The sequence below is a fragment of the Streptomyces sp. NPDC088147 genome, assembly GCF_044741565.1.
Lineage (GTDB): Bacteria > Actinomycetota > Actinomycetes > Streptomycetales > Streptomycetaceae > Streptomyces.
Window position 1 is genome coordinate 342,723 of sequence record NZ_JBIUSY010000003.1, and the last position, 57,671, is coordinate 400,393.

Here is a 57,671-nt window from a genome sequence, read left to right on the forward strand (position 1 = left end):
GTTCCATGACGTCGGCGCCAGGCACGATGCCCGGCACGTACAGCACGAACTCGCAGCCGACACTGAGATGAACGCGGGCGCCCTGGCGCCGCCGCAGGCGCCGCGCCGCCCCGCCCTCCACCCAGGCCGCCCCGGCGGCCGGCAGCACCCCCGCGGCCACCACGCCCCCGACCCCCGCGACCCCGGCCAGAAACCTCCCCCGGCTGATCCCCTCGCCGCGCATCGTGCCTCCCCAGGTATCCCTACGCCCGTACAGCGCCCACGAACGCGGCGCTCCGCGTCCCCACCCCACCCTGCCGAGCCACGACACCCCAGGGAGTCGGCCGATGGTCTACGCCACGGAGCCCCGGGTATGACGCCCGCGCGGCCGGGTGCGACTTTGGTCGGTGGCCCGGTCCGGCCAGGCACGCATCTTGAATGTTTGGCTTACCGGCGCCTGTGGCGTGGGCGATAGGTTGGTGACCTGCCGCGTGCCACCGTCAATGTCTGGGAGCGTACGAGCCCGTGAACGAGCCGATCGATCCTGTGAACCCCGTCGTCGACCACTTCGGGGTGGACGGACTGCGCCAGTTCACGGCCGTCTCGCTCGCCGGTGTCGTGCTACCCGACGAGGCGGCGCGCGCGGAACTCGTGGAGATCGGTGTGCCGGTCGCCGTCGGACCGTACTTCCGGGTGGCTTCCCCCGGTGACGCCGTGGAGCTCGGCGGATACGCGCTGCACCATGACAAGCCTGCGCCCCCCGTCCAGTTGCAGCGCTGGCTGCGGCTGGGTGACGACAAGGGGGCGGAGTTGTGCGTACGTCCCGACGGTGCCGTTCAGGCGGTCGTACTGTCGGAGGTGATCCCGGACATGTACGTCAGTTCCTCCGTGGCTCTCCTGAACCGTTCGCTTCTCGCCCTCGACCGCGCCCTTCCTCGCATCGCCACCTCCGACGGCATGGAACACGCGGCGGCCGTCTTCGCCGAGCTGAACAGGGAATTGAGGACACTGGACCCGGCGGCCTTCGTCGAACGCGAGAACTGGTGGCCGCGTGTACTGGACGATGTCCGGCACACGCTCAACTTCCCCTTCCACGCGGCCTTCGAGTTCCGTACGGACAGCGGCCGGGAGGAGATCGTCACCGACGCGACGGGCCCCGGGCGCGCACATCCGGAGGAGCGGATCTGGCAACGGCTCTCGTCCTCCGGCGTGCCTCCCGAGCAGGTGACGCGGGTCTACTGCGAGTTGGAGCCGTGTCTGATGCCGGGACATTACTGCGCGGTGTGGCTGCGTGCGGTCCTGCCCCACGCGGAGTTCACCCACAGCTTCGATTACGGGGAGACTGCGGAGTCGCGCGAGGCGGGTTTCAAGGAGCTGATCGTCGAAGCCGCCCGGCAGGCGCGGGAGGGGCAGTGAGCACAGGAGGGGCGTCGAGCGGAGGCGGCCCGCCGCCGGGCGGTCCGAACGAAGACGGCATACGGCTGCGCAAGCCGGGCGCGGGGCGCGAGCCCGCGGCAAGCGCGCTCATCAGCTGGCTGACGGACCCCGACGCCCCACGACTCTGCGCGCTCACGGGTCCGGCGGGCGCGGGCAAGTCGCATCTCCTGGCATGGCTGGTGGAGCATGGGGGCAGCCGTACCGAGCGGAGCGGCCAGGGACGCCAGGTCCATGCCGTGGCGCCGTTGGCGGAACGCGGCCTGCGGGGAACGGCGTGGATGCTCGCCGACGACCTGGGTATCACGGCGAGGTCACCGGAGGAACTGATCGCCGCGGTGGCCGCCGACACCCGTCGCACGGTGCTCGTCCTTCCGGAACTGCACGGCGCGTATGCCCCCCTGGACATCGTCGAGCGCCTGCTGCTGCCACTGCTGACCGTGCCCCATGTATGGATGATGGTCGAGTCGCGTAGCGGCGCGCCGTGTACGGATGTACTGCTCGGCTCGGTCGCGTTCCGCGCGGTACTCGATCTGGCGGACACGCGTTGGACGGATCGTGACGGGTTCGGGCGATGGGCGGCCTCGGCCACCCCCGTCACCGACGACACGGGCGTGGCGGCTGAGGCGCGCGACACCGCGGACCTCTGCGAATCCGCTGACACGGTCGACCGTTTCCCCTCGCCGGGGAGCGTTCTGGGGTGGCTGCCGAGTCCACCCGCCGGCCCCTCACTGCCGTCCTTCGACATCGACACTCTCATCACGGCCGATCCGCACCATGTGACAGCGTGGCTTGAAGAGGCGGAGCGGGCCGGAGAGTTCATGGGCGAACTGGGGCGCGCGTGGCTGCGTGCCGGACAATCCTTGTGCCGCCCGCAGGACCCAGCCTCGCGTGCACTCGTCCTGCTCGCGTCATTGGGCGACGTCGCTCCGGTTCAACGCGTCGCCAACACCGATCCGCGAAGCGCGGCTGTACGGAGGCGCCTCGCCGAGGCGGCGGCACCATGTCCGTGGCGTGTTGTGTGGTCAGGCACGCGAGACGACAACGGTCCGGGCTGGCCCGGACCGGTCGCGGCGCTGTCCCTGGGCACGGCTCAGCACGCCGGCCGGGTCCTGCTGACCGGCCACATGGGAGATGTCCGTATCTACGACGCCGACGACTGGAGCCCACGAACCCGGCTCTCCACTGTCGAGCCGCGTCATCTGACCGCGGTGTTCGGCCTGCCGGACGGGACCGTGGCCGTCCTTGACGAGTGGGGACGGACCCATGTCGCGGGCGAGATCCCGTCTCCTGGCGGCACTGGCAGCGGTCTGCGCGGGCTGATCGACGCGTCGACGGACGAATGGGGTCCGCTACGGGAAGCCGTATTGGCGTTCCCCGGTGAGGTACCGGGAGGGGCACGGCTGACCGCCGCGTGTGCGGTACCCGGCGGCGTGGTATTCGGAGACGAGCACGGTCGCGCACACGCGATAGTGCGTGAGGCCACGGACTCCGGTCCCGGCCCGCACCCGAGCTCGGCGAAACCGCTCCAGCGTCTGACCCAGCCGCTGCACGAAGGTCCGGTCACGGCGTTGGCAGGCATACGCATCGCCACGAGCTCTCCGTCGGACGCGGAATCGGGCTGGTCCGCAGAAGGCCCGATTCTTGTCTACTCGGGCGGCATCGACGGCCACGTCAGACTGTGGGGCGTAGGAGCCGCCCCCCTGAGCACGCCCGTTCACGTCCGACCCCATTCCGTCACAGCTCTCGCCGCATCGACCGGCGAGGACGGCCGGTCAAGCGCCGTCGTCGCGGTGGCCTGGGCGGACGGTCTCATCGTGCATGAGTCGCTCGGCACGGACGCGGGCGACCACGCCGGACTGCGGCGGCTCCGTCCGGGGCCACCTGTTCGTGCCCTGTGCTGTGTCGGCGACTGTCTGGTGATCGGCACGGACGAGATGATCGTGGCACTGTCGACGGCCTGATTCCCGACTTTCACAACGCCCTCTCAGCAACCCTACCCAGCAAGGCAGTTGAGTCTCAGTCATATCCAGGTACGCTCGATCGAGTGATCCATTTATCACGCGTTCGAGACGGGGGTCTGAATGAGCGTGACGCTGCCGGACGATCTGCGCGATGTCCTTGAGCTGGTGGGCATCGACTGGCCGGATCTGGACGAGGATGAACTGCGCGACACGGCGCGCGAGTACCGCGAGTTCTCGCAGGAGTTGCTCGATACCGTCCGCGACGCCAACAAAGCGTGCAGCAATATCACCGCCGGCAAGAGCAAAGGCGTCGCGGTGGATGCCTTCACGACGCGCTGGGGCAAGGTCTCCGGCCAGGACATGAAAAACCTCGCGTCAGCGGTCGACATACTCGCCGACGCGATGGATACGGGCGCCGGCTATGTCAGCACCTGCAAGTACGTCATCATCGCCGACCTCACAGCCGCTGCCGCGACCATCACCGGCAGTGTGATTGCCGCCTTCTTCACAGGGGGTCTCACCGCGCTGATCGGCGCGGCTGCCGCCGCCGCGCTCAAGCTGGCTGTCAGAGAGGCTATCGATCTCCTCGTCCAGCAGCTCGTCGATCTCGCGGTCGAGAAGATCGAAGCACAAGTGCTGTCCAAGCTGGAGGGGCTGTTCGACGACGAAGTCGGCTCTGGGGGGCGCGACACCGAGGGCAAGTTGCTCCCCAAGGGCTCCGACGCCATGGGACAGGACCTGTGGATCGAGTTCGCCGAGTTCGCCGATGCGATCGATCAACTCGGCAAAGAACACGGCCGGTTCAAGGACAAGAAGTCGAAGTTCGACGGAAAGCGAGAGAAGCGGAGTCTCGTCTCGAAGAAGGACGACCGTTTCGCGAAATTCGGCACGGCCATCGACAAGGCAGAGGAAAAGGTCGAGTCGACAACGGTCAAAATGTCGAAGGAGCTGGAGAAGAATGTCACCGGCCTCGACAAGACGAAGCGGAGCAACGACAGTACCGACAAGGACATCAAAGACCGTATCGGCCCGTGCGACTACAAAAAGCTGCGACGTGAAGACGATGTTCCCATGTATCTGCTCGCCAAGGATGGCAGCGTGCAGGAACTCACCTCCAGCGGAAAATTGAAGCCGGTCGACGCCGCGGACGATTCCGGCATTCAAGGATTGCTTCAGCCGAACGGAAAGGCGTGGCGCCCGAGCGCGAAAGTCGAGAGAGACCAGACGAAGATCACGCAGAAGCATCCGGGAAAGGTGACCTCAACCAAAGTCAACGCCTACAACGACCGTCTGGGACACGCCACCCAGCTCGCCCGGAAGGCGCGGGACGACTACAGAACAAGCAACAACTACGCCTCCGGCTACTATGTCGACCCCAGCACGGGAAAGCGTTTGATCCTCGTGGGCTATAGCCAGCAGGGTCTCCATTCGGAACGGTCGATCGGGTACCCTCTGATGAACAAAGGAAAGGAAGCCGGATTACAAACAGTATTCACGGAACGGGCTCCCTGCCAAAAGGGGACCAATTGCGAACGCTGGTTGGACAAATATTTCGCGTCGAAGAATCCCTCGCTGAACGTGCTCCATTCCGCCGATTACGACTCGTCCGTCACTGACGGCAAGGTGCGGAACGGATCACACTCCGACTACATAGCGGGGTTGAAGAAAAATCATGGCAAGTAGCGGCCCGAGCAGGGGACAGGAATAATGAGCAGCGAATCCATCGGCGCGGGCGACGTGATTGCGGCATTCGGTCTGGAGGGCGTCGTGCTCTTCCCGTATGCGGAGACGGAGCCCTCACCGTTGTCTGTTCGGGCGTCGTCGTTTCTGAGTCGCGTCGGGGTCCCGAACGACTACTTCTTCATCTCCAGAGGCGGTCCCGAGGAGGACGGGGAGGCGGCCGAGGAGTCCGTGTACGTCGGCTCGTGGGCTGCCGACGAGGATCTCGGTTTCGACGTTCCGGAGGAATGCAGGTCATGGTTGATCGTGGGGCACTTCCCCTGCGCGGCCGCGGCATTGAATCCCGCGGATGATCACATCTACTCCTTCTCCTACGACGGTGACGGCAAGCCCATCCTGATCCATCGTGACCTTGAGTCGCTCGTTCGATCCCTCATCACACTCAAGCGATTCTGCGAGGAGCGGGAGGAGAACGAGGACCTGTCACCAGAGGAATTGCGTACAAGGGTCGATTCCTTCGACCGGCTCCCCTTCTCCGAAGAGGCATCGGAGTGGAACCGCATGTACGAGGAGATCGTGGACGGAATCTTTTGACGAGAGCAGGGGCCGAGGGCATGACGGCGACGCTCGATCTCTGGCGGCAGGCGCTCGGGAAGGTGCCGGAGGAGTGGGGCGATCTGATGTCGCTCAGCGATGCCTCTGCCTTCACGGCAATCGGCTGACAGAGCTTCCCGTGTCGCTGGGGCGGCTCACCGCGTCGCGTTATCCCAACATCGGCGAGAACCGCCTCACCCGTCTCCCGGACACCATCGGCGACCTGTCTGCTCCGGCGGAAACGCGCGCCCTGGATCCACGCTGGAACGACATCGGGCCCCGGCCCCGGCTGCTCGACGTGTTGGCGCGGCGTGGGTGTGTCGTCTTGAGGTGAGCGGCTGCGGCCCGCGGACGGACGCCGATCCCACCTGTCACTGGCGGTGTCCCGTGGCGTCGTGCTCCGCGGCGATGGCGGCGAATTCGTGGATCAGCGGGCTGCGTCGGCTGCTCTCCCAGGCCAGGCAGACCTGGCTGGGGGCGATGTCGGAGATCTCGACGTGGGTGACGTCGGGGCGCGTGTAGTACGTCGCGGTCGACAGGGGCAGGATGACCACACCGCGTCCGGCCGCGACGTTCTCCAGCTTCTCCTCGACCGTCATGGTCGGCGGTGGTGTGGTCCGCCGGTCCGCGGGGGCCTCGGTCGAGAGTTCCGTGGCGATGTCGCGCCACTCGGGTACGGCGTCCGGATCCTGCAACAGGTGCTCGTCCGCGAGGTCGTTGACGCTCAGGACGCCCTTGTGCGCGTAGGGATGGTCCGCGGGAAGCACCGCCACCCGGGGTTCCGTCAGCAGGTTCCGCGTGCGCAGGCGGTGCCGGTCCAGGGGCATTCGTACGTAGCCGACGTCGACCCGCCCGTCGTGGATCACCTCGGCCTGATCGCCCCAGCCGGTCCTGACCACCTCGACCGCGAGGTCGGGATAGCGGCGGGAGAGTTCCCGTACGGCACCGGTGACGATCAGTCCGGGCATGAACCCGATGGCGAACGTCTCCGTCCCGCCTGCCGCGCGGGCCAGGCGTCGGCGGGTGGCCTCCGCCGCCGCCAGCAGCGGCACCGCGTCGGAGAGGAGTTGCCGGCCGGCGGAGGTCAGCTCGGTGGCCCGCTTGTCGCGGGCGAAGAGCTGGACCTTCAGTTCGCTCTCCAGCGCCTTGATCTGCCGGGAGAGCACCGGCTGTGCGATGTGCAGCCTCTCGGCGGCCCGTCCGAAGTGCAGCTCTTCGGCCACCGCGACGAAGTACCGCAGCTTGCGGAGATCGAGATCGAGGGCCACGGGCTGCTCCTTCCACGTCGCGTCGGCCGCTCCGTCATCCGAGCGTAGCCAGCGGTGCGCGACGGTGCTCGGGGCGGCCGGCGGCTCGCGGCTTTCGGCTTTCGGCTGGCGGCTTTGGCGGGCGGCGGGCGTAGGCGGTGGTCCGGGCGGCGGCGCGTGCTCAGGCCGGCGGGCGCACGCCCGGTTCCGTCAGGAGCCGGACAGCTCCGTCAGCGCATCCAGCCGTACGGGCTTCCAGCCCAGCTCCCGGCGCGCGCGGGCGCCCGTGAGCCGCTGGTCCAGCGCGAAAGCCTCGGCGACCGGCCCCATCTCCTCCGTCGCCTCGTCGATGGTCAGATGCCGGATCGCGCCCGGCCGCCCGATGGACCGGCTGACCGCCTCGGAGACCTGGAGCGTGGTGGGGGTCTGGTCGCTGACGCCCGCGTAGACGGATCCGGCGGGGGCCGCCAGCGCCAGCACGTACAGCTCGGCGAGGTCCTCGACATGCACCAGCGACCAGTGGTTGGACCCGTCCCCCACGCACGGGACAGCGCCCTTCTCCCGCCCGGGAGCCGCGTAGAACATCTCGATCAGCCCGCCCGACCGGCCGTACACCAGCCCCGGCATCACCACCACGGGCCGCTCGCCCGTGGCCGCTCGCGCGAGAACGCGCTTCTCGTTGTCCAAGCGCCACGCCGTCAGCCTCGGCGGCTTCAGCGGTGCGTCCTCGTCGACGATCCCGTCGGTGTCGCCGTACACCCACACCCCACCGGTGTGCACGTACGGGCGGGGCCCGGCGCCGTCCTGCATCGCCTCGGCGGCTACGCGGTCGACCTCGGCGGAATCCGGACCGGCGTGCTGGCCCAGGTGCAGAACACCGTCCGCCGCCCGCGCCGCCTCACGGAGTACGGACACGTCGGTCAGCCCGCCACGGACCGCGCTCGCGCCCAGACCGGTCACGACCCGCTCGGAGGCATCGCTGCGGACGAGCGCCGCGACCTCGTTTCCCCGCCGGACCAACGCCTCGATCGTCGCCCGGCCGATGTAGCCGGACCCTCCCGTCACGAAGACCTTCATGATCGCTCCCTTCCCGGCTGGTGAACCACGGTGGTGAACCTTCTCCGTGGTGAATTCGGCACTACCGACTCTGCTCGCGAAGGGGGCCGACAGTCCAAGACCTGGCGCGCCGTCTGTCATACCCGACGGGTATCAGGCCAGGTCAGGCCGCACCGACGCCTTCGGCCGACCGGCCGACCGGCCGGGTGATCGGTGATCGGTGATCGGTGATCGGGCGACCGCTCGGGGGTCCGGCCACCGACAGGGATCGGGCGACGGATCAGGTGCTCGGCTGATCGTCCAGCTCCGTGATCGGCCGGTCGCTGACGACGGCCGTCATGATCATCGGGGCGTCGCCGTCGCTCTGGTTGACGGAGACCGCGATCCACCGGGGGTCCGCGGAGAGCGGTCCCCATACGGTCAGATCGCCGAAGCAGTCCGCGTCGCACAGCGCCTGGAACAGCGCGGGCATGGGTGCGCCCGCCTGCTTCCGGAACAGCGGCACCCGCATGGACACCCGCCGGTGAGCACCCCACCGCCGGTCCAATTCCGCGACGAGCCGGGCCAGCTGCTCTTCGGCCGCCTCCTCCGCCTCGTTCCACTCGGGCCCGTACACCCCGACGAGGTCCTCGCTCTCCCAGAGCGGAACGATCCGAAACCCCGCCCCGCTGGTCGCGGTCCACTCCCCCGTGGCCGGATCCCCCTCGACGTCCGTCCCGCCGGCCGTCGGCCCGGCCGTCGGCCCGGCCGTCGGCCCGGCCGTCGGCCCGGCGGTCGGTACGGGCGCGACGAGCAGCGCCTCGACGTCGGACACGGCGCGGCCCGTCTCGAACACCTCTCCGGCCCGTGCGGTCACAGGGCGGCCCGGTCCATGGGGCGGGGCAGCGGTCGCAGCGCCCCGGCTTCCCGCAGCCACAGGTTGGCACGGAGTACGTCCTCGATGTCGCCGCGTGCCGCGAGGACGAGCAGCGCGCCTCCGCCGCGTACGTCCTTGCGGGCCGCCGCCGCCAGGTCCTCGGGCAGCAGGGCGGCGCGCCCCGGGGAGAGATAGCCGATCCAGCCGACCGAAGGCTCGTCGGGGGCGAAACCGGCGTCGTCCTCCAGGGCGTCGAGCACGTCGTCATCGGTGACACCGCCGAAGTCGGGATCCCACAACTCCGCGACGATGGAGAGGAGTTCGGCGTCGGGAAACTCGGCGCCGGGAGTCCTGGCCTCGTCCGGGGAGCTGACGCCGATCACCATCGACTGGAGCAGGAACTCGGGCGTACCGCCCGCCAGGCCGCTGACCTCGATCTTCCAGCCCGGCGCGCCCTCGGCGACGAGGCGCAGGGCGCAGCCGGTACGGTCCGACCAGCCGTCGGCCGCCTGTGCCGCGCGCAGGGCGGCGAGCAGGGACGCCTCGTCCGGCCGCAGCTCGGCGGCGGGCCCGGAGGCGGTGACGTTACGCCACGTCCACGGGGACGTCAGTGGTACGTCCCCGCCGGAGCGGGAGCCGAGGTCGCGGGAGCCAGCAGGACGGGAGCCAGCGGGACGGGAGTCGGAGTCGGAGCCGGAGCCGGAGTCGGAGCCCGCGACCGGGAGCAGTCCGGCAAGCCGGTCCAGGGTCGGCTTCCACCGTCCGGCCAGTTCCTCCGCCGACTCCTCCCGGGGCCCCCAGAAGCCCCGCACCACACGTCGCATGTCCTGCCCTCCGTAGCTTCCCGAGCTTCCCGTCGGCCGGTCCGGCCGTCGGCCCGGCCACCGGCCCGGCCTCGCCCGGCCAAGCTAGCCGAACGCCTCGGGTTTCCTGGGGCCGCCGGCCGGCTTCTGTCCCGTGTGGACGACCTTGATCGGCAGCCCTTCCTCCCGGAACGCCTTGCGGGCGGCCTTGGCGACGTCCGGATCGGAGAAGTGCCACTCGACGGGCCGGCCGCCGGACGCCTCGACCTGCCCCCGCGCCTCGGCCAGGAACTTCTGCTTGCCGGACTCGGTGAGCGTGCCCTTGTCGGTCTTGGAGAGGTAGCTGTCGTAGCCGTTCTTGGCCTCCAGGAAGGTCTGCCTGCCGGAGTCCCAACCGTCGTACTCCACCGCCGGCTTGCCCTCCTTGGGGTGCGGGACGACGTACTCCTTGCCGCGTGCGGTACCGGTGATCTGCTCCTGGTAGCGCAGCCAGGACTCGTTCTTCCAGTTGGGCTTGGGGTTACGGTCGCGGCTCGCCCAGAAGCCGTCTCCCTTGTCGGCGGAGCCGAGGTCCGGGGACTTCAGATCCCCGGCCCAGTCCGGCGGGTTGTAGTTGCGCGGGTCGGACGTATCGCCGTGCGCGGGCTCGGGCCACTTCTTCTTCTCCAGCTCGGCCTTGGCCGCGCGCTCGGGCTCCTCGGCCCGCTTCTGGGCCAGGTGGGCGGCCCGTTCCTGGTCGCGGGCCTCCTTCGCCTTGGCCTTGGCCTCCTCGTCGCAGCCGGCTTCGGCGAGGATCACGCGGTGCGTGCCGCTCCCGGCGAGCACACCGGTGCCGGACCCGGCCACACCGTTGAACCCGTACAGCGACCGGGGGGACCAGAGCCCCGAGGCGATGACGCAGCCGGTCTTCCGTGCCTGGTCCTCGGCCGCGTCCGCCGCCTCGTCGGCCTCCTTCGCCGCCTTGCGGGCGCCCTCGACGTCCCCCGCCTCGGCGGCCTTACGGGCGCGGCGCGCCGCGTCACCCGCGTCCGAGGCGGCCTTGGCCACGTCCTCGGCGACCTTGCCGAGCTTGCCCAGTTTGCCGACCTTGCCGACGACCTTCGCGACGTCGTAGCCGGGGATGAAGAGGGAACCGACATTCCAGACGACGTCCGTGACGGCGCGTGTCTTCTCCCCGTTGTTCCAGCGCTCGCGCACCTCGTCACCGACGAAGACGTCGTCGCCGACCGTCAGTACGGTGTCGAGCGAGGCGCCGCCCCAGTCACCGAGCGCGCCGAGGTAGTCGCCGTCCTTCCACTTGTCGGTGGCGTCCTCGGAGCCCTGGAGCCACTGATCGCCGAGCTGACGGCCGTAGTCGGCCATGCCGGACCAGGTTTCGGCTGTGAAGAGGTCGCCGATGCCGGTGAGGTCGCCCCAGACACCGTCGACGAAGACGCCCTTGACGACCTGGGTGCCGCGGTCCCAGGCGCAGCCGAAGAAGCCCCAGCCGCCGCAGTCCTCTTCCTCGCCGTCGCCTTCTCCGTTCGCGTCGGGGTCCGTGGCGACGGCGGGGACGTCGTACTCGGCCTCGGGCTCGGCGCCGGACTCGGGGTAGGTGTCGCCCGCGCGGCCGGGCCCGTCGGTCGCGGGGTACCAGGACCCGCCGGTCGAACCGCTCGTCGACCCACTCGTCGACCCGCCGTTCGACTCGCCGCCGTTGGAGCCGCCGGTCGTACCGCCCGTGGAGCCGCCCGTACCGCCCGTGGCGGCGTCGGCACTTTCACCGGCGTCACCGGGAGACGGACACGCCGTACCCGTGATGGAGCAGACGGCGGACTGGAGGCCACCCGCGATGCGCCCGCTGATGCCGCCCAGTACCAGCGCCACGATGATCGCCGCGACGAGCGTGATGAGCCCGGCGTACTCCAGGGCCGACTGCCCCCGGTCCCGCCGCCGGGTGGTCAGGCGGGAAAGGGAGAGGGAGAGGGAGAACGTGGGCCTGCCCCGGCGCCGTTGATCCCGTTCCCGATCCGGCAGCCGGAACCACTCGCGGCTCTCCGGCCGCGTGAGGAACCACAGGATCAGCACCGGCAGGAACAACTGGGTGAAGCCGTGCCCCGACCCGTCACCGACGTTCGTCAGCCCACCGAGGATCAGCCACAGCTGTACGGCGACGAGGCCGCCCCACACCCCGACGCCACCGCTCCGGACACGCCGCGCGAGCAGCTGGCCCACGATCCCGGGCGCGGCGGCGTACAGGGCGAGGCCGAGGAGTTCCCCGCCCAGCGCGTCGGCCGCGATGGCGGACCCGAAGAGCCCGAGCCCGCCCAGCACCGTGGCCCCGAAGAGGACATACACCAGCGACCGCGCCGCACCGAGCGCCCGCGGCAACTCCCGCCGTCCCCCGCCGGGCGCCGAAGCCGATCCCCCGTACGCGGGCACGCCACCGAACCCAGACACGCGTCCCCCAACCAGCGTTGCCCATAAGCGCGATGAAAGGCACTCACTCTAGGGCCTGGCGGGCTCACCGTCATGGGCCCGTGTCTCCAATACCCGTGGGTGGCCGGTCACCGGTGGCTGGTCACGGGCGGCCGGTCACCGGCGGCCGGTCACGCGGGGGTGCCCCATGGTTTCCCCGCGTATCCGCTCAGTCCGCTCGGTCGGCTCGGTCCGCTCAGTCCGCGCGGCGCGGTGCACTCAGTCCGCGCAGTACGTGTCCCGCGCCGGGCGCCGCCCCGTGGTGAGGTATTCGGTGACCGTACGGTCGCCGCAGGCGTTGCCGTTGCCCAGGTAGACGCTGTGCCCGCCGTGGTCGAGCGTCACGAGCCTGGCGCGGTCGCCGAGGGCCTCGCGCATCTTCAGGGCGCCGGAGTACGGGGTCGACGGGTCACGGAGGTTCTGGATCATCAGGATGTTGGACGGGCCCTCGGCGGTGATCCGGGTGGGCTTCTCCACCGGCGCGTCCTTCCAGAAGGAGCAGGCGAAGGCGTTCGCCGGCATCCCGGCCGTGAGCGGGTGCCGGACGCGGTCGGCGGCCACGGCGCGCTCGTACGCGGGGACGGAATCCGGCCAGCGCACGTCGTTGCAGATGACCGCGGCCGTCACCGCCGCGTCCTCGTCCCGCAGCGGCTGCGCCAGGTCGGCGGGCAGGACCGGCTTTCCGGCCGGGTCCGTCGCCGCGCGGATGATCCGCGCCAGCTGGGGAAAGGAAGCGTCGCTGTAGAGGGCGTTCTGGAGCGCCTGCCGCAGCCGGTTGCCGGTCAGCGGGGTGCCCGGCGTGGTCGACTCCTTCGGTTCGCGGTCCAGCTTCGCCGCGAGCGCGAGGAACAACGGCCGTACGTCCTGGGCCCGTTCGGCCAGCCGAAGCCCCGGCTCTTCTTCCTCCCGGGCCGGATCCGCCGCCCAGGCCGCGAAGTCGGGGAACCGGTCGTCCGCGCCCACCGCCATGTTCGCCGCCCAACCCCGCGCGACCCGGGCCGGGTCCGGGTCGCCGCTGCTGTCCAGCACCCAGCGGTCCGTGTGCCGCGGGTACTTCTGCGCGTACACGGCCCCGACGTACGTCCCGTACGAGACACCCCAGGCCGACAGCTTCTCCTCGCCCAGCGCCTGCCGGAAGCGGTCGATGTCGCGCGCCTCGTTCGCCGTGGTGAGGCTGCGCAGCACGGGTCCGCCGTTACGGGCACAGGCATCGGCGATACGGCGGGACCGGGCGACGCTCTCGGTGATATCGCCGTCCGGCCCCGGCCAGGGGCGGAGGTTCACCAGGTCCCGGTCCTCCGCGTCGAGGTCGCAGCTCGCGGTCGTACTGCCGCCCACGCCCCGCGGGTCGAAGCTGACGAGGTCGTACGCGCCGGCCATCGCCTTCCGCAGCGCGTCCCCCTTCTGCCCCAGCTGCCGCACCCCGGACCCGCCGGGCCCGCCGGGGATGTACAGCAGCGTCCCGCGCCGCGCCTCGGGCCGCTCGCTGCGGAGGCGGGACACGGCGAGGGTGAGCTGAGGGCCGTACGGATCGCGGTAGTCGAGCGGTACGGGCAGCTCGGCGCACTCCTGAACGGGCGCGGACGCGGGCGCCGACGCGGCCACACCGGAAGCGGCAGCGGAAGCAGCAGCGGAAGCGGCGGTGGAAGCGGCGGTGGGGTCGGTCGTCCGGGCCTGCTCGGCACAAGGTCGCCAGTCGAGAGCGGGTACGGCCGGGGCTCCGGCGTGGGCGGCCTCCGGCGTGACCACGGCAGTCAGGGTCGCGGCGACGCCTGCGGCCGAGAGGGCGAGAACAAGGGCTCTGCGGGAGTAAGTCGTCATGGCACAAGGGTTGTTGAGCCGGGGCGCGCTGCCCATGCGGCAGGCAGGACAACACTGCTGGGGGTAGCCCCCGGACGGACCGTATGGCCACCACAGGCCCCGGAACGGGTCAGCTGTCCGGCACGCCCCTGCCGCCAGGTGCCGACTGGTGCGGCGCCGGCTCCGCCTGTGTGGCGGTCCAGCTGCTGAGGAGCTGGAGGGACTGGTGCGTGGGTGAACCAGGTTCGACGTTGTAGACGCACAGGGTCTGGTCCCCGTCACCGGGAGGCTGTAGCGATTCGTAGGAGAAGTAGAGGTCCCCGACCAGGGGATGGCGGTAATGCTTGGCGCCGTGCGTACGGCGCAGCACCCGGTGGTCGTTCCACCAGGCGGTGAACTCCGGTGAATGGAGGGTGAGTTCACCGACGAGGTCGGCGAGCTGACGGTCGTGCGGATAACGTCCGGCTTCGAGGCGGAGGGTGGCGACGGTTTCCGCGGCGATGCGCTCCCAGTCGCCGGTGCGCTCACGGGCCACCGGGTCCAGGAGGTAGTAGCGGGCGAGGTTGCGCTGCCGGACCGGCAGGGCGTCGAAGTCGGTGAGGACCGCGCGGGCCAGCCGGTTGGCGGCCAGGACGTCGGTACGCCGGCCGAGGACGAAGGCGGGCACGTGCTCCAGGGTCCGGAGCATCAGGTGCAGGCCGGGCCGGACGCGCTGCGGGCGGGCGGGGGTACGCCGGGCGGCCGTGGGGCGCGCGAGGAGGTCCGTGAGGTGCTCACGTTCCGACGCGTCGAGCCGGAGGGCCTCACAGAGCGCCTCGACGACCTCGGGCGAGGGATTGGTGGCGCGGCCCTGCTCCAGGCGGGTGTAGTACTCGGTGCTCACCCCGGCCAGGCGGGCGGCCTCCTCGCGGCGCAGACCGGGCACGCGCCGCCCACGGGGGTCGCTGGGCAGTCCGGCCTGGCCGGGGGTGACCCGGGCGCGCCGGCTGCGCAGGAAGTCGGCGATCTCGCGGCTTCGGTCCATGAACCCAGTGTGACCAGTCGGTGAGGCCGGCAGGCGGCTGTGGGTGGTCCTGCCGGTACCTGCCTTCGCAGGGCCCGCTACCGGGCTGCCGGATGGCCGGTGCGGTGGTGTCCTGGAAGAGGAGAGGGCAGCCCGTGGCCTTCGGTCTCCGGCCTCCCGGTCCCGGCCTCCCGGTCCCGGCCTCCCGGTTCCGGTCTACCGGTTCTCGACCCTTTGGTCCCCGGTTTCCGGGCCGGTCTCCGGGCCGCCGGCCTCCCTGGCCTCCGGGCTCCCTGGCCTCCGGGCCCCCTCCGCCCCGTTTGATCCTGTTCATTTCCGTTTACTCCTGGAAGGTGCGCCTCATGTCCACCGCAACCTCCGCCAAGCCCCTGACCGGCCGTACCGCGGTCATCACCGGTGCCTCCAGCGGCATCGGCGAGGCCTCCGCCGAACACCTCGCCGCGCTGGGCGCCACCGTCGTGGTTCTGGCGCGCCGCGCCGAGCGCCTGGACGAGCTGGTCGCCCGGATCGACAAGGACGGCGGCACGGCGGTGGCGATCGCCGCCGACGTGACCGACCCCGCCGCGGTCCAGGCGGCCGCCGACCGGGTCGACGCCGAGCTGGGCGGCGCCGACCTGCTGTTCAACAACGCGGGCGTCATGCTCCCCGCCCCGATCGAGGAGCGGCGCACCGACCAGTGGCAGCAGCAGATCGACCTCAACATCAGCGGCCTGATGAACGTCATCGGCGCGTTCGTCCCCCAGCTGGTGAAGTCGGCCGGCGAACGCGGTGTGGCCGACCTGATCAACACCGCCTCCATCGCGGCGCAGAACATCTTCCCCAACTTCGCCGTCTACTCCGGCACCAAGGCGTACGTCACCCACCTGTCCCGGCACCTGCGCGTCGAACTCGGCCCGAAGAACGTCCGCGTCTCCGCCATCGAGCCCGGCATCGTGGGCACCGAGTTGCAGGATCACGTCACCGACGACGGCGCCCTGGACTGGCTGGAGGGCTCCAAGGAGAGCATGGAGTGGCTCACCCCGGAGGACATCGCGCGGACCATCGGTTTCATCGCGACGCTCCCGCCCCGGGCCAACCTCCAGCAGGTCACCATCATGCCCACCGGCCAGACCAGCTGACCCGCCCGGACCTCCCACCTGCCCGGACGCCACGCCCGAACGCCCCGCACGGACGCCCCGCACGGACCGGACCTCCGCCCCCGCCGAGGTCCGGTCCCGCCGAGGTCCGTCCCGCCGAGGTCCGGTCCGGCGGACCCTCAGGCGGTCACCGGGCGATCACCAGCGCACAGGAAGCGTCCGCAGCCCGCGCAGCAGGCTCGGCCGCCACTCGGGGGCGGCGGACGCGTCGGCGAGGGCGAGGTCCGGGAAGCGCTCCAGCAGCGCCGGCAGCGCCACGGACGCTTCGAGCCGGGCGAGCGGCGCGCCGAGGCAGTGGTGGATGCCGTGGCTGAAGGCGAGCTGAGCGCGGTTCGCGACGGGATCACGGCGGATGTCGAAGCGCTCGGGGTCCGCGAAGCGCGCCGGGTCGCGGTTGGCGGCGGCGAGGGAGAGCACGACGCGCTCGCCCTGCGGTATCCGCGTACCGGCCAGCGTCACGGGCTCGGCGGTGTAGCGGTACGCGGCGATCTGCCCCGACGGCTCGTAGCGCAGCGTCTCCTCGATGGTGCCCTCCAGCAGCCCGGGGTCGGCCCGCAGGGCGGCCAGCTGGTCCGGGTGACGGAGCAGCAGATGGACGGCGCTGGAGATGAGGTTGACGGTCGTCTCGTGCCCGGCGACGAGCAGCAGGAAGGCCATGCCGAGAAGTTCGTCGGGCGCGAGACGGTCACCGCCGTCACCGCTGCCACCGCCCTCACCGCCCTCAGCGCCGTCCCCACCATCCCCCCCGTCCGAGTCGTGCGTACGGACGAGGGCGTGCAGGAGGTCGGCGTCCTCCCCCGGGGCGAGGTGACGCTTCTCCTCGATGAGCCCGGTGAGGTACTCGGTCATCGCTGCCGCGCCGGCCATCGCCGCCTCGGCGTCGGTGACGGCGACGATCGCGCTCGACCAGCGGTGGAACGCGTCGCGGTCGGCGGCCGGGACGCCGAGGAGTTCGCAGATGACGGTGATCGGCAGCGGAAAGGCGTACGCGTCGACGAGGTCGCCGCCGCCGGCCGGGGCCATGGCGTCGAGGAGTTCGGCGGAGATGTGCCGGACGCGCGGTTCCAGTCCGGCGATGCGGCGGGCGGTGAACTGCCGTGAGACGAGGGCGCGGAGCCGCGTGTGGTCGGGCGGGTCGACCTGGAGCATGTTGCGGCCGATCGCGTAACCGCCGTCGCTGTCGAACTCCGAGGAATGCCGGATGTCGTTGCGCAGCCGCACGTCCCCGAGCGCGGCGCGGACGGCGTCGTACCCGAGGACCAGCCAGACCGCCTCGCCGCCGGGCATCCGTATGCGGCGGACGTGGCCTTCGGCGCGGAGCGCCTGATAGGCGGGATAGGGGTCGGCGAAGAAGTCCGGGGCGGCGGAGGTGAGTTCGGTGAGGTGGTCTGCGCGCATGGTGACTCCCTGGATAATCGGGGACAGCTCCCCGTTTCCTCTCCCGCCGAGCCTACCAAGAACCGGGGACAGGTCCACGCTTCGATCCCGCGCAGGGTTTAGCCGATGAGGACGTTGGACACCGCGACCACCTGAGCGGTGTGTTGTACGGCGGGTTCGTTGCAGGTGGTGGCGGGGTCGCCGGTGCGGGCGGCGGCCTTGCCGCCGATGAGGACGGACGTGCTGCCGCGGGAGACGGTCCCCTTGTTGCCGGGTGGCGACTTGAAGACGCCGACCGGCGGTACCGGCAGGTGGGGCGGGGTGTTGACGGCGGTGCTGTCGACGGTGGCCGCGGGCTTGCCGCCGATGAGGACCGTGCGGCAGCAGCCGTCGGTGATGACGCCGTTGAAGGGCAGCGCCGTGGGCGTCTCCACGGGGCCGGTGGGGGAGGGGACCATCACGACGTGGGTGTCCACACCCACGACCTTGTCGCCCAGCGCCGCGGCGGGTGCTCCGGCCATGACCGTCCTCTCGGTGTTCCGGTGGTCCTGTGTCACAGGGCTTCGATGTCGCAGGGCCTCGGTATCGCAGGGCTTCGATGTCGCAGGGCCTCGGTATCGCAGGGCTTCGATGCTGCGGTACTTCGGAGTTGCGGTACTTCGGTGCTGCGGTACTTCGAAGTCGCGGTACTTCGGTGCTGCGGTACTTCGAAGTCGCGGTGCTTCGGTGCTGCGGTACTTCGAAGTCGCGGAGTCGCCGCGCAGCCGCGGTCGATGCCAGGTGTCAGCTCCGGGTGGTCACGGCGCGGGCGGAGAAGAAGGCCGCGGGAGTGCAGGAGGCCGCGGTGCCCGTCGTCAGGCCGCCGGGCATGTCGCAGCGGACGGCGAGCACCACGTCCGTGCCCGGACCGAACTCGATGGGCTCGGCGTAGTGGTCGTCGCGGTCCCGGAAGGTGTCCAGGCTCATCGCCCGCAGGACGGAATCGCCGCGCTGGAGGCGCAGGACCCCCATGTCACCCGAGGTGTTCTCGAACATGATGTCGGTGACGTAGTACGTCTGGTCCTCGGGGACGGTGAACCTCGCGGTGACGAAAGCGTCCGACTTCTCGGCGTCCACCGGGATACGGAAGTCCACCGCCCGCACTTGACCGGCGATGCCGCCCCGGCCGGTGCCGTCCTGGCCGCGCTTCGCGTCCTCGCCGCCCTTGCCGCCCTTGCCGCCGCTGTCGTCCTCACCGTCGGCGCCGTCTTCGCCGCCCGTGCCGTCTTCACCGCCGGTGCCGCCGGCCGGGCCACCGAGGGCGGGGAAGCGGCTCTGGTCCGAGCCCCCCGTGCCGGCGGACGTCCCGGCTCCGGCGGTGGCGCCCGGTTCGCCGGCCCCGGCCGTCGCGCCGCCGCCCTTTCCGGCGCCCGCCCCGCCCCCGGCACCGGGCGCGTCGGGGTCCTGACCGGTCGCCGCGGCGACCTGCTTGCGGGCCTCCGACTCGACACTGGGCTGGAGCACGAAGAACCACAGGGCCAGCAGGGCGGCCACGGCCGCGGCGACCGCCAGCGCGAACTTCGCCACCCCGTCGGAGACGATCGCCGCCTGGACCAGCGCCCCGTCCGCCGTCCGCTCCGTCTCGTCCGCTTCATCCGCCTCGTCCACGCAGAGCACCTGGAACGGCAGCGGGGCGTCGGCGCCGCGCCACATCCGCGCCTTGGGCTTGACCTTGAGGGGGACGACGGCGCTCTTGCCGTGCGCCACCTCCACCTCGTCGTAGCGGAAGGCGAAGTCCAGCTTGGCGTCGGGGTCGGAGGCGAAGAGCTGTGCCCGCAGGGGCGCGTTGCCGCGGTTGTCGACGATCGCGTTGAAGCGACCGGAGAGCCTGGCCCGCCGGGTGGTGGGCAGCAGGGTGACGCCGTGGTCGGTGAAGGCGCCGACCGTGACCGTGGACTCCTCCACGACGGAGCCCTCGATGTCCTCGTGGGACATCACGCGCAGCCCGTAGACCACCTCGCCGGCCGGCAGGTCGGGGGAGCGCGGCGGCGTGAACACCAGCCGCACTTCGACCGACTGGTCGGGGAAGACGTTGACCTGGGCGGGCTCCACCGCGATCCAGTCCTTGGCCTCGCCGAGGACGTCCAGCTCGAAACGGTCGACGACCGTCCCGGTGTTCCGGACCTGCACGGTCCGCCGCACCTCCTCACCGGGAACGGCAAGGGTGTCGGTGTCCGGTATCACTACGGTTGCTCCCACCCGGCCAGCATCGGCGCGCGGGACCCGCCTCCCGCAGGGTCACCGGGCCGGCGATCGGTGCCGGGCGCACTGCGCGAACGGCCCGCAGGTCGGGCAACCGGCCGTCCGACCGCTTATCGCCCCTGAGCGATTGGCCCCGACGGCGTCCGGGTGCGGAGCCGCCCGCTTAGGGTCGGTGTCAAGGCGCGTCACCACCGCGATGCCCAGGGCCGCCCTCCGGGCGGGATGTGCCGGACAGGGCCCGGGTCCTGTCCGGGGCCGGTGGGCTCCGCGGCCGGCGCGGCCCGGCCGCGGGCCGGAAGTATTCGATCCAGTGCAGGCGGGTTGTGGGGCGGCGCATCGATGGAGTTCCCCGAGGAACGGGCGGGTGACCCGCCGGACCGGCGGTCCGGACGCCCGCGTCCCCTGTGCCCCGGCCGTCCGGTCACGTACCCCGGCCCTCCGGCCATGTGCCCCGGCCCTCCGGTCACGTACCCCGGCCGTCCGGCCATGTACCCCGGCCGTCCGGCGGATGGCGCCGCGATGCGGCGGGCCGGGCGGCGGTCGTACGCCGGTGCCCGCCGCCCGCGACCGTGACGAGGACGGGCGTGCCCGGCTTACCCGACCCGCCCCTGCCGGGGCGGAGCGCGGAACTGGCCACCCTCCGCAGCGCGGTGCACGCCGCGGGCCGCGGGGTGTCCCGGGTCGTGCTGGTCTCCGGTCCGGCGGGGGCGGGCAAGACGGTGCTGGTCGACCACCTGGCGAGGACGGTCCGGGACGCGTTCACCGTGCTGCGCGTCGCCGCGTCGCCTCCCCCGCGTCCGTTCGCCCTGACCGGGCAGGTGCTGGCCGCCGGTGCGAGCGGGCCGACCGGCCGGCCCTTCGGCGACCGTACGAGGTCCACGCTGGCCGCCGGGGCGGAGCTGGCCTCGCTGCTCGGCCGCCTCCAGGACGAGCGCCCGGTGCTGCTGTGGATCGACGACGCCCACGCGGCGGACCTGGAGTCGCTGCGCGCCCTCGGTTTCACGCTGCTGCGCCAGTACACCGAGCGCGTCCTGACGGTGATCTGCACCAGGGACGCGGAGCGGACGGTGTGGGACACCGGGCTGGCGTTCCTGGCACCGGAGGTCGAACGCGTCGAGCTGGCGGAACGGCCAACGTCCGCCCTCCGCGCGGCAGGCGCCTACGGGTGCCCGGCGCCGCACGCGCGGCAGGGTGAGCGGCCCCCCGCGGGTGCGCAGGAACGCCCGGCGCCGGGCCGCGGGCGTCTTGCCGGACCCAGGACCGAACCCAGGGCCGAATCCAGCGCCGAACCCGGCGCCGGACCCAGGGCCGAGCCCAGGACCGAACCCGGCGCCGAGCCCCGGGAGCCGTGCAGCGTGGCCGGGGAGATCCGGCGGCTGGTCGCGGACGGCCGGGGGCGCGAGGCCCTGCGGCTGTTCGGGCAGGCGCTGCTGCTGCCCTACGGGCCGGACCGGGACGAGGCGCTGGGGCTGCTCAGTCTCGCCGAGGCGCGCGACGAGCGCGCACGGGTGTATCTGCGGCGCGCCCGCGAGGGCTTCGAGGCCGCCGGGGAACTGCACCGCGCCGGCGACGTGGCCTGCGATGTGGGTGTCGTGGAGTCGGCGCTCGGGCTGGCGCGGGAGGCGGTCGACTCCTCCCTGTTCGCCATGCGGCACGCGGGCGACGAGGCCAAGAGGGCCCGAGCACTGGCCAACCTGGCCCACGGGCACGCGCTCGACGGCGGCCCGGCGAAGGGACTGCGGCACCTCGACGAGCTGCCCCGCACCCCCGCGTCGGCGCCCGCGGCGTACACCGACCTGCTGATCCAGCGCGGCATGCTGCGCAGCCTGGCGGGCGACCTGACCGGAGCGCTCACCGATCTCGACGCCGCCGCCAGGCGGCGCATGTCGGGGGCGCCGCGCATGGGCACCGTCTCCGCCCTGGCGCACAGCGTGTGGTGCCACTTCTTCCTCGGTGACCGGCAGCGCGCCTTCCGCACGCTCGCCGTCGCACACGACACCGCCCGCACGATGGGCCGGCCGGCCGACGCCTTCGCGCTGCACTGTGCCGGGGCGGCGCTGCACGCCTTCGGCGGCCGGTTCGGCGACGCGCGGGCCGAGTTCGCGGCGGCGCACGGGCTGGGCTCGTGGGCGGACTCCAGCAGTCCGCAGCTGTTCCTCGCCGTCGCGGAGGCGCTGGTGGAGTTCCCGGCGGGGGACCACGCGCGCGTGGTGGAGCTGCTGGACGGCGCCAACGCGCCGGCCCGCGACGTCCGGAGCCGGCTCTACGCCTCCCGTTACGTGCCCCTGCTCGGCGTCTCCCACGTGCGGCTCGGCGACCTCGCCGGGGCCCGCTCGGCGCTGCGCGTGCTGGAGTCCTTCGAGGAGCTGGGCGCGCTGTTACCGGTCTCGGTGCTGTGGCTCAGGGGAGCGATGGCGGCGCGCTCCGGGGACACCCAGGGCGCGGTGGGCGCCTACCGGGCCGCCCTGGCCGTGCCGCCCGACGGCGGCGATCCCGTCCTGCACAAGGCGCTGGTCGAGCAGGACCTGGGAGCTCTTCACCTCGCCACCGGCGACAGCGTCCGGGCGCGCCGGCATCTGCGGGCGGCGGAGCGCCGGTTCGCGGGGATGGGCGCCGAGCCGTTCCGGGAGCGGTGCCGCTCGCTGCTGAGCGAGGCACCCCAGCCGGCGTGCCCGAGGGAGACCGTGCGGGAGATCTGGGGCACCCTCTCCGAACGGGAACGGAACATCGCCGGGCTGGTGGCGCGGGGCTGGACCAACCGTGAGATCGCCGCCGAGCAGTACCTGAGCGTGAAGACGGTGGAGTACCACTTGGCCAACGTCTACGCCAAGCTGGGCGTCGCGGACCGGCGCAGACTGCGCGACCTGGTCCAGTCGCACATCCACAGGTGGTCCTGACACACGGTTCTGACACATACGGTCCTGACGCATACGGTCCTGGCACACGGCCCTGACACGTGATTTTGAAGCGCGCGGCCCCGAGACGGGCGGACTCCCGCCGGACTCCCGCCGGGCGCCCGGCGGGCCGGACGCGCCCCAACGGGCAGGCGGCAGGCCCCGAAAGGGCTCCCCCGCGGCGGGTCGCACGGGAGCCCCGGACTGTTTCGATCGGGTCATGACGTACGGGAGGAAGCACAAGAGGCGTGCGGGACCGCTGTCCTTGCTCATCGTCCTGGCCCTGGTGGTGCCGGTGGTCGCCGGCGGCCTGGCGTCCACCTGGTGGGCCGCCGACGCCGCGCCGGACACCGGCGCCGAGCTGGTCTCGATCGGCCGGGGCGAGGACGAGGCGGCCGGCGGCAGCGACGCCCAGGTCTCCGCCGACGGCCGGCACGTGGTCTTCCAGAGCCGACGGGACCTGTCGGCGGCGACACCGCTGTTCCCACGGTCGGGCGGCTCCTCCTGGCGGGTCTACGGCCGCGACCTGGAGACCGGGGCGCTCACCCTGCTGAGCGACCCGGACGTGGACGCGACCGAGCCGCAGGTCTCCCGGGACGGGCGGACGGTGGTGTACCGCAGCGGCGGCCGGCTGCTGGACCAGTCCCGCCGCACCTCCATCGTGGCCGTGGACCGGGACACCACCGGCGTCGGTGCGCTGGACCGGCCCGGCACCATGAAGGCGTCCGACCTCGGCGCCGCGCCCGGCCCCGTCCCGTCGTCCTTCCCGGGCCGGTGCGGAGAGGACTGCGGTCCTCGGATCTCGGGGGACGGTTCGGTGGTCGCCTACCCCAGTGTGCTGTCGCCGGTGTCCCCCGGCCTCGTGCTCACGGCGGGCACCAACGCGACCTTCGACATCCTGGTCGGCGCCACGATCGACTTCGGCGTCTTCGGGAACCGGCCGGAGGGGTTCTCGGCGACGGACGCACCGGTCACCGTCACCCTCGGGACCAAATCCCTGGTCCCGGAGCTCCGGGACGCCGACATCACGGGTCAGCCCGTCCTCCAGAGCACCGGGACCCGGGAGGGCGGGGACTTCTCCATCGCGCCCAAGCAGTGCACGGCCGAGGGCTTCTGCCGGGTCGCCGTCACCTTCCGGCCGGCCGGGTGCGCCGGACAACCGGCCGTCACCGACCGGTTGTCCACCAATGGCCCCACCAGTTACGGGCAGGCGAGCGTCGTGCTGCTGGCGTCCTGCGCCCGTCCCGCGCCCGAGGCCACCTGCGAACGGGCTTCCGGTCCGACCGAGCGGGAGATGGCGGAACTCCCGCTGCGCCGCGGGGTGCCCGCGGCCGGCGGCGTCGTCGGAACGCGCCTGGATCTGCCGCCGGTCCAGCCGGGCCGGCCCCTCCTGGTCTGGGTGCCCGCCGACGGAATGCGCGGCCGGCTGGGCCTGTTCACCCAGGACTGCGCGGCGATCAGCCTGGTGGACCCGGGGCCGGAGGTCCGCGAAGCGGCCCGTCGGCAGGGCGCGTCGCGCCCCGGGGCGGTCCTTCCGGGACGTCCCGGGGACGTGCTCGACGGGGCGTCCGGCGCGGACACCCTGTACTTCCTGGTCAACCCGGCACCGGGACCGGACCGGCAGCCGACGGGTCCTGACCGGCCGTTCCCCCCGGGCGGCGCCCAGACCTATGCCGCCCAGGTCACGCTCGACCGCGCCGCCGGCACGGGCGATCCACAGGGCGGCTTCTCCGTCACCGTCCGCGCCGAGCGCCAGGTGGTCGAGGTACGGCGCGACCTGCGGCCGGGGGGCGGGTTCGAACCCGGGCCCGCCGGGATCGCCGGCCGGCGGGGCGGCGCGGGCGGCGCGGCGCCGGTCGTCGTCGACGGAGGGCAGCCCGCCCTCTCCGAGGACGGCCGGACCCTGGTCTTCACCTCCCGCGGACTGCCGGGAACCCCGCCGCACTCCAGCACGGTCCTGGCCGCCTCCGCCGATACCGATACCGATACCGATACCGATACCGGCACAGGCACGGGCGCGGGCGCGGGCGGACGGTACGGCTCCGCGACCGCGGTCCCCGGCGCGTCCGGTGGAGAGACGGCCGCGTCCGCTCCGGCGGTGTCGGCGGACGGCAGCACGGTGGCGTACGTCAGCGCCCCCGGCCCGTCGGCGCCCCGCCGGCCCGCCCAGGTCGTGGTCGCCGACAGACGGGGCGGCGAGCCGAGGACGGTATCCGCCGGCGCGTCGGGGCGCCCGGGGAACGGGGACAGCGGCCGGCCCGCGCTGTCCCCTGACGGCCGAGTGGTCGGCTTCGCCTCGACCGCCACCGATCTGACGGCCGATCCGCCGCCGGCCGGACCGCAGCTGTACGCGCGGACGGTGGCCTCCGGCGCGTACCCGACCCGGCTCGCCGTCCTGGACCCCGCGGAGCGCGCGTCCGGGCCCGCCGTGTCGTTCGACGACCGCGGGGTCCGCGTCGCCCTCAGCACGCCGGAGTCGCTGCACCGGGACGACCGCAACCAGCAGCCCGACGTCTACACCTGGGCGCTGCCGGGGCGGCTGACCGTCACCCCCACGCGGATCGACTTCGGCACCTTCGACCGGCCGTCGGGCACCGGCCGGGGCATGCCGCTGACCGTCGGCAACTCCGGACCGGGCCCGCTCACCGTCACCGGTGCGACGCCCTCCGCCTCGTTCGGCTTCCGGAGCGCCTGCGTGGGCAGGACGCTGGACGCCGGTGAGAGCTGCACCGGTGTGGTCTCCTTCACTCCGTCCGCCACGGGCCGGTACGAGGGCACCGTGGACGTGGTGGCGGCCACCGGGTCCGACCGGCGGCAGCAGCGCGGGGCCGCCGGACTGCGGGCCGTCGTGGACCGTCCCGCCGCGCCGGAACCCGGCCCGTCCGCGCCGTCCGACCCGCCGTCCGACCCGCCGTCCGGCGGCCCCGCGCCCGGCCCCTCACGGCCGCCCACCGACGCGGACGGGCCGGGGCCGTCGCCCTCCGGCGGCGGGCACGGCGGCGGGCACCGGGAGCCCCCGCCGCGCCCCTCCGTCGCACCGGAGCCCCCGCCGGGTCCCTCCCCAGCGCCGGAGCTGCCACCGCCGGGCGCGGGCGGGGTGCTGCGGCTGTCGCCCACCGTCGCCCACCCCGGCAGGGTCTCCCAGGTGTACGGCAGCGGCTTCGCCGCCGGGGCGCGGATCCAGCTCACCTGGGGCACCACGGGACCGGTCCGGCAGGTCACCGCCTCCGCGCGAGGGACGTTCACGGCGTACCTGCCGGTCGCCGACGGCGCCGGGCAGGGGCGCGGTGAGATCACCGCCACCGCGGGCGGCCGGCTCCTGGCCGCCGCCCGGTTCCTGGTCGGACTGCCGTCCGTGCAACCGCCGTTCCTCGAACGGCGCTCCTGAGCCGCCGGGCTCCGGGCGGCCGGCCGCCGATCGGGCACGCCGAGGGACCGCCGCCGCGACCCGGGAAGGAGCCGGACGCGGCTGGCCCCGGGGACGGGTGGGTACGGCGACCACCGGCCCGGGGGCAAGGCGGACCCGGGCCGGGGGCAGGACGGACCCGGGCCGGGGGGCAGGGCGGACCCGGTCCGGCTCAGTCCGCCCAGCGGGAGGCCGGGACGAGGGCGACGCCGGTCCGGTGGCGCCGGAACGCGTCGCGGAGCGGTTCCTCCTCGTCCTCCGGCACCCCCATGACCTCCACCTGGCCGGGGCGTCCGAACCTGCCGAACGGCCCCGGCCGCCGCAGCAGTTGCAGGAAGCCGACCGAGATCCGCGCCTCCGGCATCCCGTGCAGGGCGGCGACATCCGCGAAGGCGGGACCGCGCCCGCCGAGCAGCAGCAGCTCCCGGGAGCCGACCCAGACCAGCCGGACCCGTTCGCCCGCGCCCAGCGATCTCATCAGGCGGGCGTTGGCCGCGTCGATCGCCGTGCGGTCGAGGCCGTCGAGGATGCGCCGGGCGTCCCGCAGGGCGCGTTCGGAGCGCCGGGCCCGCCGGTGGGCGGCCGCCCGGGGGTCGCCGTCGCGCACAGGACCGCCGGGGAGCCGGTCCGCCGCGTCCCGGTGGACGACCAGGCCGGAACCGGTGTGCGCAGGACCGCCCAGCGCGGGGGACACGTATCCGTACCCCGCCGCCGGGCCGGCCGCCGCCGACCCGGCCGCCGACCCGGCGAGGAAGTCGGCCGCCCGGCGCACCCACTCCTCGGCCGTACCCCGGTCGACGCCGCCGACGCCGACGCGCAGCAGTACGGTCACCGCCTCGCGGATCAGCGGTCCGTGCTCCTCGATCACCCGCCGGCCGCTCCCGCTCCCCCATACGGGCTCGGCCGCCAGTGCCTCGGCCAGCAGCCTGGCCATGGTCTCCTCGCTCTCGTCGCCGGCGCTCCGGCACGAGACGGCGGTCCGTTCGACCGCCCGGAGCAGGCCGGCGCGGAACTCCTCGGCCGCGGGGAACGCTTCTTCTTCGACTGCCACGTGCACCACACTCCGGAACGGTTTCAGCGGGAACGGTAGAGCTGGGGCGAGACGCCCATGACGGCCTTGAACTGCCTGCTGAACAGGAAGCCGTCCGCGTAGCCGTAGCGGGCCGCGACCTGCCCGATCGACGTGGTGCGGTCCAGGTGGGTCGCCGCGTGCTGGATCCTGCGGTGGATGATCCACTCCCGCGGCGGCATGCCGTAGGTCCGGCGGAACATCCGGGTGAAGTAGTCGGGCGACAGGCCGGCGACCCGGGCGAGGTCCGCCGCGCGCGGACGTCCGGAGATGTGCTCGTCGACGAACCGCTCGACGGCCCGGCGCGCGGACGCGCCGAGGACACCGGGTTCGTCGCCCATCTCCGCCCTGCGCAGCAGTGAGGAGAAGAGCACGAGCAGCATGCCCCGTAACCGCTCCTTCCGGTGAGGCAGGGCCGAGGCGAGCTCCGCGGGCAGCGCCTCGACGAGCCAGCGCAGCTCCCACGCGTCCCGGACCAGCACGACGGGGGCGAGGTCGCGGTCGGTCTCCGGGTCGCCGGCCAGTCGTAACGGGTGGAGGACGGTCGGCCGTCCGCTCGGCGCGGTCAGGGAGAAGGGGGTGCCCGGCCTGACCCACAGCAGGGTCCCCGGGTCCAGCCTCAGGCGCCTGGGCCCGGTGTCGACCGCGCAACCGCCGCTGACCACCAGATAGAGCAGGTGCTCGGCCGAACCGGCCGGGACGTCGATGCTCCGGCCCGCCCCCAGGGTGTACGGCCCCGGCCGCTCCGGCGCGAGTATCCGGCGCGCCGTCAGCCGGCCGAGCCACCGCGCGGCGTCCGCCTCCTCGCCGCATCCGGGCGGCCCGTGGTCCGGGTCCGTGACGACGGGCGACGGCGGCTTCGGGATCTTCGTCAACATCTCAGCGGACATGGTGCGAGGCCGGGCGCGGCGGCGCATAAGGGAAAATCCCTAGAAGCACCGGCGGAAGGCCGACGGCCCCGCCGAAGGGTGATGACCGATCACCGAATGTGACGGTGGCGATGGTGCCGGGGAGTGCCACCCGGCGTCAAGGGCCCGGCGAACCGAAGGGGCACGGGCAGTCGGCTACCGCTCGGTAAGCTCAAATCTCACCAAAGACGGACATTGATTACGGCCAGTAACACCGGTTCGGTACAGCAAGTAGCCGCTCCGGACCATGGCCCGGCCACTGCGGGATACGGAAACTTACCTATGGCACAGATGTTCGCACCGCCCTTCGACGACAACGTGGTCGGAGGGGAGCGGGGCCATGAAGGCGAGAAGAGAAGAGCATGTCAGCTGACCGCACGTTCGTGCACGTGAGCGCGTCCGACCCCATCTCCGAAGCGGGGATCGTGGCGGCCCTCAAGTCCCGGGCAGGGGTGTGGATCGCGGACGAGAACCAGGTAACGCCCACCACGGTGGCCCTCGTCGTCGCCGACGAGATGGACGAGGAGGCTCTGCGGCTGCTGCGGGCGGCGCGGAGCAAGGGGGCGCGGCAGGCCGTCGCCGTGGTGTCGGAGCTGGACGACGCCGGCCTGATGACCGCCGTGGAGTCCGGCGTCGCGGGGCTGGTGCGCCGACGGGAGGCCACGGCCGACCGCCTGGTCCAGGTCATCGGGTCGGTGCGGCGGGGAGCCGGCGTGGTGCCGCCGGACCTGCTGGGACGGCTGCTCAAGCAGGTCTCGCAGGTGCAGCGGGACGTCCTCGCCCCCCGGGGCCTGCACTTCAGCGGGCTGACCGACCGCGAGGGCGAGGTGCTGAAGCTGGTGGCCGCCGGCCTGGGAACCAGGGAGATCGCCGGCCGGCTCGCGTACTCGGAGCGGACCGTGAAGAACGTGCTGCACGATGTCACCCACCGCTTCCACCTGCGCAACCGCTCGCACGCGGTGGCCTACGCGATCCGCGAGGGCCTCATCTGAACCCCGCCTCCCCGCCCGTCGCTCCCCCGCTCCCCCCGCCCGTCGCTCCCCCGCTCTCCGCGCGCGTTGTTCCCCCGCTCTCCGCGCGCGTCCGCTCCTCGATGCGGTTCCGCGGCGGCGCCGCGGACCGCCGCGACGTCCCCCGGGACCCGTCGGTGCGCGAGGCGCCGAGATCGATACGGCCGGGGGCCTTCTCCAGCTCCGTGTCGGCGGACGGGTGCAGCGGGGCCAGCAGCACCAGGTGCAGGGCCGGCAGAGGCTGCGGCCCGAGACCGGCCCAGGGGAACTGCACCGGGTCGGGCGGGGCGACGACGAGCGGGACCGGGACATCACCGCCCACGCCCGACAGGGAGGCGTGGACGAAGCGGGCGGGCAGCGCCGGGTGTTCGGCACCGGCTCGCAGCACCTCCCCCAGCAGGCGCTGCCCCTCCCGCCAGCCGGCGCCGTGCGCGGTCAGACGGTAGGAGAACTGGAACACCCGCACCGGCTGCATCCGGGCGACGACGGCGCGGTCGGGGCCACGCGCCACCATCTGCCCGCTGCGGCTCCGCTCCTCCTCACGGACGTCGTACAGACGGATGCGCAGCAGCCCGCCCCCGCCCGCCCCGGAGCCCTCCGGGGCGGGTGACGCGGGCGGGGCACCGGGGGCGGCGGGGGGTTCGTCGGGAGGGTCGTCGGGGGCCTCGGCACACAGCCTCGTTCCCGGGAGGCAGTGCCGCAGCCAGGACTCCAGGGAGAGCGTGACGGCGTCCAGCATGCGCCCATCGTCGCAACGGCGGCGGGCGCCGCGAACGGCCGTGCAGCGGGGCGAAGATCCCCCGTCCGGTGCCCCAAGAGGCAGCGCCGGAGGGCTGAACCGCTGTCTCGACGCGACTCCGGCGGGCGGTGGAGTCCGACAACGATGAGGCGTCACACAGGAAAGTGAGGAACGCGTGCCCAGTTATCTGACTCCGGGCGTCTACGTCGAGGAGACCTCCTCGGGAATCAAGCCGATCCAGGGCGTGGGGACGGCGACCGCGGCCTTCGTCGGGTTCACCGCGAAGGGGCCCTTCAACACGGCCTTCCTGGTGACCAGTTGGACGCAGTACACCAACGTCTTCGGGGAGTTCGTCAGCGGCGCCTACCTGCCCCAGGCGGTCTACGGCTACTTCCTCAACGGGGGCGGCAACGCCTACATCGTGAGCCTCGGCACCGGGGCGACCGAGGCGGAGCCGGCGGCCGGGAACACCCCCGCCGCGCCCGCCGCGCCCGCCGCGGACCGCGTCGAGCTGGCGGGCCACAAAGGCGCCCGCCCGGCCCTGGCCGTCGGCCTCGTCCCGGACGCCGCCGGGGAGGGCGGCACACCGGTCACCGTCGAGGTGGAGGACGCCACCGACGGCGGCGAGGAGACCTTCAAACTGGTCGTGCGCCGCGACGGCAAGGTGGCCGAGGTCCACGACAACCTCTCCATGCGGAAGGGCCCGGCACACGCCGCCACCCTCGTCCGGCAGTCATCCCTGATCACCCTGGAGGAGATCAAGGGCGCCGGCCCGACCCGCCCCGCCAAGGGCGCGAAGGCGTCCCTGGCCCCCGCCCGGTCCGCGAACGCGCCGGCCGCGGTGGAGGACAGCCTGTCGCCCGGCTTGTCGCCCGGTCTGTACATCGGCGACACGGCGGCCCGTACGGGGCTCGCGGGCCTGGAGGCGCTGGACGACGTGACCATGGTCGCTGTGCCCGACCTGATGGCGGCCTACCAGCGCGGCGCCATCGACGCCGAGGGCGTCAAGGCCGTGCAGACCTCCCTCATCGCGCACTGCGAGCTGATGGGCGACCGGGTCGCGGTGCTCGACCCGCTGCCCGACCTCAACGCCCAGCGGGTTCACGAGTGGCGGCAGGAGTTCTCGGCCTTCGACTCGAAGTACGCCGCGCTGTACTGGCCCTGGATCAAGGTCATGAACACGGTGGAGAAGAGGGCGGAACTGCTGCCCCCGAGCGGTCACGTCGCCGGCGTGTGGGCCCGCAACGACGACACCCGGGGCGTGCACAAGGCCCCGGCCAACGAGGTCATCCGGGGCGTGCTCTCCCCCGCCCTCGCGGTGACCAAGGGCGAGCAGGCCCTCCTCAACCCGGTCGGCGTCAACTGCCTGCGGACCTTCCCCGGCCAGGGCGTCCGGGTCTGGGGCGCGCGCACCCTCTCCAGCGATCCCGAGTGGCGCTACCTCAACGTCCGGCGGCTCTTCAACTTCGTGGAGAAGTCGATCCTCGACGGGACGAACTGGGTGGTCTTCGAGCCCAACGACCCGTACCTCTGGGAGGGCGTGCGCCGCACCATCACCATGTTCCTCACCCGGGTCTGGCGCAGCGGAGCGCTGTTCGGCCGCAGCCCCGCCGAGGCCTTCTTCGTGCACTGCGACGAGGAGAACAACCCGCCCGAGAACCGGGACGCCGGGATCCTCACGATCGACATCGGCATCGCCCCCGTCAAGCCGGCGGAGTTCGTCGTCTTCCGGCTGTCGCAGTTCTCCCAGGGCTCCGCGCTCGACGAATAGTCACCACACCCCCTAAGGAAGCACCCTCATGTCCAACACCGGAGCGCCCTCGGCCATCTCCGCGGCGCGGTTCGTCGTCTCGTTCGACCACACCGCCCCCGCGTACTTCTCGGAACTGAGCGGCATCACCACCGAGGTGGAGCCGGCCGAGTACATCGCCGCCGACGCCAGGACGGGCGCCATCGTCCACACCAAGCAGTTCGGCAAGACCAAGCCGCCCACCGTCACCCTCAAGCGGGGCGTGGACGGTTCGGGGGCCATCTTCGCCTGGCACGTGATGTGCCGCGAGGGGCTGGGGGCGGCCCGCATGAGCGGCACCCTCCAGCTCCAGAACGCCGAGGGCGCCGTGCAGGCCACCTACACGATGTTCGGCGCCTGGCCCAGCAAGATCGAGGTGGGCAACCTCAAGGCGGGCGCGTCCGAGATCGTCCTGGAGACCGTCACCTTCACCTGCGAGCGGGTCGAGATGATCCCGCTGGTCTCCTGATGGGCGGCGAGACGACGGGGCAGACCATGCGGACGGAGTACCCGTTCGTCCTGCCGCGCGGCTACGTCGACGCGTCGGGCCGGGTGCACCGCGAGGGGACGATGCGGCTCGCCACGGCGCGGGACGAGATCGCCCCGCAGGCCGACCCCAGGGTCCAGCAGAACCCGGCCTACCTCACGATCCAGCTCCTCAGCCGGACCGTCACGCGCCTGGGCGCTGTCACGGACGTCGGGACCGACACGGTCGAGAACCTCTTCGCGTCGGACCTGGCGTTCCTCCAGGACCTGTACCGGCGGATCAACCAGGAGGGCCGCACCGAGACCGAGGTCTCCTGCCCGTCCTGCGCCCACGCCTTCCTGGTCGATGTGGCCGGGGAGGCCGGGGAGGCCGGGGAGGCCGCGGGGGAATCCTGACGTACGCGTCCGACCGTCTCTGGGAGGAGGTCGTGTACGTCGCCTACTACCTGCACTGGTCCGCCGACTCGGTCCTCGACCTGGAGCACCCCGCGCGTCAGCGGGTGATCGAGGAGATCGGCCGGATCAACAAGAGGATCTCCGATCCCGACGCGGCGGACGGCTGAGCGCCGTCCGCGTCCGACGCCCACACGAGAAGGAGGCGACCGATCATGCGGTGGCCGTGGCAGTTCGCGCGTTCCTGGTTCCGCACCCCGGTCCGGGGCGCGTCGCCGCGGGACGCTCCGCCGACGCTCCGGGCCGCCGGGGCGTGGCGGCGGCTGCCCGCGCTCGGCACCACGGCGCGGGTCACGCCGTGGACGGTCGCGGCCACCGCCCCCGGCGCCGTCGCCCGAGCGGGGACGCGGCCCCTGGTGCACCGGGCGCCGCGCGCCGTGCGACCGGAGGCCGCGCCCCGCGGGCGGGTCGTCGGACTGGCCGGCCCGGCCCTGGCGCCGACGGCTCACCCGGCCCCGCCCCACCCGGCCCCGCCCCTGCCTGGGGACGCCGTGCCGGACCGGCCGGTGCCGGTCGGCCGGTCCGGGGCGGCCGGGGCGCACTCCCCGGTGTCGGAGCCACCGGCGCCCCGGCCCCGGCGGCTCCCTGTCGTCGGCGTCCCGGAGGCCGCCCCGGACGGCACGACCACACCGCCGTCCCTCACCCGGGCGACGGACGCGTACGTGGGCGAGCCGCGCCCGGTCACGCCCCCGCCGCCCCGTTCGGAGTTCGACCGGCAACTGGACGCCTACCGCCCGGCCTGGCTGGTGGACCGGCTCCAAGGGGTCGGGGAGCTGCCCTCGTACGTCCTGGCCCGCTCGGTGCGGCAGGAGGAGCCCGCGCGGCCCGGCCCGGAGGAGCCGTACGGCGCCGGCCCGGCGGTGCTCCCGCCGGTGTCCGCGCCGGTGGCGGGACCGCCCCGGCCCGCCGCGCCTCCGCCGGGAGGTCCCCGGGCGAGTCTCGCCGAGTCCCGTCGGCAGAACCTGACGCGCCGCCTCTCCCACCACGACCCCGGCGACGGGCCGGGACGGGCGGGCGAGACCCCGGCGAACGCACCGACGCCGCCGGTCCCCTCGCCGCTGTCACCTGCGTCACCGGCGGAAGCGCGGGACCCGTCGACACGCGAGCGGGAGGCGGCGCCGTACCCCGACGCCGCGCCCTCGCCCGCGCCTTCGTCCGTGTCCGAGCCCGCCCCCGGGCCCGCCCCCGAGCCCGCCCCGGGCAGTGCCCCGGCATCGCGGAGCTGGGAAGCGGCATGGAGCCTCAACCAGTCCCGCCGCCTCGCCCGTCCCGCCGCCCAGGATCCCGGCGGAGAACTCCGGCGCGCCTCGACGGAGCTTCCCGGCCCGGCCGCACCGCCGCGGACGGGCGCGCCCCGCGCCCCGCGCGCCGGCCGCCCGGCCGGACGGAACGTGGAACCGTCCCGGGAGGCCGACCCAGTGGGCGTGCCCGCCACCGCAGCCCCCGCGTACACCGGCGGCTCCGGCACCACCGGTGCGCAGACCCCCGCCGTCGACGACGACGGAGGACGACCGGACGACGCGTCGGCCGACCGGACGGCGGCCCCGGCCCCGGCGCCCACCGGACCCGCGCCCGCGCCCGCGGCCATGTCCGCGTCCGCCACCGCGGTCGGGTTTGTGCCCGCGTCCGCCGCCGGGCCGTCGACTACGTCGACGTCCACGTTCGGCCCCGCTGCCACGGCGGGGTCCCCTTCCGGGACGGGGTCCGACCCCACGCCCGAGCCCGAGCCCGAGCCCGAGCCCGGAGCGGGAGCCCCCTACGGAGCGGGCTCCGACTCCGGGACGGACTCGGACTCCGGGGCGGACTCCGGCACCGGGGCCGAACCCGCCAGGGGGATACGCGCCCCTGCCGGGGCGCGGTCCACGGCGAGGGGGGAAACCGTGCCCGCGACGGAGCCCGCCCGGCGGATGGAGACCGAGACCTCGCCCGCGACGGAGTCCCTGACCGAGGCGATGTCCCTGCCCGAGACGGTGTCCCCGCCCGGATACGCGTCCGCCCCCGGGGCGGAGCACGTTCCGGCGATGGGGGACGCACCCGGGGCGGAGTCCGCCTTGGGCATGGAGCCCCTGCCCGGGGCGGAGTCCGCCCCAAAGGCGCACACCGTGCCCGAACCGGGGCCGTCCCCCGACGCGGGACCGGTCCCACCGGCCGGGAGCCGGCCCGGCGCCGTCCGGCAGCCGGGCGCCGGAACCGGCTCCGCCCTGCCGTGGAGCACGGAGAGCGGCACCATGCCGTCGTCGACCGGCGCCCTGTCGCCCACCGTCCGGCCGGAACCACCGGTCCGGGCCGCCGGACACCGGGCCACCGGGCATCAGGCCACCGGGCATCAGGCCACCGGGCACCGGACGGCCGGAGCCGCCGCCCCGCCGTCCCCCCGTCCGGAAGGACCGGCCCTGGTGCACCGGGGACCCGGTGCACACGCCGGTGCGCTGCCGCCACCGCACCCTGCCGGATGGGGCACCGCCGCACACCGGGCGTCCGCTCCTCGGCCCGGTGCCGCTCCGGCGGCCGGGCCCGGGGACTTCCACGAGGTCGCCGTGCCCGGCGCGATGGCGCCCGCGCTCGTGTCCGAGGCCGCCGCCCCACCACCGGCACCGCACTCCGGGGCGGGCGCGCCCGGCTTCCGCCCACCCGGGCCCACCGCCTTCGGCGCACCCGCCGCCGGGGAGAGCGTGCCTCCGGTGGCGGCACCCGTGACGGTCTCCTCCAAAGGGAGCGCCGACGGACCCGCGCTGCCCTCAACAGCCGTAGCCGCGGCGACCGTTCACCGGCCCGCCGCATCCGGGGCAGGCGCTCCCGGCCGCCCGGTGGCGGCCCCCGCCACGACCGGGGCCGAGGCCGTCCCGACCGGGGCGGCGGCCACGTCCCCGGCCGACATCCTCCCGCCCACCGGACGGGAGGCGCCCACTCCGGCCCTCCCGCCGTCCTCGCCGGGAGCGGCACCGGAGGCGGCCCCGTTTCCGGCCGGGGCGCCGGTGTCCGCGGCGGAGGCGACCGGCGCCCCGCCCCGGCCGGCGCTGCGCCTGGTGCACTCGGCCGCGACGGCGGCGTCCGGCGAACCGGCGGGCGCGCTGTACGTGGTCCCGCAGCACCGTCCGACGGGCGGCCCCCCGGCGCATCCGGCCACCACCGCCGACGAACGGGAGGCGGCGGCCGAGGCGCCCTGGCTGGCCGCCGGGGCCGAGACGCTGGTGTCCCTCGGGTCGCTCGTGGACATCCGTGCGGCGGCCGGCCGGCCCGGCGGCCCCGCCCCGGGACTCCACCACGTGCGCCGCCCGGCGCACGGCGACGGCACTCCGGGCGGCCCCGACCGGGCCCCGGTGGCGACGGCGGTGGAGGGCGGAGGGGCGGACGTCCCACCGGTGCCCCCGCCGCCGTCCCCGGAGCCGTTCCCGTCCGCGTACCCGGGGGCGTCGGCACCGTCCTTCCCGCCGTTCTCCGGCGGGCCGGGGGGCAGCGGGCCCGGCGACGGCGGGTCCTGGGGCCTACCGCCCGGGGGGACCGGCGGGCAGTCGCCCGGGGACGCGTCGGCGCTGCACTGGAACGTGCTGTCCGCCCTCGACCACCCGGCGGTCCTGGACGCGCTGGCCCATCGGCTGCACGACCGCATCCTCACGCACGTGCGCCGGGAGCTCGTGGTGGAGCGCGAGCGCCAGGGAGTGCTGTCGCCCCGCTGGTGACCGCCCTCCCCGTGCGCCGGACGAGACACATCCTCGGAAAGGTTGGGAAAATGAACGCAGGCCAGTTCGCCAAGGGCCTGAACAAGAGCGCCGACGCGTTCTTCGGATCCGTGAGCATGGCGCACAGCTTCACCGTGGCCATCGACCGGAGCCGGTACGAACTCGGTGACTGGGCAGGCGCGTCGGGGCTCAACGTCACCTGGCAGATGAGCGAGTACCGGGCGGGCGACCGCTGGAACCACCCGCTCATCTATCCGGGCGTCCCGAAGTACCAGAACATCAAGCTCTCCCGGGCCGCGTGCGCGGACTCCCAGGTGGTCCAGGAGTGGCTCACCGAGACCTCCCTGCGGAACGAGCCGCTGACCGGCGCGATCGCCCTCGTGAACTGGCTGGGGGCGCGCACGGTCACCTGGGAACTCCGGGAGTTCTTCCCGGTCTCCTGGGGGATCGGCGAGTTCAACGCCGGCCAGGGAAAAGTGGCCATGGAGACCCTGGAACTCGTGCACACCGGGTTCCTGAGCGACGACTTCGCGCCCGGCAGGCCCGGCCCGATGCCGGGACCGGGGATGCCCCGGATGTACTGAGCGGACGCCTTTCCGCGCCCCCTTGTTCCGCCCCCGCCCCCCGACCCCCCGGGACCCCGGGACCAACCGACCGCCCGCCCGACACCGGCCGTGCGCGCCCGTCCGCGCCGCCCGCCCGGACCGATCCGCCCGCAGTGCCCCAAGGAGCCGACATGACACAGAAGTTGCCGGGCATGGCCTGGTCCCACCCCGGCCAGGCCATGGGGCAGCTGCCGCATATGGCGGGCGCCGTGCTCGACCAGCGAGCGCCCCGGCAGCCGGCCCGCTACCCGAGCGCCGGCATGGCCATGCGGTTCCACGTCACGCTGGACGAATGGGGGACGGACCTCGGGCTGTGGGCGTCCTGCCGGGGTCTTCAGGTGCGGTTCGCGTCCAAGGAGATCAGCGAGGGCGGCCAGTACTTCGACACCGCGCTGCTGCCCGACCGGCTGGACTACAGCACCGTCACCCTGGAACGGGTGATGACCCAGGAGGACTCGCCCCAACTCCAGTCGTGGCTGGCCCGGGTGGCGGCGGGCTGGGTCGGCAACGAGTACGACGGCGGCCTGGAGGAGTACGAGGGACAGACCCTGACCATCAGGCTGTTCGACGCCCAGGGGCGCGTGGTCACCAGCTGGGTGCTCCAGAACGCCTACCCCAAGGAGTGGGTGGGGCCCGACCTCAGCGCCCAGAGCACCTCCGTGGCGATCGAGCGGATCTCCTTCGAGCACGGCGGGTTCCTCCAGTCCGCCCCCGGCCAGGGCGCGGCGGGGGTGGCCCGGTGACCGGTGCGACGGGCGGCGGCTCGCTCCAGCGCGTCGTCACCAGGGCGCAACTGCGGAGCAGGCACGAGACGGTCGTCTTCCAGTTCAACCCGACCGAGATCAGCATCTCGCACAACGCCGAGGGGCTCGCGGACCCCATCGGGCCGCAGGACAAGGAGGATGCCCGAGCCTTCGTACACTCCATCGCCACCCGCGGGTCGACGCGGCTGGTGGTCTCCTCACTGGTGTTCACCGGCGAGCGCTGCCAGACGATCGTGGCCACCCTCATGGACTGGGTCGCCGAGCGCCCGCCGCCCGGCGGCAAGGGCAAGGGGCGCAGGGAGCCGCTGAGGTTCGAGTGGGGCGCCGCCGACCGGGGCTTCGACTACTCCGTGGAGCTCATGCGGTTCGACTGCACCTACACCCGCTTCAGCCGGGGCGGCCGTCCCATCCGCGCGGAACTGCGCAACCTGACCCTCCATGTGCTCGGTCACGGGGCCGGTGACGCGGCGGAGCGGGGCGGGCACGTCAATCCGGCCATCGGAGCGCAGCGCGGGAACAGGCGCCCCGCCGGCCTGCCCGACGACGCCGCGCTCGGCCCCCACACCGATCCCGGCCGCGCCTGGGTGAAGGGACGGTTCTGATGACCGACGCGACGACCGGCGCTCCGCCGCCGCCCACGGCGGCCACCGTCCGGGTCGGCGGAGCCGCCGCGCGGGCGCTGCCGGACGACCTCCAGGCCCGCGTCCTGCGGGCGGTGGTGGACAGCCGCACCCATCTGCCGACCATGGTCGAGATCACCTTCCGCGACGACGACGCCGACATCCTCGACCGGACCGGCATCACCTTCGGCAGCCGGATCGAGGTGTGGACGGACGCCGGTGAGAGCGGTGAGCCGGCCCTCGTCGGGGCCGGCGAGGTCACCGCCGTCGAAGGGGAGTACGTCGACCTGTCGATGATCACCGTCGTACGCGCCTACGACGCCGGGCACCGGCTCCAGCGCCGCTCCCGGGTGCGGACCTTCGAGAACGCGACGGACTCCGACATCGCCCGCCGGGTCGCCCGGGAGGCCGGGCTGCGCGTGGGCCGGGTGGAGCCGACCCGCACCTCGCACCGGCACATCGGCCAACTGAACCAGACCGACTGGGACTTCCTGACCTGGCGCTGCCAGGAGATCGGCTACGAGTTCGGCGTCGCCGAGGACGGCTTCTTCTTCCGGCCCGTCGCCGGGGCGCGGGACACCCCCATCCCGCTCGAACTCCAGCGCGACCTGTGGACCTTCCGGCCCCGGGTCACCGCGGGCAACATGGCGCCCGAGGTGGAACTGAGGGCGTGGGACCCGCTGGAAGCGCGCGTCGTCTCCACCACGGTGGACACCGCCGCGCACACCGCCGACCTGGACGGGACGACCGTCTCCGAGGCCGTCCGCGGCGCCGCCGGCTCCTGTCCACCGGCGCCGCCGCCGGCCGGCGATCCCTCGCGGGGGCCCGCCGCCACGGCGAACGGGCACATCGTGACGGGCACCCTGCCGGCGGTCGGCGCGGCCCTCGGCGCGGCCACCCGGGAGGCGGTCCAGGGACCGGCGGGCCGGCTGGGCGGCAGCTTCGCCGAGGCCCAGGGCATTGCCCTCGGCGACCCCCGGCTGCGGGCCGGGGCCGCCGTCCGGGTGGCCGGGGCGCCGCCGCTGTTCTCCGGAACGTGGACGGTCGCGGCCGCCCAGCATGTCTTCGACGCCCTGGAAGGCGGGTACCGCACCCGGCTCCAGCTCGGCAGCGCCGAGGACCGCACCCTGCTCGGGCTGACGGCGGGCGCGGCCGGCGCGAGTGCGCCGGGGCCGCGCGCCGAGGGCCTGATGTGCGGGGTGGTGACCGACGTCAACGACCCGGAGGACACCGGCCGGGTGCGGGTGTCGCTGCCCTGGCTCGACCCGTCGTTCGTGACGGACTGGGCCCCCGTGGTGCAGGCGGGCGGCGGGCGCCGGGCCGGGGCGATGCTGCTGCCCGACGTGGACGACCAGGTGCTGCTGGGGTTCGAACTCGGCGACTCGCGGCGTCCGTACGTCGTCGGCGGGGTGCTGAGCAAGGCCAGCGACTACCGGCCGGCGGGCCCCGCCGTCGAGGCGACCGGCCACACCGCGGAGGTCGTCCGGCGGGGCATCGTCTCGCCGTCCGGCAACATGCTGGCCTTCCACGACAAGATGCCCCCCTCCCCCCAACAGCCGCCGACCGCCTCGGCGATCGTGCTGGGCACCCGGGACGCCTCCCTCGGCCTGGCCATCGACCAGGTCGCCGGCACCCTGACACTCACCTGCCGGCCACGGCCGCCGGACAGCAAGGCCGCCGCCGGCCGGCTGCACATCGACTGCGGCGACGGCGGGACGGTGGAGATCAGCGCCGGCCAGGGAGGCAACGTCAGCATCGACGGGGGCGCCAGCCTCAGCCTGCGTGCCCAGTCGTCCATCAGCATCGAGAGCACCGGCACCGTTGCCATCAAGGGCTCCACGATCGAACTCAACTGAGCCACGGAGGTGGCCACCATGGCCGACGACTTCATCGGGACGGGCTGGGCCTTCCCTCTCGGGGTGGGCGACCACCGGTCCGTCCGTACGGTCACCGGGACCGCGCTGCTGGAGCAGTCCATGCGGCTGATCCTGACGACGTACCCCGGTGAGCGCCCGATGCGCCCCCACTTCGGCTCCCGGCTGCGCGACTACGTCTTCGCCGGCACCGACCCCGTCACCCTCGACGAGGTCGGCCGAGAGGTCACCGCGGCCCTCACCGCCTGCGAACCCCGTATCACCGTCCGGTCGGTGCTGGCGGCACCCGACCCCGATGAGCCCTCTCTGATGAACATCGCGATCACCTATGAAGTGAAGGGGTCCAACGACCACCGCAACATGGTCTTCCCCTTCTACACCCTTCCGGACGACGAACCCGCTCCGGCCGAGCAGGACGCAGGAGCCTGACCGTCATGCTGCCCACCCCCGATCTGGACGACCGGCGTTTCCAGGACCTCTACGAGGAGGCGCTGCGGCTCATCGCGCGCCGCTGCCCGGAGTGGACGGACCACAACCCCTCCGATCCCGGGCTGACGCTCGTCGAGGCGTTCGCCATGATGACCGACCACACCCTCTATCGGCTCAACCAGGTGCCGGACCGGCTGTACGCGAAGTTCCTCGACCTCGTCGGGCTGCGCATGCTGCCACCGGTCGCCGCCCGCACGCCGGTCACCTTCTGGTCGACCGCCCCGGTCACCGACGCGCCGCTGGTGATCCGCCGCGGCACCCGGGTCGCCACCGTGCGCACGGAGACCGAGGAGGCCGTCGTCTTCCGCACCGACGAGGACGTCGCCCTGGTGCCGGGCGCGCTGGTTCACGTGATGACGCGGCCCTCCGGGGACGGGCCGCCGGAGCCCGCCGGATTCGGCGGCCAGGGCGTCCGCACGCCCTTCCCCGCCTTCGGCGCCGAGCCGGAGCCGGGCGACGTCCTGCTGTTCGGCCTGGAGCGGGCGGTGCCCGGCTGCGCCGTGCGCGTCGCGTTCGACGGACGGATCGACGGCGTCGGTGTGGACCCGGAGGCGCCGCCGCTGGCCTGGGAGGCATGGGACGGCGCGATGTGGCGGCCGTGCGAGGTGTCCGAGGACGGGACGGGCGGCCTCAACCGCTCCGGGCACGTGGTCGTCCACGTGCCCGCCGAACACGCCGGGGCGGTGATCGGCGGCGAGACCGCCGGCTGGCTGCGGGCCCGGGTACGGGAACCGGAACCGGGCCGGCCCGGCTACACGGCAAGCCCCGTCGTGCACGGGGTGAGCACGGCGGTGGTGGGGGCGACGGTCACCGCGACCAACGTCGAGATCGTCGACGGCGAGGTCCTCGACGACGCCGAGGGGGTGCCCGGCCAGCGCTTCGAGGTCCCCGTCCGCCCGCTGCTCACCCCGTACGGCGAACCGGTGCTGGAGACGCTCGCCCCCGGCGGCGAGACCGACTGGGAGAGCTGGAGCCCGGTGGACGACTTCACCGGCAGCGGGCCCGGCGACCGGCACTTCGTGCTGGACGCCGCGGCAGGCGAGGTCCGGCTGGGGCCGGCCGTACGGGAGGCGGACGGCTCGCTGCGCCGGTACGGCGCGGTCCCGGAGAAAGGTGCCGCGGTGCGCCTGCGGGGCTTCGCGGTCGGCGGCGGCACCCAAGGCAACGTCGCCGCCGGCGCGGTGCGCGCGCTGATGTCCTCGCTGCCGTTCGTCGCGGCGGTGGAGAACCGCCGGCCGGCCCGCGGCGGCGCCGACGGGGAGACCCTCCCGGAGGCGGTGGCCAGGGGCCCGCTCCTGCTGCGCCGCAGCAACCGGGCGGTGACCGCCGAGGACTTCGAGTCCCTGGCCCACGAGGCCGCGCCCGAACTGGCCCGTATCCGCTGCCTGCCCGCCGAGGAGCCGGGCAGTGTGCGGCTGTTGGTGGTGCCGGCCGCCCCGGTCGGCGAACGGGTCCGGCTGGAGCACCTGGTACCCGGGCAGGACACCCTCGACCGGGTGGCGCGCCGGCTGGAGGAGGTCCGCCTGGTCGGCACCCGCGTCATGGTCGAGCCGCCGCTCTACCGGGGCGTGACGGTGGTGGCCGCCATCACCGCCGACCGCCGGGCCCGCGCCGAGCGGGTACGGCGGGATGTCGAGGAGGCGCTGTACCGCTTCCTGGACCCGCTGCCCGGCGGCGGACCGCAGGGCGAGGGGTGGCCGTTCGGCCGTCCCGTCCAGGTCGGTGAGGTCTTCGCGCTGCTGCAACGCGTCGACGGGGTCGACCTGGTCGACGACGTACGCCTGTTCGCCGCGAACCCGGTCACCGGGGAGCGCGGGCAGGAGACCCGCCGTGTCGAGCTGACCGCCCACAGCCTGGTCGTCTCCTACGACCACCACATCAGGGTGGAGGAGGGCCGGTGAGAGCCGCGGTCGAGGGCCTGGGCAGCCCGTACTCGCTCGCCGAGCTGCTGCCGACGGTCTTCCGGGAGGACCCGTTCACGGTGCGGTTCACGGCCGGGTGGGACGAGGTGGTGGCACCCGTGGCCACCACGCTGGACTGCCTCGATGCCTATCTGGACCCGTGGCTCGCCCCGGAGGACTTCCTGGTCTGGCTGGCCGACCGGCTGGGCACCGGGCTCGACGAGAACTGGCCCCTGGCGCGCAAGCGGGCGGTCACCGCGCACGCCCTGCGCGGCCACCGCGCACGCGGCACCGGCGAAGGACTACGGGCCCGGCTCGCCCTGGCCACCGGGGGCGAGGTCGAGCTGCACGACTCCGGCGGGGTCCACACCTCGGTCCGGCCGGAGACCCCTTTCCCCGACCGGGCGGCATCCGGCGTGGTGGTCCGGGTCACCGTCGAGCACGAGCAGGACGCCGACCCCGTCGAACTGGAAGCGCTGGTACGGGAGTGCCTGCCCGCGCATGTGCCCTGTCACCTGGAGGTGGTCCGCCGATGATCACATGTCGCCGCTGCGACAAGCGCAACCGGGACGCCGACGCGTTCTGCGGGAAGTGCGGGGCCTTCCTGGAGTGGTCCGGGGAGCGTGCCGTCCCGACGGTCTCGGAGGAAGTGCGGGCCGAGGCCGAGGCCGCCGCCGAGCCCCGCGATGTGCCGCTGTTCCGCAGGGTCACCCTCGGGGTGAGCCGGCTCATGGCGCCACCCGCCACCGGCGCCCCGGTGCACGTGCCCAACGGCCCCTTCGGCGTGCGCCCACCGGGCGTGGGCGGGCCCCCGGGCCTCGGCGGCCCACCCCGCCCGGCCGGCCTCGGCGGCCCACCACGCCCGCCGGGTCCGGGCGGTCCACCACGCCCGCCGGGTCTGGGCGGCCCAACCACACCACCACCAGGTCTGGGCGGCCCGCCACGGCCCCCCGGTCTGAGTGGTCCTCCCACACCACCTCCAGGTCTTGGTGGCTCATCCCGTCCCCCGGGACTCGGTGGCCCACCCGCACCACCCCCAGGACTCGGCGGCCCGTCACGGCCCCCGGGACTCGGCGGTCCACCCACACCACCCCCCGGTCTGGGTGGTCCACCCACACCACCTCCCGGTCTTGGTGGCTCATCCCGTCCCCCGGGACTCGGCGGCCCACCCACACCACCCCCAGGACTCGGCGGCCCGTCACGGCCACCGGGACTCGGAGGTCCACCCGCACCACCCCCCGGTCTTGGTGGCTCTTCCCGTCCCCCGGAACTCGGCGGCCCGCGCACAGCACCTCCCGGTCTGGGCGGTCCGCGCACGCCACCCCCCGGTCTGGGCAGTCCGCCCACGCCGCCGCCCGGTCTCGCTGCGCCGTCCTCGTCGCCGCAGGCGCCCGGCCGGGTCGCCCAGGCCGGCCAGGCCGCTCAGGCCGACCGGGCGACCGTCGGCGATGCGTCCGGAGGGGAGCGATGCGAGGAGGCGGCCCGTGCGCGGGACGCCGCCCTGATCGCGCCCCTGCCCCCCGTGCCGGACGACGACACGGACGAGGGCCTCGGGGACGACCGCGAGCCGGACGCCGTCCTCCCGCAGGCCCCGCCGTCCCCGCGCCCCCGGCGGGAGCACCGCACGGCGCGGGCCAACACCATCCAGCCGGGGCACCTCGTCTGCGGTGACTGCGGCCAGGGCAACGCGCCCGCACGGCGGTTCTGCTCCCGCTGCGGGTCGGAGCTGAACGAGGCCGTGGTGGCCCGCGCGCCCTGGTGGCACCGGCTGCGTCCGCGGCGGGGGCCCCGGATCGTCTCCCTGGGGGCGGCCGGCGGGACCGACCGCGGGGCCGGACCGTCCGTGGCCCCCGGCGAGCGCGGACGGAAGTTCTGGGTCGGGATCAAGGTGGTGGCGGGCTTCATGTTCTTCGTGTCCTCCTTCCTCTACGCCTCGTACGCGCCGTTCCGCAACGAGGTCAACCGCCAGGTCACCGCCGTGCGCACGGGTGTGAAGGACGTGGTGGAGTCCCGCTACTCACCGGTCCGGCCCGACGGGGCGGTGGCCGCGAAGTCGGCCAAGGGGCACGCCCCGGGGAAGGCGATCGACATGAACACCGCCACGTACTGGTCGGCGTCCTACGACCCGGACGACCCCTCCGCCGACAACAAGGTCTCCCTGACCATGAAGTTCGACCGCGTCGTCAGCCTGAACCAGCTGATCATCCACGCCGGAGCGGTCGACGAGTTCACGGACCACGGCCGCCCGCGCCGCGTCTTCCTGAAGTTCACCAACGAGAAGCAGGTGATGCTCACTCTCCAGGACACCGCCAAGCCGCAGAAGTTCGCCCTGAAGAACGCGGTCGGCATCAAGACGGTGCGGATCACCGTCGCCGACGTGTTCCCCTCGCCGAAGGGGGACGACGTGGCGGTCTCCGAGCTGGAGTTCTTCTCGCTGCTGTCCTGAGCGCGGTCCTGAGCGCTGTCCTGAGCGCTGTCCTGAGCCACGGCGGGGCCGGCCGCGTCTCCGGTGCACGCCCCGCCGGGCCGTCGTCCACTGCCCGGATGGCTACCTCTTCGTACCTCGTCGTCCGCTCGCGGGAGGACGAAGCTCGGGACGGAGCGACAAGGAGACACAGAATGATGCTGCCCCAGGAGAACATCTCCACGGCCAAACAGTTCCTCGCGCCGGAGGACGGACCCGACCTCCCCGAGACGTGGGCGATCCATGACCACCTCGGGCAGTTGCTCCAGACGGACGCCGCCACCTGGGCGTACCCCGAGCCAGGCCCCCTGGACGGCGTGCTGAACGAATGGCTGACCGAGGCCGAGCAGAGCGAGTTCCTCATGCTCACCGGCCAGGCCGACGCGGAGTCGGCCGAGCGGTTCTCGCAGTGGTTCCTGGCCGTGCTGGAGCGCTGGAAGTGGCAGCAGGACCAGTACGCGCAGGAGCTGGCGGAGCAGTCGTACGCGGAGCAGTCGTACGGGCACGAGCAGCCCGTGGCGGAGCCGTACGCGCCGGAGCAGCACCCGGAGGAATCGCCGTTGCAGGGCGCGGATCTGGAGCGGTTCAACCAGACCGTCTACGCCGTGATCAGCGAGGCGGTGGCGGAGTGCAGCGCGGAGCACGTGGTGGCGCCCGACCAGATCGAGAGCCTCACACAGGTCGCCTACGAGGCGATCTTCGCGAGTCCCTGATCCGGGACCCGCCCTCCGACCAGCGCCCACACACCAGTCAAGGACACAGCACGATGACCGAGAGCACTCTTCCCCTGCCGGGCGCCGGCAACGGCGCCACGCCTCCGCCGGTGCCGATGAAGCCGCCGCCGGCCGTCAAGCCGAAGGTCCCCGAGGCGACCTTCGCCAACGCCGTGCGCGGAGCGCTGCCCCGGTACGCCGGCGTCCCGATCTTCCAGGCCGCACGCCAAGGCGACCTGCGCCAGAACCTGCCGCAGGCGCAGGTGCGGCAGGTCATCCGCTACAGCCTGGAGGAGACCACCCGGGGCCCCGCCGAAGCCGTCCGGGAGTTCACCCTCGACCGGGTCGCCGAGACCCCGGACACGGTCCGCGACGACCTTCAGCTCCTCGCCCGGCACGGGGTGGCCTCCTGGGAGGCACTGGCGCAGGCTGACATCGGCGTGCGCGAGGAGGTGATGGACGAGGTCTTCAGGCGCGACACCACCGAGGCGAACACGCGTTTCGACGTCAACGCCAAGGCCGCCAAGGCGCGCCTGGAGGCGCGCAATACGGAACTCGGCCTGCGGGACGAGGCCGGCGTCGAGCAGGCCGCGCGGGAGTACTCCGCCGCGGTCCGCGGCGCCACTCCGCCGCGCGCGACGCCCGCCACCGACCTCTCCCGGCAGGACACCCGGCCCCCGTGGGACATCCTTGCCTCCAACGGCTTCCACCCCCGCCGGCCCAACCCGGTGGAGACGGTGCGCGACCTCCTCGGCGCCCTGCACGCCTTCAGCAACATCCCGGAGGCGACCCGCGAGTACAAGAAGACCAACGGCAATCTCGGCGCGCTCATCGGCGCCGTGGCATGCAGCCGGGGCGCCCAGTACCTGGGCGCGGGGCAGGCCAGCTCCGGTTTGTCCGCCACGGGGTTCGACTACGTCTACGCCTTCAAGTCGGTCGCGGAGCTGGGGATGCGGGAGGTCTCGGAGGACGAGCTGCACAACCTCTGGGGGCGGCCGGGCAAGCGGGTCCCCGACCTCAACCGAGAGGTGCGGCTCTTCGTCAAGGGCCACACGCTGGAGACCGCGGAGCGGATAGCCGTCTTCCACGGCGCGACGACGGGCGGCGACGAGCTGACCTTCCTCACCCCGCTCAGGACGGAGGACATCCTCGCGTGGAAGATCACCACCACCAGGGACCGGCTCTCCAGCCTGGAGAAGGACGTCTGGTACGACTTCAACGCCGACGTCGTCCAACGGCGGGCCGAGCTGGACAAGCAGCGGGACACCTTCTTCACCCTGACCGGGTGACCCGCTGACCCACCCCCGCACCGCTGACCCACCCCCGCGCCCGGCCCGCCCCTCCCTGAGACGTCCCCCCGACGTCCCGGCGGGGGGACGGGCCGGCCCGGCTACGCGGCGGCGGTGCGGGCCGGCGGTCTGCGCCCCACGTGGGACCCGGGCCCCCTGCTCGCTACTCCCATTCCACCGTGAGCGTCGCCCCCGCGCCCGGCCTCAGGAACACATACGCCGTGGAGGCAGGCGCCGAGGCGAGGCGGAGGCGGGCCTGTGTGATGCCGGCCGGGTTGACCGCGGTGAAGGCGGTGGAGGCCTTCGTGCCCGAGGTGAAGGCGCCGATCTCCGCCGCCTCGGCCGTCGAGGCCGGGGCCGACCAGTCGTCGGCGGCCGTCGCGCAGGTCGCCCCGAAGCAGCCGGTCCTGAGGTCGACGACCAGCCGGTTGCCCGCCGCCCAGGGGTCGCCGGCGCCGCTCGCGCGCGTCACCGTCACGAACGCCCGCTTCACGCGCGCGCCGTCCGGGAGGGACGAGGTGTCGAACGAGAACAGGGCCCGGTTGTGCAGCCCGTCCGTGCCCCGGCCGACCGCGACCCCGAGGCTTCCCTCCAGCGTGCCGACCGCCGGGCCCGCGCCGGTCGCGGACGCCTTCACATAGCCGTCGTCCGCGGCCAGGCTCGGCAGTACGGCGGTTCCCGGGCCGGGCTCGGGATCCGGTCCGGGGCCGGGGGATCCGGCGCCGTCCAGGTCCCAGAACAGGCCGATCCGGTACGAGGCGCACAGCCCGACGTCGAGGATGTACGCGCCCGCGGTGCCGCACTGCTCCGGTCCGGTGCCCGGGTCGACCGGCTGGCCGTGTCCCATGCCGGTCAGCGAGTAGGTCTCCACCACATCCCGTCCGGCGCCGTCGCGGTACACAGCGTGTGGATAACCGGCCACGGTGCCGGTGGCGTCGGCCGTCGCGTCCGTACCGTGGACGGCCGTCCACTGCTCCACCGTCTCCGTCAGATTGGCCGGGACGACCGTCGTGTCCGTCGTCCCCTGCCAGACGGAGACCGTGGGCCAGGGGCCGCCGTAACCGGGGTACGCGGCACGCACCTTGTCGCCCCAGGCGGACGGCGACAGGTTCGTCCCCGGGTTCATGCAGCTGTACGCGGCGATCACGCTCGTCGCGCACGCGTACGGCAGCCCGGCCACCGGCGCCCCGGCGGCGAAGACGTCCGGGTAGGAGGCCAGCATGACGTTGGTCATCGCGGCCCCGGCCGACAGCCCCGTCGCGTAGACGCGGGCGGCGTCGCTGCCCAGATCGCTCTTCATCCGGTCCGTCATCTGCTTGACCGACAGCGCCTCGCCCGCGCCTCGCCCGATGTCACCGGATTCGAACCAGTTGAAGCAGGAGTTGAGATTGTTGGCCGACTGCTGCTGGGGCAGCAGCAGCGCGAAGCCCCACTGGTCCGCCCACTTCGTCCAGCCGGTCTCCGCGTCGTACGCCGCGGCGGACTGGGTGCAGCCGTGCATCGCCACGACGAGGGGCCGTCCCGCGGGCAGGCCGTCCGGGACGTAGCGGAACATCCGCAGATTGCCGGGGTTCGTGCCGAAGCCGGTCACCTCGGTGAGCGTCGCGGCCCGCGCCTCGGGGACGAACCCGGGGCCGCCCGCGCCGAGCAGGGCGACCAGCAGGGCGAGCAGCATCCCCGCCGTGGTCAGCCGTCGCGCCGGACTCCTCGGTGACGTCCTCCTCGGTGACGTGCTCCGTTGCGCCGTGTCTCGTTCCGCCGTGTCTCGTCGCGCCGTGTATCGCTGTGCCGTGTCTCGTCGCGCCGTGTCTCGTTCCGCCGTGTCTCGTCGCGCCTTGTATCGCTGCGCCGTGTCTCGTCGCGCCGTACCCCGTAGGGCAGTTCGCTTCGTCCAGGTGCTGTCCCACATTGCGGCTCCCCTCGCGTCCGTCCTCCTTGACGGTGTACGGACACTAGGGGCGCGCACGGGCCGTGCAGGACGGCCCGGACCGCCATCAATCCCGCGGAGACGTGGGCTCCGGCCACATGGACAGCGCCTGGGCGGAACCCGCCCCCAGCTCCGGCCGCTCCTTGATGCCGAATTCGCGGCGCAGGGCCGAAAGAGCGGCGAGATAGCCGGACATGCCGTGGACGCTGGGCCCCGGCGGGGTCGACGCCGAGCAGAGATAGACCCCGGGCAGCGGGGTCCGGTAGGGGTCGAGCCGCGGGGTGGGGCGCAGCAGCGACTGCTTGAGGGTCATGGCCCCGCCGCCGATGTCCCCGCCCACGTAGTTCGGGTTGTACGCCTCGTACGCGGCGGCCGACATCCCGCGCTGGGCGACGATCGTGTCCGTGAACCCGGGCGCGTACCGCTCGATGCGCGCGCGCACCATCTCCAGCGGATCGGTGTCGTCGCCGTTCGGTACGTGCGCGTACGCCCACACCGGCCGCTTGCCGGGCCTGGCGCGCCCCGGGTCGGTGGCCGCCGGGTCGACCAGCAGGACGAAGGGTTCGGACGTGGCGACGCCCTGGGCGGTCAGGGTCTCCTGGCGGAACATCTCCGCCTGGGTGCCCGCGAGATGGACCGTTCCGGCCTTGCCGACCTCCGGGTTGGCCCAGGGGATCGGCTCCGACACCAGGAAGTCGGCCTTCGCCGCCCCCGGGCCGTAGCGGAACGCGTCGAGCCCGCGCCGGTAGCGCGCGGGCAGCCGGTCACCGGCGATCGCGGTGAAACCCTTGGGGCTGGTGTCCAGGAACACCGCCTTCGCCTCGCCGAGTTCCCGCAGGTCCCCGATGGGGCGGCCGGTGTGGAACGTACCGCCGTGCGCGGTGATGTCGGCGGCCAGCGCCTCCGCGATCCGGGCGCTCCCGCCGCGCGGCAGCGGCCAGCCGGTGCCGTGCGCGAGATGGCCGAGCAGCAGGGCGACCCCGGCCGAGGCGAGCGTCGGCAGTCTGCCGATGGAGTGCGCGGCGACGCCGGCGAGCAGGGACTTCGCCCGCTCGCCGGCGAACCGCCCGGTGGCGAGCGGGGTCCCGTGCGCCAGCGCCCTGGTGGGAAGGAGCAGCGGGGCCAGCGGATCGCGCGGCAGCCCGCGCCCGCCGGAGAGGATCAGATCGACGACGCCCTCGCTGTGGTGCAGCAGCGGCGCCATGAGCCGCCGCCAGCGCCGCCCGTCGGGGCCGAGGTGCTCACAGGTGGCGTCGAGATCGCGGTAGGCGAGCCCGGCATCACCGGCGTCGAGGGGGTGCGCGTAACTGATCTCGGGGTGGAGCAGTTCGACCCCGCGCGCGCCGAGGTCGAACTCGCGGAAGAAGCGCGAGGCCGCGGCCATCGGATGCACGGCGGAGCAGATGTCGTGGACGACGTCGTCGTCGAAGAGGGGCTCGGTGCGCAGCCCTCCGCCGATGGTGTCCCTGGCCTCGTACAGCTCGACGGTGAGGCCGGCCCTGGCGAGTGTGACGGCGGCGGCCAGACCGTTGGGCCCGGTCCCGACGACGACGGCGTCCGCGGTCATGCGACATCCTCCCGACGTATCCCCGCGCCCGAGTCTCCGGCCACGCCGCGGCCTTCCGTCACGCCGCGACCTCCTGGTGCCGGGAGAGGCGCTGGTACAGATCATCCGTCATGGTCAGTTCCGTATGGGTGCCGGTCGCCCGGACACCGCCCCGGTCGAGCACGATGATCTGGTCCGCCTGCGTGATCGTCGAGATCCGGTGGGCGATCGCGATCACCGCGCAGGTCCCGGAGATGGCGGTGATGGTGTCCCGCAGCGCGTCCTCCGCCTCGCTGTCCAGATTGGCGGTGGCCTCGTCGAGCAGCACGATCTCCGGCCGTTGCAACAGCGTCCGCGCGATGGCCAGGCGCTGCTTCTGTCCGCCGGACAACCCGGCCCCGCGCTCGCCGAGTTCGGTCTCCAGGCCCTCGGGCAGGGCTCCGATCACCTCGCCGAGATGCGCCATGCGCAGCGCGTCCGCGATCTCCTTCTCGCTCGCGCCGGGCGCGGCGTAGGTGAGGTTCTCGCGGATGGTGCCCCGCATCAGGCTGTGGTCCTGCTCGACGTAGCCGATCTGGCCGCGTATCTGCTCCAGCGGCATGGTCGCCGTATCCGTCCCGCCCATCAGGACGGTGCCGGAATCGGGCCCGTAGAAGCGTTCGATGAGCTGGAAGACGGTGGTCTTGCCCGCGCCCGAGGGGCCGACGATCGCGGTGAGGCCCTTGTCCGGGACGGTGAAGGACACCTCGTCGAGGACGGCCTCCTCGCTGCCGGGGTACGTGAACGAGACGCGGTCGAAGGCGATCGCGTGGCCCCGGGTGGCGACGTGAGCGGCGTCCGGGTCGAGTTCCTCCTGCTCGATGCCGGCCAGCTCGCCGATCCGGTCCAGGGCCGCGCGGCCCTGCTGGAACTGGGCGATCGACATGAACAGCATCACCAGCGGCGACACCAGATAGAAGAGGTACATCATGAACGAGGTCAGGTCCGCGGGCGGCATCGCGCCGGTCGCCACCCGGGCCATCCCCCAGGCGATGACGACCGTCAGGGCGACCTGCGTACCGACGTTCATGGCGGGCGTGAGCATCGCGGACAGCGCCGAGACCCGGACGCCGGAGCGGCGCGCCTTCTGCGCGAAGCCGGTGATCCGCTCGGTCTCGCGGTCCTCGGCGCGCGACGCCTTGACGGTGCTCATCGCGCCGAGCACGCGCATCAGCGCGGAGCCGAAGTCGCTGGTGTCCTCGCGGTTGATGACCGCCACCTTCCGCACCCGGCGGGCCAGCAGCAGTGACACGACGCTGGCGAGCCCCAGGCACAGCAGGGTCACGGCGAGGAGCAGCGGGTCGATCCACGCCATCAGCGCGATCCCGCCGAGGACCATGAAGCCGCTGGTGACGATCTGCGCCAGCGCCTGCGCCATGCAGATACGGGCGAGCGAGGTGTCGGTGACCATCCGCGTGAAGACGTCGCCCTGTTCCCAGCGCGCGAAGGCGGCGGTACGGGAGCGCAGCAGCCGCGCGGTCAGGACATGGCGGATGTCGAAGACGATGTTCTCGCCGGCCCGGCCGATCGCGTAGGCGTGGGCGGCGGCGAGTGCCGCGTCCGTCACGAACAGCGCCGCCGCGAGCAGGATCGGTACGAGCAGGGAGCGGTCACCGGCGACCGCCTTGATCATCTCGCCGATGGCCAGCGGCTGCGCCAGTGTGGCCGCGGCTCCCAGGATCCCCAGGAGGGTGCCCGCCAGCAGGAGCACGCGGTGCCCGCGGGCTATCCCCCAGACGTTCACGCGTCGGCCTTGGTGTAGACGGTGACGAACATCGGGAGCTGTTCGCTGTAGGGCGCCTCGTCCCAGCTCGCGAACCGCTGTTCGGGTTCGAGGCCGGCGGCGCGCGCGTACGCGTCGACCTCGTCGGGGGTGGTGAGGCGGGAGGCCTCGGAGCCGACGCGGGTGGTGCCGTCCGACTCGTACCAGATGTGGGAGCAGAGCCAGATGTTGCCCTCGGGCAGCAGCGTGGAGTGGGTCTGGAGACCGGTGCCCGGTTCGGGATATGGCGTGAAATAGGTGTCGCGGCTGCGGCCTTCGTGGAGCGCGAGGATGGCGGGCTTGTTGTGCGTCTCGATGACGAGCCGGCCGCCGGGCAGCAGCAGATCCGCCGCCCGCCGCACGGCCAGCGCCTGGTCCTCGGGGGTCAGCAGCATGGAGAGCGTTCCGCAGACGCAGTACACGAGCCCGTACCGCTCGTCGGAGGTGTAGGTGCGGATGTCTCCGTGGACCGGCTCGACCCCGGCGGCGCCGGGCTCGGCGCGCAGCGTGGCCAGCATCTCCTCGGAGGAGTCCACCCCGGTCACCCGCCCGACATGCCCCGACAGCGGGACGGCGATACGGCCGGTGCCGACGCCGAACTCCAGGGTGCCGGTGGAGTGATCGGGGTGGAGGTCCGCGATCTTCTTGGCGACCCCGGCCGCGGCGCCGTCCTTGGGGAACAGCCGGTCGTACCAGCCGTCGAACTGGCGGCCGTACCCGATGTCGGCTATCTCGCTCACTGGTGACTCCTCTTCCTGTTCCTGTGCAGTTCCAGGCCGGCGGCGAGAACGAGAGCCGTGCCGATCCCGGCGGCGAACGGGTAGTTGATGACGTCGCCGATCGCCAGGAACACCAGCACGGCGACGGCGGCGAGGGCGCAGAGAATGACCGGGGTCTTGTTCATCGGAGACTCCTCAGGAACTCCTCGGTGACTCCTCGGGGACTCCTGAGGGACTCCTCGGGGACTGCGGGTGCCGCCCCTCATGGGGGGAGGGGCGGCAGTCGATGACGGCTCCCTCGTGAGGACGGCGGCTACCTCTTGAGGACGCCGATCGCGATGGCCGCGGCGATTCCGGCACCGATCGCGAGGATGACGTACGCACCAACACTCATGCCTTGACCACTTTCTTGATGTCGGATTTCACTGGCGAGTCCGTGTGGGGGTCCAACGGGGTGTACGGCGACACGAACACGACCTCGGGGTCATGACTCGCGTCGTACCCGGTGGCACGGGCCAGCGCGAACTGGAAACCCGTGATCCGCCGGACGTCCTCCTCCTCCTGGATCGTCGCCCGCAGATACTCGGTGAGCGTCCGGTAGGCGGAGGTCCGCACGATGACGGAGAACCCCTTGTCGATCACATGGAGGATCTCACTGCAGATGTCGAAGATCGCCTTTTCCGGCCGCCGCGTGGGGAACCAGACGATCTGCCGCATCTTGCGGCCCGCGATCACGTCGACCCCCTTCCAGGCGGAGGTCTCCCCGTCCGTACCACGGGTCCGGTAGAGGAAGTGGTAGTCGTGCATGGCCGGAGTCGGCGCGAAGAAACGCCAGTTCGGCAGCAGCGAGAAGGTGTCCTTCAGCTGAAGCCGGTTGAACAGCTGGTTGGGATGCTGGGTGGCGACCGTACTGACCAGCATCACCGCACCGGCGATACGCCAGCCGGCACCCGGCCCCGTGAACAGGCTTCTGCCGATCTCCCGCGGTGATGTGCTCACTTGGCCGCCCCCTCGTGCTCGTCCGTGGAAGCGCCGGCCGGCAGACCGGCGTCGCAGAACGCGATGATCCGCTCCGTCACCTGATGCGCGAACCGGCTGTTCGTCAGCACCGTGTCGTGATCCGCACCCTCGATCACCACCACCTCCGTACGGCGGCCCTCACCGCTGTGCGCCCCCGCCAGCTCGTTGTGCATCAGCAGCTGATCGGGATCACGGTCGACGGTCTGCTGCGCGGAGACCACCAGCGCATGGGCGTCCACCGGCTCCAGCTCACCCTCGAAGGCACGGAAGTCCGCCTCGACCGCCGCCCACTCACGGCGCCCGGCCTCCCACATCCGCACATCCGTGTACTGCGCGAACGCCTTCTTCCGGTACGCCTCCGGCAGCGCGTCCACCCAGATCGGACGCGACATCAGAATCCCCGTGCCGGCCCGCAGGAACCACACCATCTGCGTCAGCGACTCGCTCAGCCGCTTCGCCGTATCGCTCTGCTGCTTGGAACGGTTCAGCTCATCGGGGTGCGAGGAGTCGAGGTAGACGACGCCCTCCACCCGGTCACCGAGCAGGAGCGCGGCGCGGCGGGCGAGTTCACCGCCGAGCGAGTGCCCCACGAGTATGACCCGGCGCCGCGGCGAGACCGTCCCGACCAGGTCGACCAGGTCGTCGACGGACTCGGCGAGCGTGTAGGGCCCGTCGGAGGCGCGGCGGCTGCCCGCGTATCCGGCACGGGCATAGGTCACGACGCCGTAGCCGGTCTCCTTGGCCAGCTTCTCCGTCACCCAGGAGAAGTGCTCGGAGGTGGCGACCATCCCGGCCGCGAACACCATCACCGGCTTGTCCGCGTCGCCCTGCGACATGATCTCGTACTGGAGCTCGCTGCCGTTGCGGGTCGTCAGGGTCTGCGTGGTGTGCCAGCCCTCCAGCGTGCGCAGACGGCGCTGTACGGCGACCACACCGGCCACCGCCACGGCGCCTGCCAGCAGGCTCGCGGCCGTCAGCGGCGCACGGTTGTCCCGGCCCGCCACAGCCGGGTGGCCGCGGTGCGTCGCGGTGTACGCCACCATCGGGTGCATCGCCACGAACGAGGACACGAACCTGCCCAGGCCCATCAGGAACCCGTTGGTGACATGGAAGGCCGCGGCGCTGGTGATCAGCGGGCGGGCCAGCCGGCCACCCGCGAGATAGACGACGGGGAAGAGGCACTCCAGCGCCAGCACACTGTGCGTCAGGTAGCGCGAGAGCTGCGGATGGTTCTCCGTCCAGCGGAACATCGGTTCGTGGCCGTAGGTCCTGGTCCGCATGATCCCGCCGAGCGCGGACGCGTCCCGCCAGGGCTCACCGAGCAGCTTCACCCAGCCGGACACCGCGTACGACAGGCTCGACTGGAGCGCGACGTACCAGATCAGCGCGTCCTGGGCCTCCGGCGACCTCACCAGCCGGGCGGCGCCGGTGGCGGTCTGCACGAGGATGGCCACCTGGTCGGACCCGTCGGTGCCGTAGCGGTGGCGCGGGTAGAGCAGCGCGGACGTCGTGCCGAGGAAGAGACTTCCGGCACCCCGCCAGCGCGAGGAACCGGGAAGCAGCATGCCCGCGCTCACAGCGGCGCGGGCAACATGCAGGGCGGTCGTCGTCCGGCGTCCACTGACCGCGTGCAACGCCTTCCGGACAAGAGGCGTCGAAGCGGCCTGGACATCCTTGACGATGTCCCAGTCGTTGAGCCCGCCCTTGCGCAATTCCTTGCGCTGGGACAGATATTCGATCGACGAGGTCAGAGTAGTGACGGCGGCCAGCCGTTCCGACAGGCCCAACGCCCCGTCCCGGGACACCGGCACAGGACCGAAGACTGCCGAAGCGATCCTTCGTGCGAATCTCACAGGGTTCCTTTCAAAACCGCCCTGAGGACGGCTCCCGTAGAGTGGATAGGGTTCTGCCGGGCCAGAACGCATCTCTGGCCCGGCAGAATTGCATTCAGGTACTGCCTGTGACTAGAGCTGCGTGGCCGGGGCCGAGCCGCCGCCGCGACCGAGCTCGAAAGCGCCGATGACGGCGGAAGAGACCGCCACGCCGCCCAGGAACGCACCCGGGGTGGCCAGCACCGGGGTGGCGTCGGGGAATACCTTCCCCTCCGCCGGAATGTCCATCTCGTTCACTGCCTCGATGATGTTGTTCATGCTTTTCCTCCTAGCAACAGTTCGATTTGGTGAATGAATGTGCGTTCCGCGCAGGTGGTGTGAAAAACCACTGCGGGGAGTTTTAGCCGACAGCCTTGCCGAGGGCGTACGCGCCACCGACGAGGGTCGCGCCGCCGACGAACGCGCCGACGACCTTGGCGCCACCGATGGCGGCGAGGGCGGCGGCCGGGGTCGCCAGAACCGGGGCCTGCTCCGAGTTGGACTCGCCCTGGTCGATGGTGCCGAGGTCCAGCTTCTCGTTGAAGTACGAGACGATCTCCACCATGGGATGCTCCGCTTTCTGCTATGTGTTGGCTGCACGCATTCCACGTGCTGGATGCACGCGTCGGATGCACGCACTGAAATCCAGCCAGTAATCAGACCGATACCGGTCATATTGGTGACTCTCGGTGCGTTATACGCGGGTAAACCTCCGCGACTGTCGCAGCGATCCCCCCGGCGTGCGGTTGGATGAAAGCACCCGCGCCAACAAGGCCAGTATGACGTAGGTCACAGTGGCATTCGGAATGGGATCATCCGTCTCCTGACATGTGTCACAAGTCGATATGACGTCCGTCATCACAGGCCATGACAGTTCTCATCGGGGTGGGCGTCATTCATCGGGGACGATTTCGCCCATGGATGCCAATGGAGCAGAAAATGTGATCGAGGTCACAGACCTTTGGCGGCGATACGGGCCCGATGACAAGCGTGGCTTCGCCGCCGTTCGAGGCGTCAACTTTTCCGTCCCGAAGGGCGAAATATTCGCTCTGCTCGGGACAAATGGCGCAGGAAAGACCTCTACGGTCGAACTCCTCGAAGGTCTCGCCCGCCCCACCGGTGGCAGCATTCGCCTTTTCGGCGCGCACGACCCCTTTACCGACCGGAAGCACACCCGGCCGCGGACGGGCGTCATGCTCCAGCACGGCGGTTTCGCCACCGACCTCACGGTCGACGAGACGGTCCGTATGTGGGCGTCCGTGACCACCAACCCCCGCCCCGTCGCCGAGGCCACCGAGATGGTGGGGCTCGGACACCGAGGCGACGTCACCGTCAAAAGCCTCTCGGGCGGCGAGAAAAGACGACTCGACCTCGCCATGGCCACACTCGGCCGGCCCGATCTGCTCTTCCTGGACGAGCCGACGACCGGAATGGACCCCGAGGGCCGCCACGACACCTGGCGGATCATCGAGCGGCTCAACGACGACGGCGCCACCATCGTCCTGACCACGCACTACCTGGAAGAGGCCGAAGGACTCGCCGACCATCTGGCCATCATGCACCAGGGCGAGATCGCGGCATCCGGAACGGTGCACGAGATCGTCGCCGCCCACCCCTCGTCGCTCAGCTTCCGCCTCCCTCCGGGGCTCGGCACCGACGACCTCCCCTCGACGGACGACCTGCGGGCCACCGTCGGCGCCGGCAAGGACGGCCGGACGGAGCTGTCCACCGACGACCTCCAGCACACCACGACCGAAGTCCTGTTCTGGGCCCGTCATAAGGGCATCGACCTGAAGGAACTCGACGCCAGCTCCGCCTCCTTGGAGGAGGCGTTCCTGCGCGTCGCCCGGACCGCCGCGAGGGACACCGAATGAGTACTGCCGTCGCCCATCTCACCGCGCTCAGCAAGGTCGAGCTGAGCCTCTTCGCCCGGAGCAAGACCAACCTGTTCAACGTGCTGGTCATCCCCGTACTGATCACCATGGG

The 57,671-nt window shown here is 72.8% G+C and carries 48 protein-coding genes (2 of these 48 cut by a window edge); 25 read left to right on the forward strand and 23 right to left on the reverse strand.

Features of this window, described 5'->3' with window-relative positions; translation table 11 throughout:
- On the reverse strand, positions 1 to 223 hold the beginning of the coding sequence (locus ACIOGX_RS12340; protein WP_401912506.1) for a hypothetical protein. 278 nt of this gene lie to the left of the window's left edge; only the first 223 of its 501 coding nucleotides appear in the window; the start codon lies at positions 221 to 223; the stop codon falls past the left edge of the window.
- Positions 224 to 504: 281 nt separating this feature from the next.
- Between ACIOGX_RS12340 and ACIOGX_RS12345 the strand changes: the two genes are divergently transcribed.
- The 4 genes from ACIOGX_RS12345 to ACIOGX_RS12360 all read left to right on the forward strand — a co-directional run bounded on the left by ACIOGX_RS12345 (position 505) and on the right by ACIOGX_RS12360 (position 5,651).
- Positions 505 to 1,395 carry a nucleic acid/nucleotide deaminase domain-containing protein gene (locus tag ACIOGX_RS12345; RefSeq protein WP_401912509.1) on the forward strand — a complete coding sequence of 297 codons (891 nt, stop codon included), beginning with the start codon at positions 505 to 507 and terminating at the stop codon, positions 1,393 to 1,395.
- Positions 1,392 to 3,377 carry a hypothetical protein gene (locus ACIOGX_RS12350; RefSeq protein WP_401912511.1) on the forward strand — a complete coding sequence of 662 codons (1,986 nt, stop codon included), beginning with the start codon at positions 1,392 to 1,394 and terminating at the stop codon, positions 3,375 to 3,377. The genes ACIOGX_RS12345 and ACIOGX_RS12350 overlap by 4 nt, the downstream gene beginning before the upstream one ends.
- 120 nt (positions 3,378 to 3,497) lie before the next feature.
- Positions 3,498 to 5,060 carry a nucleic acid/nucleotide deaminase domain-containing protein gene (locus tag ACIOGX_RS12355; RefSeq protein WP_401912514.1) on the forward strand — a complete coding sequence of 521 codons (1,563 nt, stop codon included), beginning with the start codon at positions 3,498 to 3,500 and terminating at the stop codon, positions 5,058 to 5,060.
- Positions 5,061 to 5,084: 24 nt separating this feature from the next.
- Complete coding sequence (locus tag ACIOGX_RS12360; protein WP_401912517.1) at positions 5,085 to 5,651, forward strand: SUKH-4 family immunity protein; 567 nt, start codon at positions 5,085 to 5,087, stop codon at positions 5,649 to 5,651.
- A 371-nt stretch (positions 5,652 to 6,022) separates the two neighbouring features.
- Here the strand turns inward: ACIOGX_RS12360 and ACIOGX_RS12365 are convergent, their stop codons facing one another.
- The 7 genes from ACIOGX_RS12365 to ACIOGX_RS12395 all read right to left on the reverse strand — a co-directional run bounded on the left by ACIOGX_RS12365 (position 6,023) and on the right by ACIOGX_RS12395 (position 14,894).
- Positions 6,023 to 6,919, reverse strand: a complete 897-nt coding sequence (locus tag ACIOGX_RS12365; protein ID WP_401912520.1) for a LysR family transcriptional regulator — start codon at positions 6,917 to 6,919, stop codon at positions 6,023 to 6,025.
- Positions 6,920 to 7,108: 189 nt separating this feature from the next.
- Positions 7,109 to 7,975, reverse strand: a complete 867-nt coding sequence (locus tag ACIOGX_RS12370) for an NAD-dependent epimerase/dehydratase family protein (RefSeq protein ID WP_356517684.1) — start codon at positions 7,973 to 7,975, stop codon at positions 7,109 to 7,111.
- 259 nt (positions 7,976 to 8,234) lie between these two features.
- A complete protein-coding gene (locus ACIOGX_RS12375) occupies positions 8,235 to 8,810 on the reverse strand; it encodes a hypothetical protein (RefSeq protein WP_401912524.1) in 576 nt (191 codons plus the stop codon).
- A complete protein-coding gene (locus ACIOGX_RS12380) occupies positions 8,807 to 9,634 on the reverse strand; it encodes a hypothetical protein (RefSeq protein ID WP_356517688.1) in 828 nt (275 codons plus the stop codon). The genes ACIOGX_RS12375 and ACIOGX_RS12380 overlap by 4 nt, the downstream gene beginning before the upstream one ends.
- A gap of 84 nt (positions 9,635 to 9,718) precedes the next feature.
- Positions 9,719 to 12,052: a Tox-REase-5 domain-containing protein gene (locus ACIOGX_RS12385; protein ID WP_356517690.1), complete on the reverse strand. Its 2,334-nt coding sequence runs from the start codon at positions 12,050 to 12,052 to the stop codon at positions 9,719 to 9,721.
- A gap of 237 nt (positions 12,053 to 12,289) precedes the next feature.
- Positions 12,290 to 13,891, reverse strand: a complete 1,602-nt coding sequence (locus ACIOGX_RS12390) for an alpha/beta hydrolase (RefSeq protein WP_356517692.1) — start codon at positions 13,889 to 13,891, stop codon at positions 12,290 to 12,292.
- Positions 13,892 to 14,000: 109 nt separating this feature from the next.
- Complete coding sequence (locus ACIOGX_RS12395; protein ID WP_356517694.1) at positions 14,001 to 14,894, reverse strand: helix-turn-helix transcriptional regulator; 894 nt, start codon at positions 14,892 to 14,894, stop codon at positions 14,001 to 14,003.
- Positions 14,895 to 15,235: 341 nt separating this feature from the next.
- Between ACIOGX_RS12395 and ACIOGX_RS12400 the strand changes: the two genes are divergently transcribed.
- Positions 15,236 to 16,012, forward strand: a complete 777-nt coding sequence (locus tag ACIOGX_RS12400) for an SDR family oxidoreductase (protein WP_356517696.1) — start codon at positions 15,236 to 15,238, stop codon at positions 16,010 to 16,012.
- 156 nt (positions 16,013 to 16,168) lie between these two features.
- On the opposite strand, the gene ACIOGX_RS12405 is transcribed toward ACIOGX_RS12400, so the two are convergent.
- The 3 genes from ACIOGX_RS12405 to ACIOGX_RS12415 form a co-directional block, all read right to left on the reverse strand.
- Entirely contained in the window at positions 16,169 to 17,428 is a 1,260-nt protein-coding gene (locus tag ACIOGX_RS12405; RefSeq protein ID WP_401912530.1) for a cytochrome P450, read from the reverse strand.
- Positions 17,429 to 17,526: 98 nt separating this feature from the next.
- Positions 17,527 to 17,928 carry a PAAR domain-containing protein gene (locus ACIOGX_RS12410; protein WP_401764100.1) on the reverse strand — a complete coding sequence of 134 codons (402 nt, stop codon included), beginning with the start codon at positions 17,926 to 17,928 and terminating at the stop codon, positions 17,527 to 17,529.
- A 262-nt stretch (positions 17,929 to 18,190) separates the two neighbouring features.
- The gene (locus ACIOGX_RS12415; RefSeq protein WP_401912532.1) at positions 18,191 to 19,645 is read right to left on the reverse strand and encodes a hypothetical protein; all 1,455 of its coding nucleotides are present in this window, start codon (positions 19,643 to 19,645) and stop codon (positions 18,191 to 18,193) included.
- Between the two features lie 587 nt (positions 19,646 to 20,232).
- Between ACIOGX_RS12415 and ACIOGX_RS12420 the strand changes: the two genes are divergently transcribed.
- Both ACIOGX_RS12420 and ACIOGX_RS12425 read left to right on the forward strand, forming a co-directional pair.
- A complete protein-coding gene (locus ACIOGX_RS12420; RefSeq protein WP_401912535.1) occupies positions 20,233 to 22,545 on the forward strand; it encodes an AAA family ATPase in 2,313 nt (770 codons plus the stop codon).
- A 217-nt stretch (positions 22,546 to 22,762) separates the two neighbouring features.
- Complete coding sequence (locus ACIOGX_RS12425; protein ID WP_401912538.1) at positions 22,763 to 25,930, forward strand: hypothetical protein; 3,168 nt, start codon at positions 22,763 to 22,765, stop codon at positions 25,928 to 25,930.
- 190 nt (positions 25,931 to 26,120) lie between these two features.
- Here the strand turns inward: ACIOGX_RS12425 and ACIOGX_RS12430 are convergent, their stop codons facing one another.
- Positions 26,121 to 26,999, reverse strand: coding sequence for a hypothetical protein (locus ACIOGX_RS12430; RefSeq protein ID WP_401912540.1), 879 nt, complete (start codon positions 26,997 to 26,999; stop codon positions 26,121 to 26,123).
- 23 nt (positions 27,000 to 27,022) lie between these two features.
- Complete coding sequence (locus ACIOGX_RS12435) at positions 27,023 to 27,907, reverse strand: AraC family transcriptional regulator (RefSeq protein ID WP_356517709.1); 885 nt, start codon at positions 27,905 to 27,907, stop codon at positions 27,023 to 27,025.
- Positions 27,908 to 28,287: 380 nt separating this feature from the next.
- Here ACIOGX_RS12435 and ACIOGX_RS12440 point away from each other — a divergent pair, with 380 nt between their 5' ends.
- Positions 28,288 to 28,917 (forward strand): response regulator transcription factor, encoded by a 630-nt coding sequence (locus ACIOGX_RS12440; RefSeq protein ID WP_356517711.1) that lies wholly within the window; start codon positions 28,288 to 28,290, stop codon positions 28,915 to 28,917.
- On the opposite strand, the gene ACIOGX_RS12445 is transcribed toward ACIOGX_RS12440, so the two are convergent.
- On the reverse strand, positions 28,910 to 29,674 hold the full coding sequence (locus ACIOGX_RS12445; protein WP_401912544.1) for a Pvc16 family protein: 765 nt from the start codon (positions 29,672 to 29,674) through the stop codon (positions 28,910 to 28,912). The two genes, ACIOGX_RS12440 and ACIOGX_RS12445, sit on opposite strands and share 8 nt — an antisense overlap.
- A gap of 175 nt (positions 29,675 to 29,849) precedes the next feature.
- Between ACIOGX_RS12445 and ACIOGX_RS12450 the strand changes: the two genes are divergently transcribed.
- From ACIOGX_RS12450 to ACIOGX_RS12520, 15 genes are all read left to right on the forward strand, one after another.
- On the forward strand, positions 29,850 to 31,445 hold the full coding sequence (locus ACIOGX_RS12450) for a phage tail sheath family protein (RefSeq protein ID WP_401912547.1): 1,596 nt from the start codon (positions 29,850 to 29,852) through the stop codon (positions 31,443 to 31,445).
- Between the two features lie 28 nt (positions 31,446 to 31,473).
- Positions 31,474 to 31,932 (forward strand): phage tail protein, encoded by a 459-nt coding sequence (locus ACIOGX_RS12455; RefSeq protein ID WP_129767173.1) that lies wholly within the window; start codon positions 31,474 to 31,476, stop codon positions 31,930 to 31,932.
- 26 nt (positions 31,933 to 31,958) lie between these two features.
- Positions 31,959 to 32,345, forward strand: a complete 387-nt coding sequence (locus ACIOGX_RS12460) for a hypothetical protein (RefSeq protein ID WP_401912550.1) — start codon at positions 31,959 to 31,961, stop codon at positions 32,343 to 32,345.
- A complete protein-coding gene (locus ACIOGX_RS12465) occupies positions 32,342 to 32,512 on the forward strand; it encodes a DUF6760 family protein (protein ID WP_345790117.1) in 171 nt (56 codons plus the stop codon). The genes ACIOGX_RS12460 and ACIOGX_RS12465 overlap by 4 nt, the downstream gene beginning before the upstream one ends.
- 45 nt (positions 32,513 to 32,557) lie before the next feature.
- On the forward strand, positions 32,558 to 36,082 hold the full coding sequence (locus tag ACIOGX_RS12470; RefSeq protein WP_401912553.1) for a hypothetical protein: 3,525 nt from the start codon (positions 32,558 to 32,560) through the stop codon (positions 36,080 to 36,082).
- 50 nt (positions 36,083 to 36,132) lie between these two features.
- Positions 36,133 to 36,666, forward strand: coding sequence for a phage tail protein (locus ACIOGX_RS12475; protein ID WP_129773393.1), 534 nt, complete (start codon positions 36,133 to 36,135; stop codon positions 36,664 to 36,666).
- Positions 36,667 to 36,818: 152 nt separating this feature from the next.
- Complete coding sequence (locus tag ACIOGX_RS12480) at positions 36,819 to 37,430, forward strand: phage tail protein (protein ID WP_240046065.1); 612 nt, start codon at positions 36,819 to 36,821, stop codon at positions 37,428 to 37,430.
- Entirely contained in the window at positions 37,427 to 38,053 is a 627-nt protein-coding gene (locus ACIOGX_RS12485; protein WP_401912556.1) for a hypothetical protein, read from the forward strand. The genes ACIOGX_RS12480 and ACIOGX_RS12485 overlap by 4 nt, the downstream gene beginning before the upstream one ends.
- Positions 38,053 to 39,927, forward strand: coding sequence for a VgrG-related protein (locus ACIOGX_RS12490; RefSeq protein WP_401912559.1), 1,875 nt, complete (start codon positions 38,053 to 38,055; stop codon positions 39,925 to 39,927). Before ACIOGX_RS12485 ends, ACIOGX_RS12490 begins: the two co-directional genes overlap by 1 nt.
- An 18-nt stretch (positions 39,928 to 39,945) precedes the next feature.
- Positions 39,946 to 40,374 carry a GPW/gp25 family protein gene (locus tag ACIOGX_RS12495; RefSeq protein ID WP_401912561.1) on the forward strand — a complete coding sequence of 143 codons (429 nt, stop codon included), beginning with the start codon at positions 39,946 to 39,948 and terminating at the stop codon, positions 40,372 to 40,374.
- Between the two features lie 5 nt (positions 40,375 to 40,379).
- Positions 40,380 to 42,335 (forward strand): putative baseplate assembly protein, encoded by a 1,956-nt coding sequence (locus tag ACIOGX_RS12500; protein ID WP_401912565.1) that lies wholly within the window; start codon positions 40,380 to 40,382, stop codon positions 42,333 to 42,335.
- Complete coding sequence (locus ACIOGX_RS12505) at positions 42,332 to 42,871, forward strand: phage tail protein (protein WP_356517728.1); 540 nt, start codon at positions 42,332 to 42,334, stop codon at positions 42,869 to 42,871. The genes ACIOGX_RS12500 and ACIOGX_RS12505 overlap by 4 nt, the downstream gene beginning before the upstream one ends.
- A gap of 986 nt (positions 42,872 to 43,857) precedes the next feature.
- The gene (locus ACIOGX_RS12510; RefSeq protein WP_356517730.1) at positions 43,858 to 44,781 is read left to right on the forward strand and encodes an NADase-type glycan-binding domain-containing protein; all 924 of its coding nucleotides are present in this window, start codon (positions 43,858 to 43,860) and stop codon (positions 44,779 to 44,781) included.
- 173 nt (positions 44,782 to 44,954) lie between these two features.
- Positions 44,955 to 45,512: a hypothetical protein gene (locus ACIOGX_RS12515; RefSeq protein ID WP_356517732.1), complete on the forward strand. Its 558-nt coding sequence runs from the start codon at positions 44,955 to 44,957 to the stop codon at positions 45,510 to 45,512.
- Positions 45,513 to 45,565: 53 nt separating this feature from the next.
- Positions 45,566 to 46,801: a hypothetical protein gene (locus tag ACIOGX_RS12520; RefSeq protein ID WP_401912570.1), complete on the forward strand. Its 1,236-nt coding sequence runs from the start codon at positions 45,566 to 45,568 to the stop codon at positions 46,799 to 46,801.
- 163 nt (positions 46,802 to 46,964) lie between these two features.
- Here the strand turns inward: ACIOGX_RS12520 and ACIOGX_RS12525 are convergent, their stop codons facing one another.
- The 9 genes from ACIOGX_RS12525 to ACIOGX_RS12565 all read right to left on the reverse strand — a co-directional run bounded on the left by ACIOGX_RS12525 (position 46,965) and on the right by ACIOGX_RS12565 (position 56,250).
- Positions 46,965 to 48,476, reverse strand: coding sequence for a PHB depolymerase family esterase (locus tag ACIOGX_RS12525; protein WP_401912572.1), 1,512 nt, complete (start codon positions 48,474 to 48,476; stop codon positions 46,965 to 46,967).
- A gap of 319 nt (positions 48,477 to 48,795) precedes the next feature.
- Positions 48,796 to 50,295, reverse strand: a complete 1,500-nt coding sequence (locus ACIOGX_RS12530; protein WP_401912574.1) for a phytoene desaturase family protein — start codon at positions 50,293 to 50,295, stop codon at positions 48,796 to 48,798.
- A gap of 58 nt (positions 50,296 to 50,353) precedes the next feature.
- On the reverse strand, positions 50,354 to 52,057 hold the full coding sequence (locus ACIOGX_RS12535) for an ABC transporter ATP-binding protein (protein WP_356517740.1): 1,704 nt from the start codon (positions 52,055 to 52,057) through the stop codon (positions 50,354 to 50,356).
- Positions 52,054 to 52,815, reverse strand: a complete 762-nt coding sequence (locus ACIOGX_RS12540; RefSeq protein ID WP_383969714.1) for a class I SAM-dependent methyltransferase — start codon at positions 52,813 to 52,815, stop codon at positions 52,054 to 52,056. The genes ACIOGX_RS12535 and ACIOGX_RS12540 overlap by 4 nt, the downstream gene beginning before the upstream one ends.
- Positions 52,812 to 52,979, reverse strand: coding sequence for a hypothetical protein (locus ACIOGX_RS12545; RefSeq protein ID WP_165371911.1), 168 nt, complete (start codon positions 52,977 to 52,979; stop codon positions 52,812 to 52,814). The genes ACIOGX_RS12540 and ACIOGX_RS12545 overlap by 4 nt, the downstream gene beginning before the upstream one ends.
- Positions 52,980 to 53,184: 205 nt before the next feature.
- The gene (locus tag ACIOGX_RS12550; protein ID WP_401912578.1) at positions 53,185 to 53,793 is read right to left on the reverse strand and encodes a hypothetical protein; all 609 of its coding nucleotides are present in this window, start codon (positions 53,791 to 53,793) and stop codon (positions 53,185 to 53,187) included.
- Complete coding sequence (locus tag ACIOGX_RS12555) at positions 53,790 to 55,667, reverse strand: alpha/beta fold hydrolase (RefSeq protein WP_356517746.1); 1,878 nt, start codon at positions 55,665 to 55,667, stop codon at positions 53,790 to 53,792. The genes ACIOGX_RS12550 and ACIOGX_RS12555 overlap by 4 nt, the downstream gene beginning before the upstream one ends.
- A gap of 111 nt (positions 55,668 to 55,778) precedes the next feature.
- Complete coding sequence (locus ACIOGX_RS12560) at positions 55,779 to 55,964, reverse strand: hypothetical protein (RefSeq protein WP_030350807.1); 186 nt, start codon at positions 55,962 to 55,964, stop codon at positions 55,779 to 55,781.
- A gap of 82 nt (positions 55,965 to 56,046) precedes the next feature.
- Positions 56,047 to 56,250: a hypothetical protein gene (locus tag ACIOGX_RS12565; protein ID WP_129770332.1), complete on the reverse strand. Its 204-nt coding sequence runs from the start codon at positions 56,248 to 56,250 to the stop codon at positions 56,047 to 56,049.
- 352 nt (positions 56,251 to 56,602) lie between these two features.
- On the opposite strand from ACIOGX_RS12565, the gene ACIOGX_RS12570 reads away from it, so the two are divergent.
- On the forward strand, positions 56,603 to 57,559 hold the full coding sequence (locus tag ACIOGX_RS12570) for an ABC transporter ATP-binding protein (protein WP_356517749.1): 957 nt from the start codon (positions 56,603 to 56,605) through the stop codon (positions 57,557 to 57,559).
- A protein-coding gene (locus ACIOGX_RS12575) for an ABC transporter permease (protein WP_129770334.1) crosses the window boundary here: on the forward strand, positions 57,556 to 57,671 show its beginning. It continues 652 nt past the right edge of the window; only the first 116 of its 768 coding nucleotides appear in the window; its start codon is at positions 57,556 to 57,558; its stop codon lies off the right edge, out of view. Before ACIOGX_RS12570 ends, ACIOGX_RS12575 begins: the two co-directional genes overlap by 4 nt.

Coding starts and splice junctions, on each gene's coding strand:
- ACIOGX_RS12355 (WP_401912514.1), top strand. CDS start 3,498: ATGAGCGTGACGCTGCCGGACGATCTGCGCGATGTCCTTGAGCTGGTG.
- ACIOGX_RS12360 (WP_401912517.1), top strand. CDS start 5,085: ATGAGCAGCGAATCCATCGGCGCGGGCGACGTGATTGCGGCATTCGGT.
- ACIOGX_RS12370 (WP_356517684.1), bottom strand. CDS start 7,975: ATGAAGGTCTTCGTGACGGGAGGGTCCGGCTACATCGGCCGGGCGACG.
- ACIOGX_RS12380 (WP_356517688.1), bottom strand. CDS start 9,634: ATGCGACGTGTGGTGCGGGGCTTCTGGGGGCCCCGGGAGGAGTCGGCG.
- ACIOGX_RS12390 (WP_356517692.1), bottom strand. CDS start 13,891: ATGACGACTTACTCCCGCAGAGCCCTTGTTCTCGCCCTCTCGGCCGCA.
- ACIOGX_RS12395 (WP_356517694.1), bottom strand. CDS start 14,894: ATGGACCGAAGCCGCGAGATCGCCGACTTCCTGCGCAGCCGGCGCGCC.
- ACIOGX_RS12400 (WP_356517696.1), top strand. CDS start 15,236: ATGTCCACCGCAACCTCCGCCAAGCCCCTGACCGGCCGTACCGCGGTC.
- ACIOGX_RS12405 (WP_401912530.1), bottom strand. CDS start 17,428: ATGCGCGCAGACCACCTCACCGAACTCACCTCCGCCGCCCCGGACTTC.
- ACIOGX_RS12410 (WP_401764100.1), bottom strand. CDS start 17,928: ATGGCCGGAGCACCCGCCGCGGCGCTGGGCGACAAGGTCGTGGGTGTG.
- ACIOGX_RS12425 (WP_401912538.1), top strand. CDS start 22,763: ATGACGTACGGGAGGAAGCACAAGAGGCGTGCGGGACCGCTGTCCTTG.
- ACIOGX_RS12435 (WP_356517709.1), bottom strand. CDS start 27,907: ATGTCCGCTGAGATGTTGACGAAGATCCCGAAGCCGCCGTCGCCCGTC.
- ACIOGX_RS12440 (WP_356517711.1), top strand. CDS start 28,288: ATGTCAGCTGACCGCACGTTCGTGCACGTGAGCGCGTCCGACCCCATC.
- ACIOGX_RS12445 (WP_401912544.1), bottom strand. CDS start 29,674: ATGCTGGACGCCGTCACGCTCTCCCTGGAGTCCTGGCTGCGGCACTGC.
- ACIOGX_RS12455 (WP_129767173.1), top strand. CDS start 31,474: ATGTCCAACACCGGAGCGCCCTCGGCCATCTCCGCGGCGCGGTTCGTC.
- ACIOGX_RS12460 (WP_401912550.1), top strand. CDS start 31,959: ATGCGGACGGAGTACCCGTTCGTCCTGCCGCGCGGCTACGTCGACGCG.
- ACIOGX_RS12470 (WP_401912553.1), top strand. CDS start 32,558: ATGCGGTGGCCGTGGCAGTTCGCGCGTTCCTGGTTCCGCACCCCGGTC.
- ACIOGX_RS12475 (WP_129773393.1), top strand. CDS start 36,133: ATGAACGCAGGCCAGTTCGCCAAGGGCCTGAACAAGAGCGCCGACGCG.
- ACIOGX_RS12480 (WP_240046065.1), top strand. CDS start 36,819: ATGACACAGAAGTTGCCGGGCATGGCCTGGTCCCACCCCGGCCAGGCC.
- ACIOGX_RS12490 (WP_401912559.1), top strand. CDS start 38,053: ATGACCGACGCGACGACCGGCGCTCCGCCGCCGCCCACGGCGGCCACC.
- ACIOGX_RS12495 (WP_401912561.1), top strand. CDS start 39,946: ATGGCCGACGACTTCATCGGGACGGGCTGGGCCTTCCCTCTCGGGGTG.
- ACIOGX_RS12500 (WP_401912565.1), top strand. CDS start 40,380: ATGCTGCCCACCCCCGATCTGGACGACCGGCGTTTCCAGGACCTCTAC.
- ACIOGX_RS12515 (WP_356517732.1), top strand. CDS start 44,955: ATGATGCTGCCCCAGGAGAACATCTCCACGGCCAAACAGTTCCTCGCG.
- ACIOGX_RS12520 (WP_401912570.1), top strand. CDS start 45,566: ATGACCGAGAGCACTCTTCCCCTGCCGGGCGCCGGCAACGGCGCCACG.
- ACIOGX_RS12525 (WP_401912572.1), bottom strand. CDS start 48,476: ATGCTGCTCGCCCTGCTGGTCGCCCTGCTCGGCGCGGGCGGCCCCGGG.
- ACIOGX_RS12530 (WP_401912574.1), bottom strand. CDS start 50,295: ATGACCGCGGACGCCGTCGTCGTCGGGACCGGGCCCAACGGTCTGGCC.
- ACIOGX_RS12545 (WP_165371911.1), bottom strand. CDS start 52,979: ATGAACAAGACCCCGGTCATTCTCTGCGCCCTCGCCGCCGTCGCCGTG.
- ACIOGX_RS12560 (WP_030350807.1), bottom strand. CDS start 55,964: ATGAACAACATCATCGAGGCAGTGAACGAGATGGACATTCCGGCGGAG.
- ACIOGX_RS12565 (WP_129770332.1), bottom strand. CDS start 56,250: ATGGTGGAGATCGTCTCGTACTTCAACGAGAAGCTGGACCTCGGCACC.
- ACIOGX_RS12570 (WP_356517749.1), top strand. CDS start 56,603: ATGGATGCCAATGGAGCAGAAAATGTGATCGAGGTCACAGACCTTTGG.